A 56,597-nucleotide genomic window follows, 5' to 3' on the forward strand; every position below is an offset into this window, starting at 1 on the left:
GCGGCGAGATCTCGGAGGGCGCCTCCACGCTCACCCAGCAGTACGTGAAGAACGTCTTCGTGGATAGAGGGTGACCTCCACGACCAGCGGGCGTCAGAGGCTGCCTGAGGCCCCGTCGGGCCGGCGGGGCCTCAGGCGCTGCTGACGGCCTGCTGGCCGGCCTGGTGCGGGAGCTGGCAGCCGGTCGGCTCGTACTGCAGCAGCAGCATCGCCGCATCGTCCCCCAGCTTGTGGCCGACGTGCCGCACCACGTCCTCGTGCAGGCGGCGGAGCACCTCCACCGGGCCGCCCACCGCGAGCCCCGGCAGCCGCTCGCCGAGCGGGTAGAAGGCGCCCCGGTCGTCGCGGGCCTCGATCACGCCGTCGGTGTACAGCAGCACGCGGTCCCCCGGCCGCAGGGCCAGCCGCTGGACCGGCGGGTGGACGTCCGCCGGGTCGAGCACGCCGAGCGGCGGCACCGGCTCGGCCGGCTCCTGCAGTTCGAGCTCCCCGCCGGCCCGCAGCAGCATCGGCCCGGGGTGGCCGCAGTTGACGATCTCCGCGGTGCCGTCCGGGCAGACCCCGATCAGCACCAGCGTGACGAACTCCTCCTCCACGCCGGGGTGGTCGTTCTCGTGCAGCGCGCGGTCCAGGCTGTCGGCCAGCCAGCCGGCCACCCGCGGCAGCGAGGGCTCCTGGTGGGCCGCCTCGCGGAAGGCGCCGAGCACGGCGGCGGCCGTCTCCACCGCGTTCAGCCCCTTGCCGCGGACGTCGCCGACCACGGCCCGGACGCCGTGCCGGGTGTTGACCACCTCGTACAGGTCACCGCCGATCGAGGCGTGCGCCGCGGCGGCCGCGTAGTGCACCGCGGCCCGGACGCTGCCGACCCGGTCCGGCACCGAGCGCAGCAGCACCCGGCGGGCGATCTCGGCCACCAGCTGCGCCTCGGCCAGGGCCCGCTCCTGGCGCAGCCGCAGCGTGGCGCTGACCCAGCCGATGCCGGCCACCAGCGCGATCGCCAGCACCGTCGCGGTGTGCACGGACTCGCCGAGCACCCGGTTGTAGGCGGCCATCAGGAAGGCCACCAGTTCGGCCACCGCGCCGATGAACAGCGGGTACCAGGTGCGGCGGCTGACCACGGCGGCCAGCGCGGGGACGGCCGTGAGGGCCGGCTCCACGGTGACCCGGCTGTTGCTGAACCAGTCCAGCGAGGCCACCAGCAGCATGCCGACCAGCGGCAGCGCGTGCGAGAGCCTCGGCCAGGTGCCGGTCGGGGTACCGGGCAGCGCCCCGGGGGCCGGCCCGGCGATCCGTTCTCTGATCCATCCGGTCGCGCTCAACGTCGGTCTCCAGCGAAGGTGGCCGGTGCCGGGGGACACCTGCAGTGATGACGGAAAGTCAGGGACTGCGTCCCTGCGGTTGGGCCCGGATACGGAGGTGACCGGTTACCGACCCCACAATAGGCGCGAAACGTGCACACCGCACAGGTTTCGCATGATCCCGTGACGACTTGGATGCTCTGAGTGACTCATTCTTCACTATTCCCGATCAGAAGCCGGGTCAACTCTTTTCGGTCGGGAAGTCCTGACGGTCTTTCCACCCGGCCGCTGCGGACGTACAGGAAGGAAGCCATGACCTGGTCCACCGGAACGCCCGCCTGTTCCGCCCAGGCCACCCGGTAGATGGCCAGTTGGAGCGGGTCGGCGATCTCCTCCCGGTGGGTCTTCCAGTCCACGACCTCGTAGCGTGACGAGCCCGGTGACGCTGAGCCACCGTCACTCTCCCGGTAGACCGCATCGATCCGGCCGCGCACCACCCGCCCCGCGAGCATCAGTTGGAAGGGCGCCTCGACCCGCAGCGGCCGCCGCGCGGCGTACGGGCTGCGCAGGAAGGCCTCCTTGAGCCGCTCCAGGTCGCGCTCGTCCTCGATGCCGTCCTCGTCCGCCCCGGGCAGCGCGAACGGCTCGATCAGCATCAGCGGCTCGATCCGGGACTGCACCCAGGCGTGGAAGCGGGTGCCGCGGCGGGCGGCCGGCTGCGGCGGGCGCGGCATCGGCCGGGCCAGCTCCCGGGCGAAGCCGTCCGGGTCCGCCGCCAGCCGCATCAGCTGGGAGGCGGACAGCGAACCCGGCAGCGGCACCTCCCGCACGGTGCGCCGGGACTTCTCCAACTCGCCGAGCAGGGAGCCGAGGTCACGGTCCCAGGAGGCCACCGTGCGCCGGCTCTCCGGGGTGAGCTCCAGCGGCTCGGGGCCGGGCCGCCCGGCCAGCCGGGCCTGCACCACCCCGGCGACCCGGCGGCGGGCCGCCTGCGCGTCCCGGTCCAGCGGGAGCGGCCACGGCGTCTCCACCGAGACGGTGAGCACCGGGTTCTCCGCCTGGGGCAGCGGCTCCTCGGCCCACCGCTCGATCTCGCCGCGGCCGGGCAGCTCGCAGAACTCCCGCAGCTGCCGCAGGAAGTCGGACGGGCCGCGGCGGCGCTTCTGGCTCGGCCCCCACCAGTGGCCGCTCGCCAGCAGCAGCGAGCGCGGCCGGGTGAAGGCCACGTAGCCGAGCCGCAGCTCCTCGGTGGCGGAGTGCGCGGCCATCTCCTTCTTGAACAGGCCCATGCCCTTGGCGGTCCACTGCGGATCGGCGGGCAGGGTCGCCGCGTCCCCGCGCAGGGCGTGCGGCAGCACCTTCTTGGTGCTGGTCCAGCGCTCGCGGCCCTTGTTGCTCGGGAAGGCGTCCTTCACCAGGCCGGGGACGGCGACCACGTCCCACTCCAGGCCCTTGGACTTGTGCGCGGTGAGCACCTTCACGGTGTCCTCGCCGCCGGGCAGGCTGTTGTCCAGCCCGCGCTCGTACTCCTGGGCGGCCCGCAGGAAGGCCAGGAAGGCGGACAGGCCCGGGTCGCCGTCCAGATCGGCGAAGCCGGCCGCGACGTCCAGGAAGCTGTGCAGCGTCTCGCGCCGGCGGGCGGCCAGCGCCAGCGGGGAGGCGGACAGCTCCACCTCCAGGCCGGTGGCGGCCAGCACCCGGTGCAGCACGTCCATCAGCGGCTCGGCCAGCGAACGGCGCAGCTCCCGCAGCTCCCGGGCGAGCCGGGCGAAGCGGACCTTGGCATCCGGGGAGAACGGCAGCTCGTCCGGCGGCTGGGGCTCCAGGAAGGTCTCCAGCGCGTCCGCGAGCGAGACCACCTCGGTCGGGTCGGTCTCGGCGACCGCGGCCGCCAGCGGGTCGGCGCCGGGCAGCCGCTCGGTGCGGACCAGCTCGGCGGCCCGGCGGCCGAGCAGGGCCAGGTCACGCGGACCGATCCGCCAGCGCGGGCCGATCAGCAGCCGCACCAGCGCGGCATTGGCCGTCGGGTCCTGGAGGACCTCGCAGACCGCCACCAGGTCGGCCACCTCGGGCAGTTGGAGCAGCCCGCCCAGACCCACCACCTCGACCGGCACCTCCCGGGCCACCAGCGCCGCGTGGATGTCCGGGAAGGCCGCGCCGCCCCGGCAGAGCACCGCGATCCGGCCGGGTGCGGTGCCGGTGCGGACCAGGTGCGCGATCGAGTCGGCCAGCCAGCCGACCTCCTCGGCATGGGTGGGCAGCAGGGCGCAGCGCACGAAGCCGTCCTGCTCGACGCCGGGAGCCGGGCGCAGCGCCTCCACGCCCTCGTGCATCTCCCGCAGCGGGGCGGCGAGCCGGTTGGCGAAGTCCAGCAGCCGGCCGCCGCTGCGGCGGTTCTCGCTGAGCGCGTACCGGGCGGCGCGGGTGCCGTCGCGGCGCGGGAAGTGCACCGGGAAGTCGTCCAGGTTGGCGACCGAGGCGCCCCGCCAGCCGTAGATGGCCTGGCACGGGTCGCCGACCGCGGTGACCGGGTGGCCGGCGCCGGTGCCCCCGCCGAACAGCCCGGCCAGCATCAGCCGCTGGGCGACCGAGGTGTCCTGGTACTCGTCCAGCAGCACCACCCGGAACTGCTCGCGCAGCAGCCGGCCCACCTCGGGGCGCTGCTGGGCGAGCCGGGCGCCGGCGGCTATCTGGTCGCCGAAGTCCATCAGGCCGGCCGCCTGCTTGCGCCGCCGGTAGTCCTCGACCAGCTGCAGCAGCTCCTGCCGGGCCCGGGCCGCGGCGGGCACGGCCCGCAGGTCGTCGTTGGTCAGCTTCACCGTGGCGAGGGTGTCCAGCAGCTCCTGGTCGTAGCCGCGCAGCGCCGCCGGCTCGACCAGGTGCTCGGCCAGCTCGCCGTCGAGCGCGATCAGCTCGGCGACCAGGGTGGAGAAGGTGCCGGTCAGGCCGGGGAAGGGGCCGCGGGCCGAGCGGAGCACCTTGGCGGCCAGCTGGAAGCGGGTGGCGTCGGCGAGCAGCCGGACGTCCGGCTCTATGCCCAGGCGCAGGCCGTGCTCCTTCAGCAGCCGGCCGGCGAAGGCGTGGTAGGTGGAGATCTCCGGCTCGCCGAGCACGTCCTCGTCCGGCTCCAGCACCTGGGCCCGCACCAGGGCCTTGCGCACCCGCTCGGCCAGCTCGCCGGCCGCCTTGTTGGTGAAGGTGAGACCGAGCACCTGCTCCGGCCGGACCGCCCCCGAGCCGACCAGCCAGACCACCCGGGCGGCCATCACGGTGGTCTTGCCGGAGCCGGCGCCGGCCACGATCACGGCAGGCTCCAGCGGGGCGCCGATGGCCAGCATCTGCTCCCGGTTGAAGGGGACGCCGAGCAGCTCCTTCAGCTGGTCGGGGTGGGTGAGCACGGCTTGCACGCCGACAACGCTAACCGGAACCGACGACAGTGCGGGTCACTCGACCAGCTGGCGGCCGTCCCGCTGGGCGGAGCAGCTGGCGCGGAAGGAGCACCGGGCGCAGTTCTCCCCGGCGGTCGGCACGAAGCGCTCGGCCAGCACCCGGCCGGCCGCGTCGGCCAGCAGGTTCTCGATCCACGGCTCGCCCTCCGGCGGGCCCTGGTGCTGGACCTTGGGCCCCTCGGCCTCCTTCCTGGCGGGCTCGCGCAGGTGCACCAGCTCGGCCCCGCCGACGTCCGCGCCCTCGGCGAAGCCGGGCAGCGCGTCGAGCGCTCCGTTGCGGGCGGCCAGCTGGTAGACCGCCAGCTGCTTGTGCTCGGGCAGCGACTTGTCGGTGGGGATCCGCTTGCCGGTCTTGAAGTCGACCACGTACGCCCGGCCGACCGCGTCCTGCTCGACCCGGTCCATCGAGCCGCGGATGCGCACCGCGACGCCGCCCACCGTCAGGGTCAGGTCGAAGTCGTGCTCGGTGGCGACGGTGGTGCGGTCGCGCTCCAGCACGTGCCAGTGCAGGAAGCGCTCCAGCGCCGAACGGGCCTCGGTCTTCTCCTGCTGCGACTTCCAGGGGGCGTCGAAGGCCAGCGCGTCCCAGACCGTGTCCAGCCGCTCCATCAACACCGCGAGGTCGGCCGGGGTGCGCCCGGAGCCGACCTCGTCGGCCAGCGCGTGCACCACGTTGCCGAAGCCCTGCGCGGCGGTGGTGGTGGTCGCCGCCTTCACGTCCTTGTCCAGGAACCACTGCAGGGCGCAGCTCTCCAGCTGCTCCAGCCCGCTGCCGGAGAGCCGGACCGGCACGCCCGGCTCGCGCAGCGGCTCCGGGGCGGCGCTCTGGTCGACCAGCCCCCACCAGCGGTCCGGGTGCGCGGCGGGCACCAGCGGCACGCCGTCCTCGTCGGTGGCGCCCGCGAGCAGGGCGAGCCGCTCGGCGGCGGCCTGCCGCAGGGCCGCCGGCGCCGCGGCGTCCACCGTCACCGAGCGCAGCTCGGCCACCAGGGCGGCCACCGACAGCGGCCGGCGCGGGCGGCTGGTCACGTCCTCGACGGTGACCTGCGGGGTACGGCGCAGCACCCGGCCGGTCCTCGGGTCGATCTCCTCGCGGTACAGCTCGCGCAGGAAGCGGGAGGGCTCGTCGCCGTCCTCGGCCTGGGCCTTCACGGCGGTGACGATCAGGCGTTCCTTGGCGCGGGTGGCGGCGACGTAGAACAGCCGCCGCTCCTCGCCGAGCAGCGCCGCCGGGGAGAGCGGCTCGGCGAGGCCGTCCCGGCCGATCCGGTCCGCCTCCAGCAGCGAGCCTCGGCGCCGCAGGTCGGGCCACAGGCCCTCCTGGACGCCGGCCACCACGACCAGCCGCCACTCCAGGCCCTTGGAGCGGTGCGCGGTCATCAGCCGGACCGCGTCCGGGCGCACCGCCCGCACCGTCAGGGTGTCGGCGGCGATGTCCTGGGCCTCCAGCTCGGCCAGCAGCTCCGCCGCGCCGCGGTGCCCGGCGACCTGTTCCTCGGCCCGGGCGGCGGTCTCGAACAGGGCGCAGAGCGCGTCCAGGTCGCGGTCCGCGTTGCGCCCGCCCGCGCCGCCGCGCAGCGCGGCCCGCTCCAGCCGCTCGCGCCAGCGGCGGCTGCCGTCCCACAGCTCCCAGAGCGCCTCCTCGGCGCTGCCGCCGCCGGCCAGCAGCTCGCGGACCTTGCGCAGCAGCGTGCCGAGCTCGCGGGCCCGGCGGGCGTACAGCGGCTCCATCGCGATCAGCCGCTCGGGCTCGGCCAGCGCCTCGCGGATCAGCTCCTCGGCGGGGCGTGGCGCCCTCGGCACCGGCCCCCGGGCGCCCTCCTGCCGCTGGGCGGGGAGCAGCGGGCTCGACGGGTCGCCCCGGACCTCCGGCCCTGGCTCCCGCCCCTCGGGCTCGAGGTCGGGCTCGAACTCGGGCTCCCACTCCCACTCGGGCTCGGGCTCGGCCAGGTCCCAGGCACCGTCCCCGTCCTGCTGCGGGTCGCGCTCCGCCGCCCGGGCGGCCGCGCGCAGCGCGAGGCGCTCCTCCTCGCGCAGGGCCCGGCCGAGCCGGCGCAGGTCGGAGCCGTCCAGGCCGCCGAGCGGCCCGGTGAGCAGGGTGTGCGCGACCTCCGCGGTCAGCGCCCCGATGGGTTCGGCGCACACCCGCAGCGCCTGCAGCAGCGGGGTGACGGCCGGCTCCTCGCGCAGCGGCAGGTCGTCGCCGTCGATCTCCAGCGGCACCCCGGCCGAGGTCAGCGCCCGCCGCACGCCCGGGATCGAGCGGGCACCGGCGCGCACCAGCACCGCCATCTCGCCCCAGGGCACCCCGTCCTCCAGGTGCGCGCGGCGCAGCAGATCGGCGATCGAGTCCAGCTCGGCGCCGGGCGTCGGGTAGCTGTACACCTCGACCCGGCCGCCCTCCCTGGCGGGCAGCAGCGCCCGGTGCTGGGCGAGCTTGTCGGCCGGCAGCCGTCCCATCGGCATCCGCCGGGCCAGCTCCCGGGAGGCGGCCAGCAGCACCGCCCCCGAGCGCCGGGACACCCGCAGCACCTTGACCTCGGCCGGGGCGCCGCCGGTCTGCCGGAAGGTCTGCGGGAAGTCGAGGATGCCGTTGATGTCGGCGCCGCGGAAGGCGTAGATGGACTGGTCCGGGTCGCCGACCGCGACCAGGTCCCGGCCGTCGCCGGCCAGCTGCCGCAGCAGCCGCACCTGGGAGGGGTCGGTGTCCTGGTACTCGTCGACGAAGACCACCTCGTACCGCTCGCGCAGCCCGGCGCCCACCTCGGGGCGCTCCGCGAGCAGCACCGCCCGGTGCACCAGCTCGGCGTAGTCGAGCACCCCGCGCAGGTCCAGGACGTCCAGGTAGTCGGCCAGGAAGTGGGCGGCGGCGGCCCAGTCGGGGCGCTGCACGCCGTCCGCGAAGCGGGCCAGCTCCGCCTCGCCGAGGCCCAGCTCGCGGCTGCGGGCGAGCACCGCGCGGACCTCGTCGGCGAACCCGCGGGTGGTCAGGCAGGCTCGCAGGTCCAGCGGCCAGCCGATCCGCCCGACGCCCAGCCGGGCGTCCTCGGCGTCACCCGCCAGCAGCTCGCGGACCATCACGTCCTGCTCGGGGCCGGAGAGCAGGCGCAGCGGCTCGGCGTACTCCTCGGGGCTCTGGTGGGCGCGCAGCAGGGCGTAGCAGAACGAGTGGAAGGTGGTGGCCTGCGGGGCGAGGCCGCCCGCGACCCGGGCGGTCATCCGGTCGCGCAGCTCCATCGCCGCCTTGCGGCTGAAGGTGAGCACCAGGATCCGCTCGGGGTCGGTGCCGGCGGCGATCCGCCGGGCGACCGCCTCCACCAGCGTGGTGGTCTTGCCGGTGCCGGGGCCGGCGAGCACCAGCAGCGGGCCCGAGGCGTGCTCGACCACCGCCTGCTGATACTGGTCCAGCGCAGGCGGGGCGGGCTGCGCGAGCGGGCTGCGCACCAGGCGGAAAGGGGAGGTCAATGCGGTCCAGAAGGGTTGTGCCAAGGTCGTGCTTCGGTCTGCTGCACTGCGGTCCCGGGGCGGACCGCAGACAACGAGCCTACGATCCTGCCCCGTCATCCCCGTCCGCGCACCCGGTTCCCCGGGATCGGGGGCGCACCCACGAGCCCGCGCTACCGGCCGTCCCAGCGGGCCTGCCGGAGGTCCACCCGGGGCTCGCCGGCGACGGTGCGCAGCGCGGTGCCCTCCGCCCGGTACTCGGGCAGCGCCCGGTGCTCGTGGCCCGGCAGCGGCCGGCCGTCGGCGCGGACCACCCGCCACCACGGCACCGCCCCGCCGTACAGCGCCATCACCCGGCCGACCTGGCGCGGCCCGCCCTGCCCGAGGTACTCGGCGACGTCCCCGTACGTCATCACCCGGCCCGGCGGGATCCGCTCGGTCAGGTCGAGGACGAGCTCGGCGTACGGCGGCAGGCCGCCCTCGCCGGCCCGATCCGGCGGCTCGGTGGGTTCGCTCATCTGCCGCATTCTTCCGCATCCGGTCGATTTCGGGGCCCCGCGCGGATGATCCGCCGCGCCCGATGCGCCCCCTGTCCAGCACCGGACGCCCGGGCATGGCAGCATCTTCGAGGCAACGCGTGGTGATACAAGGACAAGACCAGATGACCGGGACGGCAGACGTGAACGTGGACAAGGGCTCGGACGAGTCCGCCACCGACAATGCTGCGGGACCGGAGCACAGCGAACCCGAGGCGGTGTCGCTGCACAAGACGCCGCCGCAGAGCGGGCCCGCGGGGCCGGAGCAGCAGGCCCCGCCGACGCCGCCGGAGCACTCCGGGGAGCACCGGCTGGCGGTCGACGAACCGCTGTTGCCGCCCCGCGCGCACCGCCCGTCCGACCTGCTCCGGTTCGTCGCCGGGCTGCTCGGCATCATCGCCGTCTTCGTGCTGGCGCAGATCGCGGTCTCGACCACCACCGGCATCGAGAACGACATCGCCAAGAGCGCCCACAAGGTCCCGAACCTGCTGAGCACGATCGCCGCCCTGGTCTCCAGCGTGGCCGTGCTCGCCGTCCCGCTGGCCTTCGCGGTGGAGCGGCTGATCAAGCGCGACGGCCTGCGGGTCGCCGACGGCGTGCTGGCCTCGGTGCTCGCCTACGGGGTCTCGCTGGGCGTCGACTGGTGGGTCGCGGCGGGCGCCCCCGACACCGTCCGGGACGCCCTCACCCAGTTGCAGAGCGCCTCCGGCGACAAGCTGACCGACCCGGTGCACGGCTATCTGGCCCCGGTGATCGCGTACATGACCGCCGTCGGCATGTCCAGCCGTCCACGCTGGCGGGTGGCGCTGTGGATAGTCGTCATCCTGAGCGGGACCACCGAGCTGATCAGCGGCTACACCACCCCGCTCTCGCTGCTGCTGACCGTGCTGATCGGCTGGTCGGTGGCGTACGGCACGCTGTACGCGATCGGCTCCCCGAACATCCGGCCCACCGGCAAGACCCTGATGATCGGCCTGCGCAAGGTCGGCTTCAGCCCCTCCGCCGCGCACCGGGCCCCGGACGCCCCCGGCGACACCCGCCGCTACCTGGTCACCCAGCAGGACGGCCCGCTGCTCGACGTCCACATCATCGACCGCGAGCAGCAGGCCTCCGGCTTCTTCTACCGGGCCTGGCGCCGGCTGCGGCTGCGCTCGGTGGCCGTCCGGCGCAGCCCGCAGTCGCTGCGCCAGGCACTGGAGCAGGAGGCGCTGATCGCGTACGCGGCCGCCGCCTCCGGGGCGCGCGCCCCGCAGCTGGTCGCCACCTCGGAGCTCGGCCCGGACGCCGCCATCCTGGTCTACCAGAACGTCTCCGGGCGGACCTTGGACGAGCTGACCGAGGAGGAGATCACCGACGATGTGATGGCCTCGCTCTGGGAGTCGGTCGGGGCCCTGCACGAGCGGCGGATCGCGCACCGGCGGCTGACCGGCGAGTCGCTGCTGGTGATGGACGAGACCACCGGCTGCCTGGTCAACCTGTCCGGCGGCGACATCGCGGCGGGCGACCTGACGCTGCGGATCGACGTCGCCCAGCTGCTCACCACCTTCGCGCTGCGGATCGGCCCGGAGCGGGCGGTGGCGGTGGCCAACGAGGTGCTCGGGCCGGAGCGGGTGGCCGCCGCGCTGCCGCTGCTCCAGCCGGTCGGGCTGAGCCGGTCGACCCGGATCGACCTGCAGCGGATGACCAAGGAGCGCAAGGCCGCCGCGCAGGCGCTGGCGCTGGAGCAGGTCGCCGCGGGCGAGCGGACCCAGGAGCAGGCCGAGGAGGACATCGCGGTGGCCGGCGAGGACCTGCTCAGCCGGATCCGCGGCCAGATCCTGCAGATCGCGCCCGAGGCGCCGATGGCCCCCGCCAAGCTGGAGCGGCTGAAGCCCAAGACGCTGATCATGGTGATCGCGCTGACCTTCGCCGCCTACCTGGCGCTCACCACCATCCAGCCGGGCCAGCTGAAGCTGTCCCAGATGAACTGGGCCTGGGCCTCGGTCGCCCTGCTCGCCTCGGCGGCCAGCTACGTCGCGGCGGCGATGAGCCTGACCGGCTTCGTGCCCGAGCGGCTGCCGTTCAAGCGGACCGTGGCGGCCCAGCTGGCCGGCTCCTTCGTCAAGCTGGTGGCGCCCGCCGCGATCGGCGGCATCGCGCTCAACACCCGCTACCTGCAGAAGTCCGGGATCCGCCCGGGCCAGGCGGTGGCCAGCGTCGGCGCCTCCCAGCTGGCCGGCCTGGCCGGCCACCTGATGCTGCTGTTCGGCTTCGGCCTGATCACCGGCACCCAGACCAACGGGGACCTCGGCGCCTCCCGGGCGGTGATCATCGGGGTGCTGACGGCCGCCGTGCTGGCCCTGGTGGTGGCCGCCGTGGCCCCGCTGCGGCGCTTTGTGGTGACCAGGGTGCGCTCGCTGTTCTTCGGCGTGGTGCCCCGGATGCTGGACCTGATGCAGACCCCCCGCAAGCTGGTCAGCGGCTTCGGCGGCATCCTGCTGCTGACCCTCAGCTTCACCTCCTGCCTGTACGCCTCGGTGCAGGCCTTCGGCGGGTCGATGACCTTCTCGGCCGTGGCGGTGGTCTTCCTGACCGCCAACGCGGCCGGCTCGGCGATCCCCACCCCGGGCGGCATCGGCCCGGTCGAGATCGCCCTGATCGGTGCCCTGACCGTCGGCAACGTGCCGGCCTCGGCGGCCACCCCGGCCGTCTTCCTGTACCGGCTGCTCACCTTCTGGCTGCCGGTGCTGCCGGGCTGGATCTCCTACAACGTCCTGCAGCGCAAGGGCGCGCTCTAGCCGGGAACACAGCGAGGGCCGCCGCCTCCTGCGCGGAGACGGCGGCCCTCGGTGGACACGCTCGGTGACGCCCTCGGTGTGCGGCGGCGGCCTAGTAGACCGGCTTGTGCGGCTCGATCTGGTTGACCCAGCCGATCACGCCGCCGCCCAGGTGCACGGCGTCGGCGAAGCCCGCCGACTTGAGCACGGCGAGCACCTCGGCCGAGCGCACGCCCGTCTTGCAGTGCAGCACGATCTTCTTGTCCTGCGGCATCTTCTCCAGCGCGGTGCCCATCAGGAACTCGTTCTTCGGGATCAGCGTGGCGCCCGGGATCGAGACGATCTCGTACTCGTTCGGCTCGCGGACGTCGATCAGGAAGATGTCCTCATCCTCGTCCAGCCACGCCTTGAGCTGCTTGGAGGTGATGGTCGCGCCCTGGGCGGCGGCCTGGGCCTCCTCCGACACGACGCCGCAGAAGGCCTCGTAGTCGATCAGCTCGGTGACGGTCGGGTGGTCGCTGCAGAGCGCGCAGTTCGGGTCCTTGCGGACCTTGACCTGGCGGTAGTTCATCTCCAGCGCGTCGTAGATCATCAGACGGCCGACCAGCGGCTCGCCCACCCCGGCCAGCAGCTTGATCGCCTCGGTGACCTGGATCGAGCCGATCGACGCGCAGAGCACGCCGAGCACGCCGCCCTCGGCGCAGGACGGGACCATGCCCGGCGGCGGGGCCTCCGGGTAGAGGCAGCGGTAGCAGGGGCCGTGCTCGGCCCAGAACACGCTGGCCTGGCCGTCGAAGCGGTAGATCGAGCCCCACACGTAGGGCTTGCCGAGCAGCACCGCGGCGTCGTTCACCAGGTACCGGGTGGCGAAGTTGTCCGTGCCGTCCACGATCAGGTCGTAGCCGGCGAAGATCTCCATCACGTTGGAGTTGTCCAGGCGGTCCTCGTGCAGGATCACCTCGACGTAGGGGTTGATCTCCTTGACCGAGTCCCGGGCGGACTCGGCCTTGGAGCGCCCGATGTCGGACTGGCCGTGGATGATCTGGCGCTGCAGGTTGGACTCGTCGACCGTGTCGAACTCCACGATGCCGAGCGTCCCGACACCGGCCGCGGCCAGGTACATCAGGGCGGGCGACCCGAGGCCGCCGGCGCCGACGCACAGCACCTTGGCGTTCTTCAGCCGCTTCTGCCCGTCCATGCCCACGTCGGGGATGATCAGGTGGCGCGAGTACCTGCGGACCTCGTCGACGGTGAGCTCGGCGGCCGGCTCGACCAGGGGTGGCAGCGACACGGAAACTCCGATGGTCGTCAGTTCGGTATTGCCTACGCCAACAGTGTCACGTGCCCTCGGTATTCCGAGACAGCACGTCCGATGGGCGAGACACCTCCCGCCGGATCGTGGGACCGCCGCCGACCACCCCGACCGGGCCCAACGGGCTTGCCGCAGCGGCCGGTCGGCCGCTCAGACCCGGCAGGCCGTCTCCAGCCAGATGTCGCCGAGCGACTCCTCCAGCGGCACGTGCGTCCGCCAGCCGAGACGGTCCCGCGCGGTCCGGACGTCGGCCTGCCGCCAGGGCACCGGCTCGGTCACCGGACGCGCCTCGGCCGGCCGGTACAGGCCGTCCCCGAGGCCCGGCCCGGCCTGGGCGGGCAGCAGCACCTGCCGGCTGTCCTCCGCCACCGACCCCTCGAAGCCCGAGGCCCGGACCAGCAGGTGGGCCGCCTCCCGGGCCCGGACGGCGTGCCCGCTGCCGATGTTGATCACACCGGTGGCGGCCGAGACCGCCGCCGCCTGGATCGCCCGGGCCACGTCCCGGACGTCCACGAAGTCCCGGTACCCGGACAGGTCCGGCATCCGGACCTGGAGCTCGTCCTGCTCCAGCGCCCGCCGCAGCCCCTCGGCCAGCCGGCCGAACAGCGAAGCGGACGGCGAGCCCGGACCGACCACGTCGAAGATCCGCAGCACCAGCGCGTCCAGCCCGGAGGCCAGCACCAGCTCGGTGCCGGCCAGCTTGGAGACCCCGTACGGGCCGACCGGCCGGGGCTCGGTGCTCTCCGGGATCGGGCCGCCGGCCTGCACCGGCCCGTACTCGGCCGCCGAGCCGATGTGCACCAGCCGGGCCGGCTCCCGGCTGCGCCGGATCGCCTCGCAGACCGTGGCCACCGCCAGCGTGTTGGCCTGGATCAGCAGCCGCGAGGTGCCGTAGGTCGCCCCCGCGCAGTTCACCACCACCTGGGGGGCCACCGCGTCCAGGAACCGGGCCAGCGCGCCCGGGCTGCCCGCCGTCAGGTCGAACCGGATGTCGGCGGAGTCCCGGCGGCCGAGCACGGTCACCTGCATGCCCGGGTCGGCCAGCAGTCGCTCGGCGACGCGGCGGCCGATAAAGCCGTCCGCGCCCAACAGCAGCACCCTCATCGGGGGTGTCCTTCCATGAAGCCCTGGGCCGCGGTGGCCCGGGGCGGTTTCTCTCGGTTGACAGGTCGTACGGCCCGGCCGGCCCCTCAGCCGGGCGGGACCGGTCGGTAGGAACCGGGGCGGCCGAACGCCGCCCAGGCGTACGGGAGCAGCAGCAGCGCGACCGCGCCGCAGGCCACCAGCCGGGCCGCCGCCGCGCCCTGGGCCGTCGGGAGGAGGCCGGTGAGCACCAGCTCGGCCAGCCCCGCGACCGGCAGGGCCGCGCCGGCCAGGGCCGGGTGCTCGCACCGCAGCAGCGCCGTGACCAGCACCAGCAGCAGCGCGGCCGCGGCCTGGGCGGCCCACTGGGCGGCGCCGGCCCGGTGCGCGGCGCCGTGCAGCAGGCCGGTGGCGGGGCCGGGCCGCGGTGCCAGCGCGGTGGCGGCCGCCAGCGCGGCGAAGGTCAGCACCGCGAGCACGGCCAGGTGCAGCAGGGCGGCGACCGGGAGCACCGGCCGCATCCGGGCCCGGAACTCCGCCATCGTGCGGGCCGAGCCGAGGTGGCCCTGCCCCGTCCGGCGCAGCCAGTCGGCCGACCAGGCCGCCGGGCCCAGGCCCAGCACCGCGACGGCGGCCAGCAGGCCGTCCGTGCCGCCCGCGTCGGTGGCGACCGGGGCGATAGCCGGGGCCAGCAGCAGGGCGAGCCCCAGCCCGTAGCCGCACCGCACCGCCGGGCCCCCGACCGGGGCGGCCCGGGCCAGCGGGACGGCGGCGAGCAGCAGCAGCCCGAGGGCGGCCGGCCACCCGAGCCCGCGCAGCGCCGACCCGGCCAGCAGCAGCAGTGCGGCGGGCAGGCCGTGCCGGACGGCGGCCCGCGCGGCCCGGCCCCAGCTGCGGGACCAGGGAGCGGGCCGCTCGGCCGGGCCCGGCTCCGGCGGGCGGCGGGGCACCCGGGCGTAGAGCTCCTCGGCCAGCCCGAAGACGTCCGCGTGGCGGTAGTGGCCGGCCGTACCGGCGCCGATGCCGGCGTCCTCCAGGGCGGCGGCGATCTCCAGCGCGTCCACGGCCTGCTCGCACAGCGCGCGGTGCCGGCCGATCAGCTCGCGCACCGGATCGGCCGGCGGGCCCTCGGCCGGCCCGGCGGCGGGTGGTCGGTCGGTGCTGCCGAGCCGGGGCCCCGGCCGGGGCATCAGACCGCCTCGGCCAGCGCGCCGGGCGCCGCCGCGTCCGTGGCCGGTCGGGCCCGGTCGGCACCGGGTGCGGCCTCGGGCGGCTCGGCCTCGGCAGCCACCCCGGCCACCCAGTATTCGGCGGGCCGGGCGAACGGCTGGAGCCGCTCGCCGGCTCCGGCCGGAAAGGCCGGCCAGCGCGAGACCAGCTCCAGGTAGATGTCCCGGAAGGCGGTGACCACCGGCTCCACCGCGAACCGTTCCTGCGCGCGCAGGCGGCCGGCCAGGCCGAGTCTGGCCCGGCGCTCCTCGTCGCCCAGCAGGGCCAGGCAGGCGCCGGCCAGCGCCAGCGGACTGCGCGGCGGCACCAGCAGCCCGGTCGGCCCGACCACCTCGCGGGCCACCCCGACATCGGTGGCGACCACGGCCCGGCCGCTGAGCATCGCGTCGGCCAGCAGGCGCGGGCTGCGCTGGGCGAGCGCCGAGAAGACCACCACCCGGCCCTGCGGCCAGGCCTCGGCCGGCGCCGCGGGCCGCCCCTCGAAGGCCACCGCGGCGGCGATGCCGAGCCGCTCGGCGATGGCCTCGCAGTGCCGGCGGTACCCGGGCACGCCCTCCTCGCCGTACATCCGCAGCAGCGCGCCGGGCAGCTCGGCCCGGACCTTGGCGAAGGCGTGCAGCATCAGCTCTGGGTCCCGGCCGGGCTCCAGCGCGCCGGCCCAGACCAGGGTGGGCGCCTGCGGCTCGGGCCCGGCGGCCTCCCGGGCGACCGCGGGGGTGCCCTCGTGCACCACCCTGATCCGCGCCGGGTCGGCGCCGCAGCGCTGCTGCCACTGCTGGTCGTAGGAGCTGCCCGGGGTGAGCACGGCGGCCTGCCGGTAGGTCTCCTCGGTGAGCAGCCGGAAGAAGGTCAGCAGCAGCGCCCGGACCGGCCAGCGGTACGGCGCGGTGCGGTAGCTGCGGTACTGCTCGCGCAGGTGCAGCCCGTGCTCGGTGACCACGAACGGGATGCCGTGCAGCTGCTTGGCCACCAGCGCGGGCAGCGCGGCCGGGCCGCCGCCGACCACGTGGCACAGGTCGGCGGCGCCCAGCCCGCCGGGCCCGGTGCCGTACCAGCCGGCCGAGAGCGGGCGCAGGCACTGCTCCAGCAGGTCGGCCGCGACCAGGACGTCCCGCACCAGCGGCTGGCCGGCTGCGGTGTCCGCCCCGGGCGAGCGCCAGGCCTGCTCCAGCACCCGCTGGGCGGCCCCGGAGGCGAGGAAGGCGGGCAGCGCGCCGTCCGCCCTGGCCAGCTCGGCCAGCCGGTGGAGACCTGGCCCGAAGGAGGCCCGCTCGCCCGGCAGCACCAGGGCTCGCACCAGTTGCTCGTACGCCTTGCGGTACAGCCTGCGGCGGTGCGCCGAGGGCGCCCGGCCGGCCGGCCGGCGGCCCCACATCGGCAGCTCGTGCACCGCCGACAGCCCGCGCACCGGCGGCTCGCCCGGGTCGGGCGCGGCGGGCTCCTCGGGCCGGGCGCCGCGGGCCAGCAGGTAGAGCCGGAACTCGTGCTCGACCAGCCCGTCGGCCAATCGGCCGCACCAGCTGTCACCACGCTTCGCGTTCGAATAGGTGCTCTCGGTGAGCAGAGCGATGCGCACGACGCCTCCAGAGCAGAGCGTTCGACCTGGGTTCAACGACTACGACACAGGGAGCCTGATCAACCAGCGACACCAATGCTCAGAAAGGAAACGGCCCCGGGCGGCGCCGCGACCACTCCCCGTGGCCCCGGCACCCGGCTCCGCTGTTCAGCGCCCTCGGACTCCGACGGCCGCTGCTCCCCCACACCTGTTCGGTCTGACACCACGAAGGTAGAACGCCCCGGCGCCATCACCTCGCTCACCTGCCTGGTAGCCACCTGAATGAGTGAACCAGCGTGACCGGGGGGCGCCTGTGGCGTTGCTCAGGCCTCGGCCAGCAGCTCCCGGACGGCCCGGGCCACCCGGTCCGGGTGCTCCATCATCGCCACGTGCCCGGAGTCGGGCAGCACCAGCAGCCGGGCGTCCGCGAACGCCTCGCAGGCCCGCCGGGCGGAGCGGTAGGACACCAGCTTGTCCTTCAGCCCGTACACCAGCAGCACCGGCACCCGCACCTGCGCGGCCTGCCGCCAGAGCGACTGCTCGCCGCGCTCGGTGTACGCCGAGACCACCCCGCGGGCCGAGCCGGCCAGCACCGGCAGCGCGTACGGCAGCGCCATCCGCCGCCGGTACTCCGCCACCGCCCTGGCCCGCTGCGCGGCCGGTATGGCCGACGGGTCCGCGTACACCAGCCGCAGCAGGCTGTCGGTGGCCGCCTCGACGCTGCGCCGGCGGTCCGGGGCGCGGCCGAGCAGGGCGGGCAGCCCGGGCACCGCCAGCAGGCCGGTCGGCCAGGCGCTGCGCTGCGGGGGCAGCTCGGGCAGGGCCGGCGAGATCAGGGTCAGGCTGCGCACCAGGTCGGGCCGCACCGCCGCGACCCGGACCGAGACGGCGCCGCCGAGCGAGTTGCCGAACAGGTGGACCGGCCCGCGGCCGGCCTGCTCCAGGTACCCGATCACCGCCCGGGCGTGCCCGGAGACCGAGAGGTTGCCGTCCTGCGGCGGCGCGGACCAGCCGAAGCCCGGCAGGTCCAGCGCCTCCCCCGCCACCTGGCCGGACAGCTCCGCCATCAGCGCGCTCCAGTTGTCGGCCGAGCCGCCGAGACCGTGCACGTAGAGCGCCGGCGGCAGACCGTCCCGGGCGCCGGCCGAAGGTCCGCGGACCGCCAGCTCGGCCCCGGGCACCCGTACGGTTCGGAACGATTCGGCCTCGGTCTCCAGCTGATCAGCGCTCATGGAGCACGATGGTAGTAAGCCGGTACCCGGCCCCACCGGCCGCCGGGCCGGATCTCACCCTGTGGACAGCGCAGATCCGGACCGTATTGTGGGCTCCCGACAAGGCCGTTTCTACGTTTTACTCGGCTCTGCCGGGAGCAGACCCGGTTACCGAAAAGTAGAATCAATGGCCCTGCCAGCCATGTCCGACCGTGAAGTGAGGAGCGCCGTGACGGCCATCCAGGAGGCGCAGGAGCGCCCGCGCGGTGCTCGCCTGCCGCGAAGCGCCCGCCGTGAACAACTGCTCGGCGCGGCCCAGGAGGTGTTCGTCGCCCAGGGCTACCACTCGGCCGCCATGGACGACATCGCCGACCGGGCCGGGGTCAGCAAGCCGGTGCTCTACCAGCACTTCCCGGGCAAGCTGGAGCTCTACCTCGCGCTCCTCGACAAGCACTGCGACGCCCTGGTCGACGCCACCCGCGAGGCGCTCGCCGCGACCACCGACAACAAGCAGCGGGTCGCCGCCACCATGGAGGCGTACTTCCACTACGTCTCCAGCGAGTCCGGCGCCTTCCGGCTGGTCTTCGAGTCCGACCTGACCAACGAGCCCGCCGTGCGCGAGCGGGTGGAGCGGGCCAGCGACCTGAGCGCCACCCTGGTCAGCAAGGTGATCGCCGAGGACACCGACCTGCCCGAGGCGGAGGCCAAGCTGCTGGCCGCCGGCGTCTGCGGCCTGGCCCAGATCACCGCCCGCTACTGGCTCTCGCAGGGCCAGGAGATCCCCCGGGACGAGGCCGTCCGGCTGGTCGCCAGCCTGTCCTGGCGCGGCCTCAAGGGCTTCCCGATGCACCCGCACGACCAGGACGGCGACCTGGACGGCGAGGAGCCGGCGGACAGCTGATCAGCGGAGCTTCGCCGCGCGGCCCGAGCCGTGCTCTAAGGTGAAGCCGTACGGCGCAAGGACCGCGGACACCTGTTCGAGGTGGTGCGCATGGCTGTTGCAACCCCGGAGGGATGGAAGCCGTGGAGGTCAAGATCGGCGTGCAGAACGCGCCCCGAGAGATCGTGCTCGAGAGCTCGCTGAGTGCTGACGAGGTCGCGAGCGCGGTCGCCAAGGCGCTGGAGGGCACCGAGAAGCTCCTCTCCCTCACCGATGAGCACGGCCGTCGCGTCCTCGTCCCGGCCGAGCGCCTGGCGTACGTGGAGATCGGCGAGCAGGCCGCGCGCAAGGTGGGCTTCGGCACTCTCTGAGGCGCCCGAGTCGAACGGCGGTGCCCGTCCCCCGGAGCAGGGGGACGGGCACCGCCGTTTCGGCGTCCCGGGCGTACCCCGGGTGCGCGGCGGGTAGGGCGACCTACGGCAACCATCGCGCGCCCCCGGGAGGCAGCCCGTGTACGTCGAGACGATCGCCTACGCCCTGATCGGCCTGACCGTCGGCTTCGGCGCCGTGGTGCTGCTGCCGGGCTGGTACCCGGCCGCCCGGGCCCTCACCGTCTCGACCGCGCTGGTGGCCGCCCTGCTGGGCGGGGTGATCTCCCGCTACGCCTTCGACGGGCGGCTGCCGGCCGCCGCCCTCGCCGTCTCCGCGGTCAGCGCGGTGCTGCTGGTCTCGGTGCCGGCCCGGCCGGACCGTGCGCCCCGGCGCGGCGGCAACCACCGCCGGCACCGGCCCGCCTGAGCGGCGGCCGGCTCAGGACGCGAGGCCCAGCGCCGCCATCCGACGGGTGTGCGCCTCGGTGATCCGGTTGAACATCTTGCCGACCTCGACCAGGTCGAAGCCCTGCACCTGGGCGCCGCCCACCAGCAGGTTGGACAGCGCGTCGCGCTCGGCGACCACCCGCTGCGCCTGGCTGAGCGCCTCACCCATCAGCCGGCGGCCCCAGAGCGCGAGCCGCCCGCCCACCCTGGGCTCGTCCTCGATCGCCTGTCGCACCCGGTCCACGGCGAAGGCCGCGTGCCCGGTCTCGGCCATCACCCGCAGCACCAGGTCCCGGGTGTCGTCGTCCAGCCGGACGGCCACCTCGCGGTAGAAGTCGGTCGCGATGGCGTCCCCGACGTACGCCTTGACCAGGCCCTCCAGCCAGTCCGAGGGCGCGGTCAGCCGGTGGAAGGCCTCCAGCGGCTCGACGAAGGGCGTCATCACCTCGGTCGGGTCCGCGCCGACCTCGGCGATCCGGTCGTGCAGCAGCTGGTAGTGCTGGAACTCGGCCGAGGCCATCCGGGCCAGCGCGGCCTTGTCGACCAGGCCGGGGGCGAACTTGGCGTCCTCCGCGAGCCGCTCGAACGCGCTCAGCTCGCCGTACGCGAGCGCGCCGAGCAGGTCGAGCACGGCCGCCCGGTAGCCCGGGTCCGCGGCGCAGCTCGCCCAGTCGCCGATCGAGCCGGCCCCGTCCGCGGCGGTCGAGTCGGTCGGGGTGCCCTCGCCAGATTCCTGAGTCTCCATGGCACGTCACCTTAGACCGCCTGGCCACCCGCCACCCGCTCCGGCCGCCCGGCCGGACCCCCCGCCCACCAGCCCGAGTAAGGCGCGTCACGTGTTCGAGTCGGCGCTGGACTGTATGGTGGTAGTGAGGCCTGGTGTACTCGCGCGGCCCGTCCCTGTGGACAGGCCGCGCAGACGTGCTCCGTACGGAGTCAGGCACTCACGTACGCGGATGCCCGGTCGGAGACCCGATCGGCTCCGACCATGGCCTGGACTTCGGGCCTTGGCACCGCATCAGTGGCCGAGCGAGGGCCGCCGCGGACCGCGCCACGGCGCAGGTCCCGCGCCGACCCCTCACGGGAATCCTCCCCCACGCCGCCGGACGACGCGCCCTTCACCGGGCCGCGCGGGTCAGCAGGCAGCAGGGACCGGCGCGGTGTGCGACCCACAGCTGTGAACCGTGGCCCTTCGACGGCCCGCCGCAGCGGTATGGCCGCCCGCCGCCCTCTCGCTCTCGGCCCCCCATATGGAAGAGGCAGCACCCTGTCCACCACCGCTGAACCCACCAAGACGACGTTCCGGGACCTGGGGATCCTCCCGGAGACCGCCGAGGCCCTCGAGGCCGTCGGCATCGTCCACCCCTTCCCCATCCAGGAGATGACCCTCCCGGTCGCGCTGACCGGGCACGACGTCATCGGCCAGGCCAAGACCGGCACCGGCAAGACCCTGGGCTTCGGCCTGCCGCTGATCGAGCGGGTCGTGGTCCGGGCCGACGTCGACGCCGGCCGCGCCACCGAGGAGCAGCTCTCCGAGAGCCCGCAGGCGCTGATCGTCGTCCCGACCCGCGAGCTGTGCACGCAGGTCACCAACGACCTCCAGACCGCGGGCAAGGTCCGCAACGTCCGGGTGCTCGCCATCTACGGCGGCCGGGCCTACGAGCCGCAGGTGGAGGCGCTCCGCAAGGGCGTCGACATCATCGTCGGCACCCCGGGCCGGCTGCTCGACCTGGCCGGCCAGCGCAAGCTGGACCTCTCGCAGGTCCGCGCGCTGGTGCTGGACGAGGCCGACGAGATGCTCGACCTGGGCTTCCTGCCGGACGTCGAGAAGATCATCACCATGCTGCCGGCCAAGCGGCAGACCCTGCTGTTCTCGGCCACCATGCCGGGCCAGGTGATCAGCCTCGCCCGCCGGTACATGAGCCAGCCGACCCACATCCGGGCGGCGGCGCCGGACGACACCGGCCACACCGTGGCCAACACCACCCAGCACATCTTCCGCGCGCACTCGCTCGACAAGGTCGAGATGGTCTCGCGGATCATGCAGGCCGAGGGCCGCGGGCTCGCGATGATCTTCTGCCGCACCAAGCGCACCGCGGCCGACGTCTCCGAGCAGCTGACCAAGCGCGGCTTCGCGGCCGGCGCCGTCCACGGCGACCTCGGCCAGGGCGCCCGCGAGCAGGCCCTGCGGGCCTTCCGCAGCGGCAAGGTCGACGTCCTGGTCTGCACCGACGTCGCGGCCCGCGGCATCGACGTCGAGGGCGTCACGCACGTCATCAACTACCAGTGCCCCGAGGACGAGAAGACCTACCTGCACCGGATCGGCCGCACCGGCCGGGCCGGCGCGTCCGGCACCGCCGTGACCCTGGTCGACTGGGACGACATCCCGCGCTGGCAGCTGATCAACAAGGCGCTGGACCTCAAGTTCCCGGAGCCGGAGGAGACCTACTCCACCTCGCCGCACCTGTACGAACTGCTGAAGATCGCCCCGGGCACCACCGGCGTGCTGCCGCGCTCGGAGCGCACCCGGGCCGGCCTGAACGCCGAGGAGGTCGAGGACCTCGGCGAGACCGGCGGCCGTGGCGCCCGTGGCGGCAGCGGCGCGGGCGGTCGCTCGCGCGGCGGCCGCAGCGGCGGCGCCCCCGTGGTGGCGGCCCCCGAGCCGGAGGCCGCCGAGCGTCCGGCCCGCAAGCAGCGCGAGCGTCGCCGCACCCGCGGCGCCGCCCGCGGCACCGAGCCGGTGGCGGCCACCGCCGGGACCGTCGCCGAGGCGGCCGTGCCGGCCGTCCAGGCCGCCCCGGCCCCGGCCTCTGCCCCGGCCGAGGAGGCCGGGCGCCGGACCAGGACCCGGACCCGCAAGGCCGCGGAGCCCAAGGCCGCCGCGGAGACCGTGACCGTGGTCGAGGCCGTCACGGCCACCGAGGTGGTCGAGGCTCCGGCCCCGCGCCGCACCCGGACCCGCAAGACCGCGGCCGCCGCGCCCGCGGAGGCCGTGGTGAGCATCCCCGCGCAGGAGGGGGAGCCCAGCGAGGCCGCCCCGCGCCGCCGGACCCGCGCCCGCAAGGTCGCGGAGCCGGTCGAGGCCACGCCGGAGGGCTGAGCCGCAGCCCCACGCAGGACCGCCCCGGGCGGGCCGGATCACCGATCCGGCCCGCCCGGCGGCGTTTCGCCACGACCCGGCGGCCGGTCGCGGCCCACCACCGCCGTAAGCTCGGAACCCCGCCCCGGTACCGGAGGAGCCCGCCCCGATGAGCACCCCGCCGTTCCTGACCCTGCCCGGCTGCGCCCGGGCCCTGCGGCTGTCGACCGAGCGCGGGGAGTTCGCCGCGCTGCTGGCCGAGCCGGCCGGCGCGGTCCGCGGCACGGCGCTGCTGGTGCCCGGCTTCACCGGCAGCAAGGAGGACTTCATCGCCCTCCTGGAACCGCTGGCGGCGGCCGGCTACCGGGTGGCGGCGGTGGACCAGCGCGGCCAGTACGAGACCGGCGGCCCGGCCGACCCCGCCGCGTACGCGGTGCCGGAGCTGGGCCGGGACGTCCGGGCACTGGCCGGGGCACTGGCCGGCGACGGCCCGCTGCACCTGCTGGGGCACTCCTTCGGCGGCCAGGTGGCCAGGGAGGCCGTGCTGGCGGCCGAGGGGCCGCTGCCGTGGGCCTCGCTGACCCTGCTGGCGACCGGGCCCGGCGCGATCGACCCGGCCGAGGCCGCCCGGACCAAGCTGCTGATCGACGCGCTGGCCACCATGGAGCTGGAGCCGATCTGGCAGGTGATGCAGCAGATGGAGAAGCCCCCGGCCGAGCCGCTGCCGGCGGAGATCGCCGACTTCCTGCACCGCCGCTGGCTGGCCAACGTGCCGCAGGCGCTGTCCGCGATGGGCGGCCACCTGGTGTCCGCACCGGACCGGGTGGGCGAGCTGGCCGAGGTCCCGCTGCCCAAGCTGGTGCTGTCCGGTGTCCGCGACTACGCCTGGCCGGTCGAGGAGCAGGCGCGGATGGCGGAGCGCCTCGGCGCCCGGCGGGTGGTCGTCGAGGACGCCGGGCACTCCCCCAACGCCGAGCAGCCGGCCGCCACGGCCGCCGCCCTGGCGGCGTTCTGGGGCTGAGCCGGCCCCGCGCCCGCGCCCTCCGGCTCTCCCCGCCCCACCCTCCCGTCACCGCACTCCCGCGCCCTCCCGTGACCGGGCCCGCTGCCGGGTCCGCGACCGGGCCCGTCAGCGGATCCGGCACCGGTCCGGCTCCCCCGGTTCACCGGGGCGGCACAAGTCACGCGACAAAAGTCGTTAGCTCGGGTAATATTTGATTCTGTCCGGGAATCAGTACGCCCGCCCACCCCTGTCGACCGGCCCTGCCCGGGGCCGATCCGCGCCGCCTCGACGATCTCGACCGCCAGGTCACCCGAAACCAGGACTTTACGGACAGGCAATCGACCGGAAGCACCGGCCGGGCACCGTAGTCACCGAGGCCGTGGCGCCGCATCCGGCGCGCCGAGCAGCATCGCCGGAGCACCACCGGCGCAGCGCGACCGCCGACGGGGGAGCGATGCGGGCACCTGCAGCACCGACCGGACAACCGCCCGTACCAGGGCCGAGCCAGCCTCGGCCGACGACGCCCCGGATCCCGGGGCCAGGAAGGGAGAGGCCCATGCGCTTCGAGATCCTCCGCCTGGACGACGCCCAGGGCGCCGCCACCGACCGCCTGATCGCCGACGCCGAGACCGTCCGCGAGTACCTGAAGGCCGCCGAGCTGACCGGTGAGCGCCTCTACATCCGTCCGTGCAAGGCGATCTGAGCGGAGCCGGACCGGCCGACGCCGCGTCCGACCCTCCGATACCCGACTGACGCCCCGCCCTCCACACCGTGGACGGCGGGGCGTCGGCGCTTCCGGGCCAGGCCCCCCACCAGCCCGGTGTTTGGCACCCCACCTCCCGGGACATGCCCTACCGAGGCCGCACCCGCCGTCGGCCGCACCCGGCCGGCCGGCGCGACGCACCACGTACGGGTGACCGTCCTTGACGCGGCGGACCGGAGGGAGGACCGTTGTCGGCTATGAGGGGCGAGCCAAGCTGCCCGAGGTGCGCCGGTCGGGTCCGCGCCCCAGGCCTCTTCTCCGACACCTGGCAGTGTGACCAGCACGGCGCCGTCTACCCGATGCAGCCGGTGCTTCCCCCCAGCGTGGAGGCCCTGAGCGTGGCCGTGGCCCGCTCCCAGGTGCCGGTCTGGCTGCCCTGGCCGCTGCCGGTCGGCTGGCTGTTCACCGGCATCTCGCACGCGGGGGACGACCTCTCCGGCGCCCGGGCCACCGCGGTGGCCTGCTCGGGTCCGGCGCCGCTGGGCGGTTTCGGCGAGCTGATGCTGGTCGCCGAGGAGCTCGGCGTCGGCCTCGGCGCCCGGTACGCGGGGCTGCCCGGCCCCGACCCGGGCGATTCGGTCTCGCTCTACAAGCCCGCCGACGCCAAGCTGATGGCGGCCGGCCGGCCCACCCCGATGTTCCACGTGCCGGAGGCACCGCCGGATCGCGCGGTGTACGTCGGCGAGGCCCGCGGCCTATGGCTCTGGGCGATCGCCTGGCCCGAGCAGTCCGCCCTGCTGATGCACGACGAGCTGGTCATCACCGACCTCCGGGACGCGGGCGCCGAGCTCGGCCTGCTGCCCTGCGGAGCCCTCTCACCGCGCCTGCTGGGCTGACTATCCTGGGGCCACCCGACCCACAGGAGCCCCGCCCGTGCGCATCGACCTGCACGCCCACAGCAACGCCTCCGACGGCACCGACAGCCCGGCCGAGCTGGTCGCGGCGGCCGTCGCCGCCGGGCTGGACGTGGTCGCGCTGACCGACCACGACACCGTGGCCGGTCACGCCGAGGCCGCCGAGGCGCTCACCGGCACCAGGCTGACCCTGGTGCCGGGGGCGGAGCTGTCCTGCCACACCGACGGGGTCAGCCTGCACCTGCTGGCCTACCTCTTCGACCCCGCGGAGCCGGCCTTCGCCGCCGAGCGGGAGCTGGTGCGCAACGACCGGTTCCGGCGCGGCCGGGCGATCGTCGAGCGCTGCCGCGAGCTGGGCGCGCCGATCAGCTGGGAGCAGGTGGAGCGGATCGCCGGGGCCGGCTCGGTGGGCCGCCCGCACATCGCCAGCGCGCTGGTCGAGGCGGGCGTGGTGGCGACCGTCTCGGACGCCTTCACCGCCGAGTGGCTGGCCAACGGCGGGCGGGCGGACGTCCGCAAGCACGAGACCGACCCGGTGACGGCCGTCCGGCTGGTCCGGGCCGCCGGCGGTGTGCCGGTGTTCGCCCACCCCGGCGCGGCCAAGCGCGGTGACACCGTCTCCGACCAGGTGATCGCCGACCTGGCGGCGGCCGGCCTGGCGGCGCTGGAGGTGGACCACACCGACCACGACGAGCCGACCCGGGCCCGGCTGCGCGGCCTGGCGGCCGAGCTCGGCCTGCTGACCACCGGGTCCAGCGACTACCACGGGCACCGCAAGACGGTCCGGCTGGGCGAGTACACCACGGACCCGGCGGTGTACGAGGCCCTGGTCGCCCAGGCCACCGGGGCCCGCCCGCTCACCGGCTGAGGCGCGGCGGGCCCCGCCGTCCGACTGCCGGGGCCCGCCGGCCAGCCACCGGCCAGCCACCGACCAGCCACCGGTCCCGCCGTCGACCCGTCAGGCGGCCGAATCCCGCCATCTCATGACAGACTCGGACAATCCTCCCCATGGTCCTCCGAGTCGAGAGCCGCGAGATGAGCGAGCAGCAGCAGGGCGGGGCCGAGCGGTGAGCCTCTTCGACACCACCGTCTTCGGGTCGCTCTTCGTCACCCTCTTCGTGATCATGGACCCGCCCGGGACCATCCCGATCTTCCTCGCGCTGACCTCCGGCCGGGCCGCCCGGGTGCAGCGCCGGATGGCCTGGCAGGCGGCGGCGGTGGCACTCGGCGTGATCACCTGCTTCGGCCTGTTCGGCCAGCAGATCCTGGACTACCTGCACGTCTCCATCCCGGCCCTGCAGGTCTCCGGCGGGATCCTGCTGCTGCTGATCGCCCTCGACCTGCTGACCGGCAAGATCGAGGAGCCGACCCAGACCAAGGACGTCAACGTCGCGCTGGTGCCGCTCGGCACCCCGCTGCTGGCCGGGCCGGGCGCGATCGTGGCGGTCATCCTGGCCGTGCAGAAGGCGGACGGCGGCGCCGAGTACGCGGCCGTCTGGACGGCGATCGTCGCCATGCACGTGGTGATGTGGCTGACCATGCGGTTCTCGCTGGTGATCATCCGGATCATCAAGGAGGGCGGAGTGGTGTTGATCACCCGGCTCTCCGGACTGCTGCTCTCGGCGATCGCCGTCCAGCTGGTGGCCAGCGGGGTGTTCGCCTTCATCAAGTCCTACAGCTGACCGGGCATCGGCCCCGCCTGCGGCTCCCGCTCAGTCCAGCGGCACCGCGCGCCGCTGCGGGTCGCGCAGGTCGCTGCCGTGCCGCAGCCAGCGCTCCTCCAGCGCCGCGGCGCCCTGCACCCGCTTGAAGGCGGCCTCGTTGGGGGTCATCGGCAGCAGCGGCAGGAAGCGGACCGGATCGGCCGGATCGGCCAGCTCCAGATCCGCCACCAGGCCGCCGGGCTCGGCCACCAGCACGGAGGTGAACGGCGCACCGGGCCAGAGCGGTGCGCCGAGGTCCAACGAGCCCCCGGGCGCCACCACCAGGCCCTCGACCTGTGGGGTGGCCGCGAAGGTGACCAGCGTGCGGAGCACCTCGTCACGCCCCCCACGAACGCTGAGCACCAACTCGGCCCGCGGCCCGCGGACCGGGTCGGCGACCGCCGCGGCCGGGTCCGCCATCGGCGCGGCCGACATGCCCAGCGTCGCGTACCGGACCAGTCCGTCCCGGTCGGGGCCGAACCGCAGCACCTCGATCCGGTCCGCCCCCAGGAAGGTGACCGAGGCCCGGCCAGCCGGTTCGCCGAAGGTGGTCAGCAGCCTGGCCTCGACGGCGGAGAGCACCGCCGCGCGGGAGAGGTCCGACGGTTCGTCAGGAGAGGAGAAATCACCGAACAGCGGGAAATCGTGCGACATGCACGCGACCTTAGCGCCCTGGCGCGCGGGCAGGTTCGGGCACACTCCAACACGGCCGCACCCATTGCTGTTAGTGTGAGGAGATGGCTACCCGGGTCTTCTGACGCCCGGAGCCGCGGCATGAAGGAGGTGGTTGCGGTGGATACCAGCCGACCATGCAGTACCGGCAGCTCTGCCCGACCTGCTCGCCTCCTCCGCCGCCAGCGCTGACCTCGCGGTAGGTAGGGCGGCGCACGCGCGGTCGGGAGAGCACCTTCCCCGGAGCCGAACCGTCCAAACTCCGCCGCTGGCAAGTTTCCTGGACACCTCGCAGCCTGCCCGCTGCTCCCGGCCCCGGCATCCATCGGTGTTCCCGCCGTCGCACCCGGCCCTCCCCAGCACCGCCGTGCGACGGCCCCTGCCCAAGGAGCCTGCTGCCATGTCGATGATCAACAGCCTGCGCGCCGCAGTCCGTCCGGGCCGCCGCCGGACGGACTCGTACGACCCGATGCACCCCGGCAACCCGATCTCGGCGGTCGTCGACTGCGCGGTCTACCAGCACGGGAAGCGGGCCGGCGAGGCCTGCAGCCCGCGCGAGGCGGCCCGGCTGGTCAAGCTGTTCCGGCAGGAGGACGAGGGCTCGTTCAGCTGGATCGGCCTGCACGAGCCCACCGAGGCCGAGTTCGAGGGCATCGCCCAGCGCTTCGGCCTGCACCCGCTGGCGGTCGAGGACGCGGTGCACGCGCACCAGCGGCCGAAGGTCGAGCGCTACGACAACGTGCTCTTCGCGGTGTTCAAGACCATCCGCTACGTCGACCACGACCAGCTGACCCCGACCAGCGAGGTGGTCGAGACCGGTGAGCTGATGGTCTTCGCCGGCCGGGACTTCGTGATCACCGTCCGGCACGGCGGGCACAGCTCGCTGCACGAGCTGCGGCACCGGCTGGAGGCCGACGCCGACGGCTCCGGGCTGCTCGCCAAGGGCCCGGCCGCGGTGCTGCACGCGATCGCCGACCAGGTGGTGGACAACTACCTGCTGGTCGCCGACCGGCTGCAGACCGACGTGGACGAGATCGAGTTCGACGTCTTCGCCAACAAGGGCGGGCGCGGCGCCGATGTCGGCCGGGTCTACCAACTCAAGCGCGAGGTACTGGAGTTCAAGCGGGCGGTGGCGCCGCTGCTGCGGCCGATGCAGCTGCTCTCCGACCCGCTGCAGCGGCTGGTCGACCCGGACATCCAGAAGTACTTCCGGGACGTCGCCGACCACCTGGCCCGGGTGACCGAGCAGGTGCACGGCTTCGACGAACTGCTCAACTCGCTGCTCCAGGCCAATCTGGCCCAGGTCTCGGTCGCGCAGAACGAGGACATGCGCAAGATCACCGCCTGGGCGGCGATCTTCGCGGTGCCCACCATGATCACTGGCATCTACGGCATGAACTTCGACTACATGCCGGAGCTGCACCACAAGTACGGCTATCCGCTGGTGCTCGGCAGCGTGCTGGTGATCTGCGTCGGGATGTACCGGGGCTTCCGCCGCAACGGCTGGCTGTAGGGCGCCGGCGATCGGCGGCCGGGCCGGCCGGCGGCGGCGCCCTCAGCGGCGGCCGCCGCGGGCGACCAGCACCAGGCCGACCAGGATCAGCGCGACCGCCGGGTACGCGGCCACCGGCGGCCACTGGCCCAGCCAGAAGGCGGCGATCAGTGCCGCCCCCGGGGTCTCCAGCAGGATCGCGGTCGAGGTGACCGAGGGGCCAAGGGTACGGACCACCCGGTTGCTCAGCGAGTGACCGAGCAGCTGGGCGGTGACCATCAGCAGGGCGATCTGCCACCAGACCCCGGCCGGCCAGCCGGACAGCGCGGTGCCCGCCAGCAGGCAGGTGCCGAGCAGGACGACGGCCGTGGTGGCGTAGCAGATCAGGGTGTAGGCGGTGGTGCTGACGGTGCGCCGGACCTCGGCGCCGAGCAGCATGTAGCCGGCCGCGGCGAGGCCCGCGCCGAGCGCCAGCGCGTCACCGAGCAGGGCGCGCGGGGAGAGCGACAGATCGACCCCGGTCAGCACCAGCACGCCCAGGAAGGCCACGCAGGTGCCGAGCCAGACCAGCCGGGGCGGGCGGTGGCCCAGCAGCCGCATCAGCAGGATGGTCCACAGCGGGGTGGTGGTCACCAGCGCGGTGGCCGAGGCCACCGAGGTCATCCGCAGGCTCGGCATCCAGAGTCCGAAGTGCAGCGCCAGCAGCGCACCGGCGGCCGTCGCCAGCAGCAGCGGCCGGCGGCCGATCCCCCGCAGCTCGGCCCGGTGGCGCAGCAGCGCGTACGGCCCGAGCACGCCGACCGACATGACGTTGCGCCAGAACGCGATGGCCAGGGCGGGGGCGGCGGTGGCGCTGATCAGCGGGGCCGAGAGCGAGATCCCCCCGACCGAGACGGCGAGCAGCACCAGGTCCAGGCGAGGCAGTGCGGGCGGCTGCCCGGCGGCGTCGGCGGCCCGGGCCGGGGCGGCTGCGGTGACCTCGTCGGTCGGGGCGGCAGGCACAGCTCTCCTCGGGAGGGGAGGGACGGAACCCGACAACGGTAAGGCCTCTCAGCACCCCATGGCACTGTCGTCCTGCCCGATGAGACGGGCGGCCAACGGCCAGGCCGTACGCTGTCCGCCATGGAGCCTTCGACGACCACGGCAGCTGACCTCCTCGACCGCGCTCTGCTGGAGGAGGCCGCGAAGAAGTCCGGCCTGCTCTGGGTCCGCGCCGAGGGGCAGCAGCAGGCGCGGGCCGTCTGGCACGCCTGGCACGACGGCGCCGTGGTGGTGGTCGGCGACGGGGCGGAGCAGCCGCTGCACGGTCTGGCCGCCGGGTCCACCGCCACCGTGACGGTGCGCAGCAAGGACAAGTGGGGCCGGCTCACCAGCTGGCCGGCCACCGTCGCCGAGCTGGCCCCGGGCAGCGAGGCCTGGCTGGGCGCGGTCGAGGAGCTCAAGGGCAAGCGGCTGAACGCCCCGGACACCGACACCATCGGCGAGCGCTGGGCCCGCGAGTGCCGGGTGCTGCGGCTGGCCCCGGCCGGCACGCTCACCGAGCAGCCCGGCGCGATGCCGGACGGCTCGCTGGTGGCCGAGCCGATGCCGACCCCGGCGACCACCCGGCTGCCGATCCCGGCGGGCCTGCCCAGGCTGCTGCTGAAGCGCCGCAAGCGCTGAGCGCGGGCGCCGGCCGGGGGCGGCGACGGGCCGTCACACCCCGCCGCAGGTCGGCGGGCTGCCCGGGGGCCGCGCGGGTAGCCTGGGGCCCGGCAGGCGGCCGCACCGGTGCGGCGGGGAGCAGCGCAGCGACAGAGATGAGGGTAGGAGCCGATGGCAGGGCCAGGCAGCCGGGTCTTCATCTCCCACCTCTCCGGCGTCGCCGTCTTCGACCCCAACGGCGACCAGGTCGGCCGGGTCCGCGACGTGGTGGTCTCGCTGCGGATCGGCGGGCGCCCGCCCCGGGTGCTCGGCCTGGTGGTCGAGGTGGTCGGCCGCCGCCGGATCTTCCTGCCGATGACCAGGGTGACCAGCCTGGAGTCCGGCCAGGTGCTCACCACCGGCGTGATCAACATGCGCCGGTTCGAGCAGCGCCCCTCCGAGACGCTGGTGCTGGCCGAGCTGCTGGACCGCACCGTCACCCGGGTCAAGAGCGCCGAGGAGGTCACCGTCCTGGACGTGGCCATGGTGCAGACCCGGGTCCGCGAGTGGGAGATCACCAAGGTCTTCGTGCAGGTCGGCAAGGTCGGGCGGCTGCGCAAGGGCAAGGGCGAGACGCTCACCCTGGACTGGTCCGCGGTCACCGGCTTCTCGCTCACCGAGGAGGGCCAGGGCGCCGCCAACCTGCTGGCCACCTTCGAGCAGCTGCGCCCGGCCGACCTGGCCAACGTGATGCACCACCTGTCCGCCAAGCGGCGGGCCGAGGTGGCCGCCGCCCTCGACGACGACCGGCTGGCCGACGTCCTGGAGGAGCTGCCCGAGGACGACCAGGTGGAGATCATCGGCAAGCTCAAGGACGAGCGGGCCGCCGACGTGCTGGAGGCGATGGACCCGGACGACGCCGCCGACCTGCTGTCCGACCTGCCGGAGGAGGCCGCCGAGCGGCTGCTGCGGCTGATGGAGCCGGAGGACGCCGCCTCGGTGCGCCGGCTGCTCTCGTACGAGGAGGACACGGCGGGCGGTCTGATGACCACCGAGCCGCTCGTGCTGGAGCCGGACGCGACCGTGGCGGAGGCGCTGGCCCGGGTCCGGATCTCCGACAACAAGCCGGCCCTGGCCGCCCAGGTGTACGTCTGCCGGCCGCCGACCGAGACCCCGACCGGCAAGTTCCTCGGCACCGTCCACTTCCAGCGGCTGCTGCGCGAGCCGCCGTACACCCTGGTCGGCTCGATCGTCGACGACGACCTCGACCCGCTGCCGGCCGGCACCCCACTGCCGCTGATCACCAGCTACCTGGCCGCGTACAACCTGGTGGCCGCCCCCGTGGTGGACGAGGCGGACCACCTGCTCGGCGCCGTGACGGTCGACGACGTGCTCGACCACCTGCTGCCGGACGACTGGCGCGAGGCGGCCCTGCACGGCGGCGACACCCACGAGCACGAGAGCGAGGCGGCCGGTGGACGCTGACCGGAAGCGGCGGGAGGAGAGCCCGCGCCAGCGGCTCCAGGGCGACCTGCGGCAGTTGCGCCAGCTGCGCGAGCTGCGGGTCCGCGAGGGCACCCGGATGCAGCGCACCGAGAGCTCCAGCGGCAGCGCCCGGATCCGGCTCGACCAGCCGCGGACCGCCCGGCCCGGCCTGATCAGCCTGCCTGCGTACGACCCGGAGGCGTTCGGCAAGCTGTCCGAACGGATCGCGCGCTTCCTCGGCACCGGGCGGTTCATCGTCTGGATGACGGTGGTGGTGCTGGTCTGGGTGGTCTGGAACACCCTGCTGCCGGACACCGTGCACTTCGACGACTACCCGTTCATCTTCCTGACCCTGGTGCTCTCGCTGCAGGCCTCCTACGCGGCCCCGCTGATCCTGCTGGCGCAGAACCGGCAGGACGACCGGGACCGGGTCAACATGGAGCAGGACCGGGCCCGCAGCGACCGCAACATCGCCGACACCGAGTACCTGACCCGCGAGGTCGCCGCCCTGCGGCACGGGCTCGGCGAGGTCGCGACCCGGGACTTCCTGCGGTCCGAACTGCAGGCGCTGCTCAAGGAGCTGGACGAGCGCCAGGGTGCCCCCGAGGTGCTGTGACCGGAGGCACGTTACCGAGGGGTCGGGCGCCTGGCCGGGCGCCGTACCATCAAGGCATGGCCAACGAGACAGAGGTTGCGGCCGGCGTGACGGAGGAGTCCGTACGCAAGGCCCTGGCGACGGTGCACGACCCGGAGATCAACCGTCCGATCACCGAGATCGGGATGGTGAAATCCGTCGAGATCGCCGACGGCGGCGCGGTGCGCGTCGCGGTGTACCTGACCGTCTCCGGCTGCCCGATGCGCGAGACCATCACCAACCGGGTCACCGAGGCCGTCGGCCGGGTGCCCGGGGTGAGCGGGGTCGAGGTCGAGCTGGACGTGATGAGCGACGAACAGCGCAAGGAGCTCTCCCAGCTGCTGCGCGGCGGCGCCCCGGAGCGCGAGATCGCCTTCGCCAAGCCGGGCACCCTGACCCGGGTGTACGCGGTCGCCTCCGGCAAGGGCGGGGTCGGCAAGTCCTCGGTGACGGTCAACCTGGCCGCCGCGATGGCCGCCGACGGCCTGAAGGTCGGTGTGGTCGACGCCGACATCTACGGCCACAGCGTGCCCCGGATGCTGGGCGTGGAGGGCCGTCCCACCCAGGTCCAGGACATGATCATGCCGCCGGCCGCGCACGGCGTGAAGGTCATCTCGATCGGCATGTTCACCCCGGGCAACGCCCCGGTGGTGTGGCGCGGCCCGATGCTGCACCGCGCGCTGCAGCAGTTCCTGGCCGACGTCTACTGGGGCGACCTGGACGTGCTGCTGCTCGACCTGCCGCCGGGCACCGGCGACATCGCGATCTCGGTCGCCCAGCTGGTCCCGAACGCCGAGATCCTGATCGTCACCACCCCGCAGATGGCCGCCGCCGAGGTGGCCGAGCGGGCCGGCACGATCGCCCTGCAGACCCACCAGAAGATCGTCGGCGTGATCGAGAACATGTCGGGCATGCCCTGTCCGCACTGCGACGAGCTGATCGACGTCTTCGGCACCGGTGGCGGCCAGACCGTGGCCGACGCGCTGACCCGCTCGGTCGGCGCCAGCGTCCCGGTGCTCGGCTCGATCCCGATCGACGTCCGGCTGCGCGAGGGCGGCGACGACGGCCGCCCGGTGGTGCTGGCCGCGCCCGACTCCCCCGCCGGCGCCGCCCTGCGCACCATCGCGGGCAAGCTCGGCGGCCGCCAGCGCGGCCTGTCGGGCCTGTCGCTCGGACTCACGCCCAGGAACAAGTTCTGACCGAGCGCTCCGCCGGCCTGCGGCCGAGGAGCACGGAGGCGGCCCCGGGGAGCGTTCCCCGGGGCCGCCTCCGTTAGGATCCCCCGGATCTTGATCGAACCGGAGGATGTCCATGAAGAGCGGTCTGCGGCTGGTGGGGCTGGTCGCCGCGGTGCGGATACAGGCGGCCCTGCTGCTCCCGGTGAGCGTGGTGAGCTGCGTGCCCGCGTTCGTGGGGCACGACCTCATCACCGCCTCGGGCTCGGGCCTGGTGCTCTTCGTGACGATGTTCTCGGCGCTGCTGCGCGGACGCAGGCCCTGGTACGAGGCACGGCTGGAGAAGCTGAGCCCGCCGTCGCCGAGCACCGAGGTGGTCGCCCGGGAGGACACCTTCGACCTGTTCTCGCGGAGCCTGACCGTCCCGCTGGTCCTGGTGCTGGTGATCGGGCTCGCGGTCGGCTACGGCACCGGGGTGCCGATCGGAGCGGCGATGGCGGGCATCGGCGTCGGCATGCTCCGGCAGGCGCGCTGGCTCGCGGCGCAGGAGCGCCTGCTGGGCGGTTGGCTCCTCTGCCCCTTCACCCCGCCCGGCTTCACCGCTTCCGACCCCGACGCGGCCGCCTACCGCGAGTCCCGCTTCTGGCTCGTCCGCGAGAGCGCGCGGGGCTGACCGCGGACGCCGGCGGCTCAGGCGGCCAGGCGCTCGATCCGGTGCCGGGGTGACTGCGGGACCTGCTCCGGAGTCGCCGTCCGCGCTGCGGGGCGGGCCGCCGGGCCGGTGGGTGCGAGCGGGGTGGGGCGGTCGGCCTGCGCCGGGGCGGCGGCCACGGGCGCGGCGGTGCGGCCGCGGGCCACGCAGAGCATCACGTACGAGGTGCGCACGGCGCCCAGGGCGAAGGCCGCCCCGAGCACGGTGCACAGGACCGACCCCGCGGCCGCGCGGTCCAGCGCGTACGCCGCGAACAGGGCGTAGGTCGCGAGGTTGACCGTGAGCAGGGGCCAGCCGGAGTCGGTCCTGGCCCGGTCCAGGCGTTGCCAGGTCGTGCGCGGGCCGCCCAGGGGGTACGGGCCGAATCGCTGCTTGAGCGTGGGTCGGGGAGATCGCTGCGCCATGGCACCCATCACACCGCCGGCGGGCCGGCCCGCGCAACGAACCGGCCGAGGGTTTGGCAGGTGTCGGCGCACGGGCCCGGCGGCGGCCCCTGACGGGGGCTCAGCGGCCGCGGTAGACCGAGAGGTCCGGCACCGCGCCGAACCCCACGCCGTACGCGCTGACGCCCCGCCCGAAGGCGCCGAGCAGGACGCCCGGGGCCTCGCCCGCCAGCACCCAGCCGTACTCGGACTCGCGGTAGCGGAAGGGCTGCGGCAGACCGTTCACCGGAAGGGTGAGCGAGGACCAGCCGGGGCCGTCCAGGTCGTCGGCCAAGTCCCAGGCGAGGTTGGACTGCTGGTCCAGCCAGTCCTGGCGCAGCGTCCGGTCGAGCTGGCCGGGCCAGGTCGCGGCGAGCAGCCCGGAGCCGGCCAGCCAGGCCGCGGAGGAGGCCGAGGTGGCCTCCAGCGTCCCGGTGTTGTCGGCGCTGCGGCGTCCGGGTCTGCGGGCGACCGTGACCACCACGGCGAACCGGCGGACGTCCCGGGCCTCCGGCTGCTTGGCCGGCTCGTCGCCGTGGCCCAGCGTGCCGTAGTCCGCGCCGGTGTCCTGCTGCCCGGCGCGGATCCCCGGGCCCGCGCCGACCTGGCCCAGCCAGCGCCGGCCGGTCCAGCCGTCGTCCAGCCCGTACCAGGGGAAGTCGGCCGCCAGGTAGGGCGCCATCGGGTCCACCGGGACAGCCGGTGCCTTCCTGCCCGTCACCGCTTGCTCCGGCCCGGGCGCACCGGGCGCCCCCGCCGGGGCCGTCCCCACCGTACGACTCGTCGCGTCCATCCGGCCGCCTCCTCCACACAGGTCTCCGTCCCGCGGCGCGCTCCGGATCGGCGCCCCCCGCGGCATTCAGCACAATAGCGGCGGACATGGCTGCGCCCCGCTCAGCCGGGCGGCCGGGCGGGGCGCGCAACGCCCTCGGTCAGGTGGCGTCGAGGTCGAACGGCGGCCGCTCGTCGGCGGCCAGCGGGGTGGCGGGGCTCTTGGTGAGGTTGGCGCCCTGGGACGCGGCGACCGGGGACGCGGCGGCGGTGGCCGCGGCGCCGGCGGGCTCGTCGTTCAGCACGGACTTGATGTCCAGGCCGTCCTTGAGCTCCTTGAAACCCAGCGGGTCCTCGCTGCTCCCGAGCAGCTGCTTGCGGACGAAGGTCTTCGGGTGCAGGTCCTGGAACTCGAAGTCCTTGAACTCCGGGCCGAGCTCGCTGCGGATGTCCTCCTTGGCGCTGTCCGCGAACGACCGGATCTTGCGCACGAACCCCATGGTGTCCTGGATCAGCTTCGGGAGCTTGTCCGGGCCGAAGATCACCACGGCCATCACGAGCAGGGTGATGACCTCCAGCGGGCCTATGTCAGTGAACACGTAAGCTCCCCAGCTCCTGATGGACGAACCCGATGAGCTCTGCGGACAACGGTCAGTACAGCGTAATGGCCACCGGCCGATCCGTGCCCCTTCGCCCGATGAAGCGGTGGTGAAGAGCAACCGCGCCGGGCCCGCCGTCGCCGGGCCGGATCAGCGCAGCAGCTGGTTCGGGTAGCCCACCGGGGTGGCGGCCGGCTGGGCGGGCCGCGGCTGGCCGGCGCCCGGGGAGGGGGAGACCGGCTGGTAGCGCATCGGGTAGTCCACCGGCAGCTCCGCGGTGACCGGCAGGACGGCGCCGGTGCCGGGGCTGCGGACCGGGGTGACGGTGGTGCTGTGCTGCTCGTCGCTCAGGCCGGCGCCCACGCCGCCGAGCGTGACGGCGGCCACCGAGAAGGCCCCGGCGGCGGCGAAGACCAGGCGGCGGCCGCGCGGGGCGGCGGCGCGCAGCAGCGGCAGCTCGGTGGCGGCGGCCAGCGGTCGCACCGAGGGCAGCAGGCCGCGGCGGCCGGTGCCGAAGGGCTGCGGGCCGGGCCGCTCGGCCCGGGGGTCGACACCCGGTATCGGCGCCTCGGCGCCGAGGGCGCCGCCGCCGAAGGAGGAGCCCGCGCCACGGCCGAAGGAGCCGCCGGTCAGCCGGCTGCCGCCGAGCGTGCCGGCCCCGGCCCCGGGGGTCGGCCCCGGCGCCGTCGCCCCGCCGCCCGGGCCCTCGCGGTGCTCGTCGTCCGGCAGGGCGGCGACCGCCATCAGCCGGGACATCAGCGTCGAGGACGGGGCAGGGGTGCCGGTGCGGGTCAGCAGGTGCTTGACCGCCCGGCCCTCGTCGGCCTCGGCCAGGCACTCCGGACAGGTCGCCAGGTGGGCCTGGACGCGCTCGCGGGAGTCGTGGCCGAGCTCGCCGTCGAGGTAGGCGGAGAGGCGGTCCCCCAGGTGGTGCTCGTCCGCCACGGGTTCGGGCGGGCGGACCGGGACGGGGCGCAGCCCGACCGCGGCCTCCTCGCCGCGTCGGCCCAGCTGGAGCCGGCCCGGCCCGCGCCGGGCGCGGCCGGCCTCGGCCGGACCGCCGCCGCTCACGAGCCCCCCCGGTCGCTCTCACCGGTCGGCGCGGCACCGACCGGCAGCGGCTCCTCGGAGCCGCCGCGACGGGCGCGACCGGGCACGGTGCCGGGAGCGCGGTGCTTGAGCGCGGCCCGCAGGTGCGAGCGGCCGCGGTGGATCCGGCTGCGCACCGTGCCGAGCTTCACGCCCAGGGTGGCGGCGATCTCCTCGTAGGACAGGCCCTCGATGTCGCAGAGCACGACGGCGGCCCGGAACTCCGGCGCGAGGGTGTCCAGCGCCAGCTGGACGTCGGCGTCGAAGTGGGTGTCGCTGAAGTGCTGGGCGGGGCTGGGCTCGCGGCTGGGCAGCCGCTCGGCGGCGTCGTCCCCGAGGGCGTCGAAGCGGATCCGCTGCCGTCGGCGGACCATGTCGAGGAAGAGATTGGTGGTGATCCGGTGCAGCCAGCCCTCGAAGGTGCCGGGGGTGTAGGTGGACAGCGAGCGGAAGACCCGGACGAAGACCTCCTGGGTGAGGTCCTCGGCATCGTGCTGGTTGCCCGTCAGCCGGTACGCCAGGCGGTAGACCCGGGCGCTGTGCGCCTCGACGATCTCCTCCCAGCTCGGCGGCGTCCAGCCCTGCGCGTCGGGCCCCTCTGCGAAGGTCGCGCGCGTGGCGGCGACCTCGGCCACCGGGTGGTCGGCTGCGGTCGACTTGTCCAGGGGGGATTGCACAGACTGGTTCATCACGGGCTTCGGCGTACGGGCCGACGTGGTGCCGCGGAAGTGCCGCCGCACAGGGACGTCGCCCTCGGCCACACCTCCTCGGTCGGCTCTTCTGCCCAGCAGGGCCACCACCATATCCACCTCACCCGTCGGATTCGGATAAGAGCGCTCGACTGCCCACCTGACCGGGCAGACTGTCTGCCCGAGTCGGGTTGGTGCGCACTCGGATCGCCCGCTCCCGTGATGGGACAACGGCCGGTCGCCGAACGCGGTTCCCGCCCGGCCAGTAGTGTGTGGCTGAAAATGTCGACATCAGGTCGGCATCCGCCGCTCGGGGAGAGGCAGCCATCACCGACTTCGGGCCCGCGCGCGCGGCCCTCGCGGACACCTACGTGGGCGAGGACGCGGTGCTGACCTACGCCCGGTCCCAGTCCGCGCGGACCGGCATCCGGGCGATCGGGCCGAGCGGCGGTGCGTGCCTGCGGCTGCTGGCCGCGGCGCTGGACGCCAAGGCGGTGGCGGAGATCGGCACCGGCACCGGGGTCTCCGGGGTCTACCTGCTGCGCGGCATGCGGCCGGACGGCGTGCTGACCACCGTCGACTCGGAGCCGGTGCGCCAGCAGTACGCCCGGGAGGCGTACCACGCGGCCGGCTTCGCGGCGAACAGGTCGCGGTTCATCCCCGGCCGGGCGCTGGAGGTGCTGCCCCGGCTCGCGGACGGCCAGTACGACCTGGTGTTCTGCGACGGCGACCCGGCCGAATCCCAGCAGTACCTTGCAGAATCGTTGCGGCTGCTCCGGCCCGGCGGGATGGTCTGCTTCGAAGGGGTGTTCCAGGAGGGCCGGCTGGCCGAGCCCGACCAGCACGACCCGCAGACGCACGCCGTCCGGGAGCTGGTCCGCGACGTCCGGGAGAGCGATCTGCTGCTGCCCGCCCTGATCCCGGTCAGCGACGGGCTGCTCTGCGCGGTCAAGCGCTGAGCCGTCGGGCGCGGCGCGCCCCGGTGCGCCGGGCCGGCAGGCGGGTCGGCCGGGCCGGCCGGGTCCGGGCATGCGAGGAGCCCGCGTCCGGCTCGGACGCGGGCCCCGCACACAGCTCCGGGAGACGAGGGCAGCTCCCGCTAGGTCAGTCGCAGACCTTCTTCAGCGCCTCGCCCAGCTCCTCGGCCTCCTGAGGGGTGAGTTCCACCACCAGGCGCCCACCGCCTTCCAGCGGAACGCGCATGATGATGCCTCGCCCCTCTTTGGTGACCTCGAGCGGGCCGTCGCCCGTCCGCGGCTTCATGGCCGCCATGCTCGTTCCCCTTCCTGCAACCGCGCAGCTTCGTACCGGAAGTCCGTCCACCGCCGGTATCGAACGCATTGATCGGAAGCCATTATCCCGCATGCGGCGCCCCGATGACCAACATCGCCCTCGCCAGCGGGCCCCGAAGGCCCTCCGAGGGGCCCCGCGGGCTCGTCCCGGGGCGCCCCGGGCGGTGTTCGACACGCTGCCGCGGGGTGCGATACCTCACACTCCCCAGCGCACCCCGGGCTCCGTCATGCTGGCCTGGATCCGTGCAAGGTCCGCCCCACGACTCCCGGGAGCCCTCAGCCCATGACCGACTCCGTGCTGTACGAACTCGACAACGGCCTGGCCGTCATCACCATCAACCGGCCGGAGGCGATGAACGCCCTGGACGTGCCGACCAAGGTCGCGCTGCGGGACACCGTGACGGCGGCCGGCCAGGACCCCGCCGTCCGGGCCGTGCTGCTCACCGGCGCCGGCGACCGGGCCTTCTGCGTCGGGCAGGACCTCAAGGAGCACCTGGGCCTGCTCAAGCGCGCCGAGGAGACCGGTGAGGCGCCGCTGAAGACCGTCGCGGAGCACTACAACCCGCTGGTGCGGGCGCTGGCGGGGATGCGCAAGCCCACCGTGGCGGCGGTCGGCGGGGTGGCGGCCGGGGCGGGCGCCTCGCTCGCCTTCGCCTGCGACTTCCGGATCGTCGCCGACACGGCCGGGTTCAACACCGCGTTCGCCGGCATCGCGCTGACCGCGGACTCCGGCGCCTCCTGGACCCTGCCCCGGCTGGTCGGCCACGCCCGGGCCACCGAGCTGCTGATGCTCCCGCGCACCGTCAAGGCGGACGAGGCACTCGGTCTCGGGCTCGCCACCAAGGTCGTACCGGCTGCGGAACTGGCCGCCAGCGCACGGGAGTTCGCGCAGCAGCTGGCCGAGGGGCCGACGGTGGCCTACGGCGCCGTCAAGGAGTCCCTGGCCTACGCCGCCGACCACAGCTTGAGCGAACTGCTCGACAAGGAGGACGAGTTGCAGACCAGGGCGGGCGACAGCGAGGATCACCGGATCGCGGTGCGGGCCTTCCTGGCCAAGGAGAAGCCGGTCTACCTGGGCCGGTGACGCCGGGTCGGCCCCGGCCGGCCCAGCCCCGCTCAGCCCTGGTCGCGGCCCTGGTGCGGCGGGCGACCGGTACGGACGTGGCAGTCGACCAGGTGGTCGTCGACCAGCCCGCAGGCCTGCATCAGCGCGTAGGCCGTGGTGGGACCGACGAAACGGAACCCGTTCTTCTTCAACTCCTTGGCCAGCGCCGTCGATTCGGGCGTCACGGCCGGCACCTCGGCAAGGATCCGGGGGGCCGGCCGGTCCGGGTCCGCCGCGAACTGCCAGACCAACTCGTCCAGCCCGCCGTCCAGTTCGCGGGCGGCCCGGGCATTGGCGATGGTCGCCTCGATCTTCGCGCGGTTGCGGATGATGCCCTCGTCCTGCAGCAGCCGCTCGGCGTCGGCCGGTCCGAAGTCGGCCACCTCGGCGATCCGGAAGCCCGCGAAGGCCGCCCGGAAGCCCTCCCGGCGGCGCAGGATGGTGATCCAGGACAGCCCGGACTGGAAGGCCTCCAGCGAGATCCGCTCGAACAGCGGGTCCTCGCCGTGCACCGGCCGGCCCCACTCGGTGTCGTGGTAGACCCGGTAGTCGTCGGCCGACTCGCCCCAGGGACAGCGCAGCAGCCCGTCCGCCCCGCGCACCGCGCCGCTCAACGCTCGCCCGGCCGGTCGACCGGCTGCTGACCCGGGGCCTCGGCGGTGCCCACCACCTTGGCGAAATCCTCCAGACCCGGCAGCGGCTCCGCGCCCGGCTCGCCCTGCGCACCGGCCTCGACGGCACCGCGGACCACCGCGGCCGCCTCCAGCTCGGCGATCCGCTCGTCCCGCTGCGCCAGCTCGGCGGCGAGCCGGTCGAGCACGTCGTCCACCTCGTCCATCCGGTAGCCGCGCAGGGCCATCGGCAGCCGCAGGCCGTCCACGTCGAACCGGCTCAGCGGCCGGTCCTGCGGGAACCTGACCGTCATCCGGTCGTGCTCCGCCTCCGGCAGCGTGCCGCCGCCGCCCAGCGCCACCAGCGCGGCGCCGCCGACCACCACGGCCATCGCCACCACGATCACCCAGAACACGAGCTGTCCTCCAGAGTTCCCGGTCGGCCCCGACAGAGGTGGGATCATGGACCCCGGTAGGCCGGGGCCCATCATTGCACCCGGAGAAGCTGTGGAGGAGACACCGGTGGCACTGCGCCTTGGGCCGCGAGAGTTCGGCGACGACGAACTGGTGATCATGGCCATCGTCAACCGGACCCCGGACTCCTTCTTCGACAAGGGGTCGACCTTCGCCGACGAGGCGGCCTTCGCCGCGGCCGACCGCGCGGTGGCGGACGGTGCGGCCATCCTCGACATCGGCGGGGTCAAGGCCGGCCCCGGCGAGGAGGTCACGGTCGAGGAGGAGCTGCGCCGCACCGTGCCGTTCGTGGCGCAGCTGCGCAAGCGCCACCCGGAGGCCGTGATCAGCGTGGACACCTGGCGGCACGAGGTCGGCGAAGCGGTCTGCGAGGTGGGCGCGGACCTGCTGAACGACGCCTGGGGCGGGGCCGATCCCAAGCTCGCCGAGGTCGCCGCCCGGTACGACGTGGGGCTGGTCTGCACCCATGCCGGCGGGGCCGAGCCGCGCACCCGGCCGCACCGCAAGGGCTACCCGGACGTGATGGCCGACATCCTGGAGGTCACCGTCGGGCTGGCCGAGCGGGCCGCCTCGCTCGGGGTCCGGCGGGACGCGCTGATCATCGACCCGGGGCACGACTTCGGCAAGAACACCCGGCACTCGCTGGAGGCCACCCGCCGGCTGCCGGAGATGACCGCGACCGGCTTCCCGGTGCTGGTCTCGCTCTCCAACAAGGACTTCGTCGGCGAGACCCTGGACCGCCCGGTCGACCAGCGGCTGCTCGGCACCCTGGCCACCACCGCGGTCTCCGCCTGGCTGGGTGCCCGGATCTACCGGGCGCACCAGGTGGCGGAGACCCGGCAGGTGCTCGACATGGTGGCCTCGATCCGCGGCACCCGGCCCCCGGCGGTCGCCCGGCGCGGACTCGCCTAGGCGGCCGGGGCCCCGGGCTCAAGGGCCGGGGGCCGCGCGCCACGGGGCCGGGGTCGCGGGCTCAGCGCCCGGCCCCGTGCGGTCGCGGGCTCAGGCCTCGGCGCCGTTCGGCCGCCGGCTCGCTTCGAGGATCTTGAGCACCTCGTCGATCTCGTCGGTGACGTGGAACAGCTCCAGGTCACCCGCCGACGCCTTGCCCTGGGCGACCAGGGTGTCGCGCAGCCAGTCGACCAGCCCGCCCCAGTAGGCGGTGCCGAAGAGGATCACCGGGAACCGGGTGACCTTCTTGGTCTGGACGAGGGTCAGCGCCTCGAACAGCTCGTCCAGCGTGCCCAGCCCGCCCGGCAGCACCACGAAGCCCTGCGAGTACTTCACGAACATCGTCTTGCGGACGAAGAAGTACCGGAAGTTCAGCCCGAGGTCGACGAACTCGTTCAGCCCCTGCTCGAACGGCAGCTCGATGCCCAGCCCCACGCTCAGCCCGCCGGCGTCCGAGGCGCCGCGGTTGGCCGCCTCCATGGCGCCCGGCCCGCCACCGGTGATCACCGCGTAGCCGGCCTCGGACAGCGCCCGGCCGATCGCCACCCCGGCCGCGTACTCGGGCGAGTCGACCGGGGTCCGGGCCGAGCCGAAGACGCTGATCGCGGCCGGGAGTTCGGCGAGCGCGCCGAAGCCCTCGACGAACTCGGAGGTGATCCGCCAGACCCGCCACGGGTCGGTGTGCAGCCAGTCGGTCGGGCCGGTGGTGTCCAGCAGCCGCTGGTCCGTGGTGCTGGTGCCGACCTGGTCGCGGCGCAGCAGCACCGGACCCTTCTGCTTCTCCGGCCAGGGCGTCTTGCGCTCGGGCGCGCCGAAATCCTCCGGTCCGGGCCCGTCGTTCCTGTCATCTCCTGTGGCTGTCATGACGAAACCCTACGCCCGTGATGACGTCTTTTCGGGAAACGCCGAAGGGCCTGCGGTGAAACCGCCGACCCCACGCGGGCGGCCCGTGCGGCTCAGCCCAGCCAGCCCCGCAGCCGCTGCTCGACCTCGGCGATCGCGGCCAGCGAGCAGTGCTCGTCGCGCTTGTGCGCGAGGTTCGGATCGCCGGGGCCGTAGTTGACCGCCGGGACGCCGAGGGCGGTGAACCGGGCCACGTCCGTCCAGCCGAACTTGGCCCGGGCCCGGCCGCCGACCGCGGCCAGGAAGTCCTGGGCGGCGGGCCGGCCGAGGCCGGGCAGCGCGCCGGGCGCGGAGTCGGTCACGGTGACCTGGTAGCCCTCGAACACCTCACGGACGTGGGCCTGCGCCTCCTCCTGCGAACGGTCCGGCGCGTAGCGGAAGTTGACGGTCACCACGCACTCGTCGGGGATCACGTTGCCGGCCACCCCGCCGTCGATCCGCACCGCGTTCAGCCCCTCGCGGTACTCCAGGCCGTCGATCTCCACCGTGCGCGCCCGGTAGCGGTCGAGCCGGGTGAGCACCTCGGCGGCGTGGTGGATGGCGTTGTCGCCGAGCCAGCTGCGGGCCGAGTGCGCCCGGGTGCCGGTGAGCGTGACCTGCACCCGCAGGGTGCCCTGGCAGCCGCCCTCGACCACGGCGCCGCTGGGCTCCAGCAGGACCGCGAAGTCGGCCTTCAGCCAGTCCGGGCGGTGCGTGGCGAGGTGGCCCAGGCCGTTGCGGGAGGCCTCGATCTCCTCGCAGTCGTAGAAGACGTAGGTGAGGTCGCGGTTGGGCTCGGGCAGCGTGGCGGCCAGCCGCAGCTGCACGGCGACGCCGGACTTCATGTCGGAGGTGCCGCAGCCGTGGAGCAGGTCGCCGTCCACGTACGAGGGCAGGTTGTCGGCGATCGGCACGGTGTCCAGATGGCCGGCCAGCAGCACCCGCTCGGCGCGGCCGAGCATGGTGCGGGCGACCACGTTGTTGCCGTACCGGTCCACGGTGAGGTGCGGGTAGGCGCGCAGCGCGGCCTCCACCGCGTCGGCGAGCGGCTGCTCGTCGCCGCTGACGGACGGGAAGTCGACCAGCTGCGCGGTCAGGGCGCCGCCGTCGAGGGTCAGGTCGAGGCGCGGGTTCGGGCTGCTCATGGTCGCCCAGCCTATCGGTGGACGCCCGCCCGGCGGCCGCCCGGACGGCCACCGGGACGGTCGGTGCGCAGGTCGGCGGGGTCGGCCGGCAACCGGAGCGGGGCGCCCGGGCGTCCGACTGGGTACGGTGTGCGGGCGGTGTGATCGGACGAGAGGAGCTGACGTGTCCGAGGAGACGAGCGGCGGACCGGGCGGCTCCGGGGCGACCGGGCGGCGGGGCCGGCCGCTGCGGCGGCTGGCGACCGGGTTCGTGGCCCTGCTGGTGGTGGCCGGGCTGGTGCTGTACCTCAACCGGGACAAGATCGTCGCGCCGCCCGAGGGCTGCACGATCGACACCGCGGCCGGCTCGGGCACGCTGGACCTGACCCAGGCCGCCAACGCCGCGACGATCGCCGCGGTGGCGCTCTCCCGCGGGCTGCCGGAGCGGGCGGTGACCATCGCGCTGGCCACCGCGATGCAGGAGTCCAAGATCCACAACCTGGACGGCGGTGACCGCGACTCGGTCGGGCTGTTCCAGCAGCGCCCGTCCCAGGGCTGGGGCACCGCGGCGCAGATCAAGGACCCGGTGTACGCCACCAACAAGTTCCTGGACAGCCTGGTCAAGGTGCCCGGCTACGCCCGGCTGCCGCTCACCGACGCGGCCCAGCAGGTGCAGAAGAGCGGGTTCCCGCAGGCGTACGCCAAGCACGAGACCAACGCGACGCTGGTCGCCGCCGCGCTGACCGGCCGTGAGCCGGCCGCGCTGACCTGCGTGGTGCACGAGCTGTCCGCCCCCGCGCCGGCCGTGACGACCGCGGCGTCCACCGCGGCCACGGCCCCGCCGGCCACCGCGCCGGCGGCCGCCTCCCCCGCCGCCGGGCAGCAGCCCGTCGGGCTGACCGAGCGGGTGCGCCGCGAGTTCGGCCGGGCGGTGGCCGTGGCGCCCGCCCCGAAGGCCGGCAAGGACCCGCGCGAGATGCTCGCGCTCACCCCGCAGCCGACCGCCACCGCCGACTCCGGGCCGAACGCGACCCGGCAGGCCGGCTGGGCCGTCGCCCAGTGGGCGGTGGCGCAGGCCCAGGACCTCGGGATCGGCAGCGTGCTCTTCGACGGCAAGGTCTGGCGGGTGGACCGGCCGAAGGACGGCTGGAAGGCCCAGCCCGAAGGCTCGGGCACCGACCAGGTGCTGGTCGGCCTCGGCACGCCCGCCAAGAAGTAGCCGGGCCGGCCGGCCGGATTGACGGACTGGTGAGCGGGTTACCGCCCAACGGGTGATTCGCGTCAATGCGGGGTTACCCCCACAGGCGCCGGAGGCCTGCCGGGCACCGGTCCGCGCGCGGCCTTGCGCGGACCTGCCACGCCAAGGGAAGTGACGATTCTTCGACGGCGCTCGACCGGGGCGATATGTCCGGAATGCCAGAAAGAGGATCGTCCGATCTTTAGCAACCCTTTACCTTGACGGCCCGAAACCTTCTCGCTCCTCTAGCGGTAATCACGTCGTCCGCCCGACAGACACCCGTCGCCACCGACATCCGTCGCCGGGGGCCGCGCCGGGCATCCTCACCTCTTAGGAGCACCATGTCTCACCCCCTCAAGCGCCGGATCGCCCAGGCCGCGCTGCTCGTCGCAGCAGCCGGTGCGGCGCCCATGGCAGTCGCCGGGAGCGCGTCCGCCGCCGACCTGGTGCCGCAGACGGACCTGGGGGCCGGCCTGACGTCCACGCTCGACAACGCGCCCAGCTCGTCCTCGACGGTGCAGGACACGGCCCACGAGTTCGGCCAGGTCGCCGGTGCGACCGGTGCGCAGACCGTCGCGACCGGTGTCCCGCTGGCCGCCGACGCGGCCGGCAAGACCGTGGCGCACGCCCTGCCGGACACCAACGAGGCGCTCGGCAAGGTGACCTCCCCGGCCGCCAAGACCGCCGCCACGGCCGGCACGGTCTCCAAGCTGGCCGCCGTGGCCGGCCCCGCCCTGGTCGACCGGGTCGGCCCGGCGCTGACCGACAAGGTCGCGCCCGCCGTCACCGACAAGGTGGTCCCGGCCACCACCCGCAGCGCCTCCGCCGCCGGCTCCCCGCTCGGCGCGGCCACCGGGCTGCTGCCCACCAACGGCCTGCCCACCAGCGGCCTGCCCGGCACCGACGCGCTCACCGGCCTGACCCACGCCGTCCCCGGCGCCGACGGCCTGACCTCGCTGGCCCACCCGGCCGCCGAGAACCGGCTGGGCGGCGTCCCCGGTCTCGGCAGCTCCCCGCTGGACGGCCTGACCGGCGGGCTCGGCCCGATCGGCGGCCTGCTCGGCGGGATCGGCGGCGGCGGCCTGGGCGGCTGACGCGGCCGCCCCTCGGGTACCGCGAAGGGGCGGGCGCACGGTGTGCGCCCGCCCCTTCGGCATGCCGTCCTCAGGCGGTCAGCCGCTCCACCGCCGCCGCCACCCGCTCGTCGGTGGCGGTGAACGCCACCCGGACGAACCGGTCGCCGGCCGGGCCGTAGAAGTCACCGGGCGCCACCAGGATGCCCAGCCCGGCCAGCTCGGCCACGCTCTCCCAGCACGGCCGGTCCTGGGTCGCCCAGAGGTACAGGCTCGCCTCGGAGTGCTCGATCCGGAAGCCGTACGCCTCCAGCGCCGCCCGCAGCGCCGAGCGCCGGGCGGCGTACCGCTCGCGCTGCTCGGCCACGTGCGCGTCGTCGGCCAGCGCCGCGACGGTCGCCGCCTGCACCGGGGCCGGCACGATCATCCCGCCGTGCTTGCGGATCTCCAGCAGCTCGCGGACCACCACCGGGTCGCCCGCCACGAAGGAGGCCCGGTAGCCCGCCAGGTTGGACCGCTTGGAGAGCGAGTGGACCACCAGCAGACCCTCGTGGTCGTCGCCGCACACCTCGGGGTGCAGCACCGACACCGGGTCGGCCTCCCAGCCGAGCTCCAGGTAGCACTCGTCGCTGACCAGCAGCACCCGGTGCTCGCGCGCCCACCGCACCGCGCGGCGCAGCTCGGCGGCGGGCAGCACCCGGCCGGTCGGGTTGGACGGCGAGTTCAGCCAGAGCAGCCGGACCCGGGAGCCGTCCAGCTCGTCCACGGAGTCGTACGCGACCGGCTCCGCCCCGCACAGCCGGGCGCCCACCTCGTAGGTCGGGTAGGCCAGCCGCGGGTACGCCACCTGGTCGCCCGGGCCGAGCCCGAGCTGGCCGGGCAGCCAGGCCACCAGCTCCTTGGAGCCGATGGTCGGCAGGACGGCCTGCGGGCCGATCCGCGCGCCGAGCCGGCGGCCCAGCCAGCCGGCGATCGCCTCGCGCAGCTCCAGCGGGCCCCAGACGGTCGGGTAGCCGGGGCTGTCCGTGGCGGCGGCCAGCGCCTTCTGGATCAGCTCCGGCACCGGGTCGACCGGCGTGCCCACGGAGAAGTCGCACAGTCCGCCCGGATGGGCCAGTGCGGTGTGCTTGTACGGCTCCAGCTTGTCCCAGGGGAAGACCGGCAGGAGGTCGGAGACGCGGCGCGCCGCCCCCGGGTGGCCCGGGAGCGGCGCGCGCTTGCTGTTCTCGATGCTCACAGCTGTGCTGCCACCGATCAGTGCTCGGCGTTCTGCGGCGGCAGAGCGGCGATGAACGGGTGGTCGGAGTCGATCACACCGAGCTTCGAGGCACCACCGGGCGAGCCGAGGTCGTCGAAGAACTCGACGTTCGCCTTGTAGTAGTCCTTCCACTCCTCCGGAGTGTCGTCCTCGTAGAAGATCGCCTCGACCGGGCAGACCGGCTCGCACGCACCACAGTCGACACACTCATCCGGGTGGATGTAAAGAGAGCGCTGGCCCTCGTAGATGCAGTCAACCGGGCACTCTTCGATGCACGCCTTGTCCTTGACGTCGACACAAGGCTGCGCGATGACGTAGGTCACGCTGTCGTTCCTCCTCGGAAGGGCTGCCGCCCTACTGTTTACTCGGTCGCGCGGGTGAGCGCGGCGTCGTCGATGCCCGCCCCTAGTATCGCGGGTCTAGGACCACAAATGCACAGGAGGTGCCCTTGATGACAGGTGGGATCCCGGCCACGGGCCGTCCGGAGGTCCGGATAGACCGTTCTGACGTGGGGCGACGGGTGTCCGTCCGCCGCCTGTCGGAGGTCGTGGACGGCCGCCCGGTGTTCCGCGATGCGATCGGGGTGCTCCAGTCCTGGAACGATCATGGCCTGACCGTGGTTCCGCGCTCCGGGGAGTCGGTCACCTTCCCGGAGGACCTGCTGGTGGCCGGCAAGGCGGTGCCGCTCTTCCCGGCCCGCCGGGCGCCGCTGCCGGAGGTCTCGCCCACCGAGCTGCAGCGGATCGCGGCGGCCGGCTGGCCCGCGGTCGAGCAGCAGCCGCTCGGCGGCTGGACGCTGCGCGCCTCGGCCGGCTTCACCCGCCGGGCCAACTCCGTGCAGGCCCTCGGCGACCCCGGGATGCCGCTGCCGGCCGCCCTGGACGCGGTCCGGGCCTGGTACGCGGCCCGCGGGCTGCCCGGGTACGTCGAGGTGGTCACCCCCGGCTCGCCGGCCGGGCTGGCGGCCGAACTGGAGCGGGACGGCGCCGCGCTGGCCCCCACCCAGGTCCGGCTCGCGCCGCTGGCCGCGCTCGCCGCGCTGGCCCGGGAGCCGCAGGCCGTCCGGCTGTCCCGGACGGCCGATGCCGGCTGGCTGTCGCTCTACCGCCGGGTGACCGGCGACGCCGAGGTCGAGCGGGCCGCGCGGCAGGTGCTGCACGGCGGGCCGTCGGTGTGGTTCGCCGCCGTGCCAGGCGCCGTGCCCGGCGCACCGCCGCTGGCGATCGGGCGCCTGACCGTGCACGGCGCCTGGGCCTGCTTCGGCGCCGTCGAGGTCGCGCCGGCCGCCCGCCGCCGCGGCCTGGCCACCACCGTGATGGCCGTGCTGGCCGCCCGCGCCGCCGAGGAGGGCGCCCGCGGCGGTTTCCTGCAGGTCGAGGCCGAGAACGACGCCGCACTGGCGCTCTACGACCGACTGGGCTTCACGACCAGTCACACTTACCACTACGCCCGTCTCTCCCAGCGGTAGCCCGAGGCCCCCGCCGCACCACCCCGACCCGCACCAGCCCGCACCAGCCCGCACCGCCCCGACCCGCACCACCCCGAGCCGCGCCGGGGGACCCACCCCGCCCACCCCGCCCATCCCGTACCGACGAAGGCTGCTGTGACCGAGCAGAGCAGATCCCGCTTCCGCACCGCGGCCAGGGCCGAGCACCCCGACCCGGTGCTGCTCTGCCTGCTGGCCGCCGCCGAGCACACCCTGGGCGAGCTCGGCCGCCCGGAGGGCACGGAGGAACCGCCGACCCTGGACGCCCTGCTGTCGGCCTGCCACGCGGCCCTGGACCGGCACGCCGCCGCGATCCGGCACGCCGTCCTGGAGCGCGGGCCCAACGGGCCGGAGGAGACGGCCGCGCTGCTGGCCGCGGTGCTGGGCGGCCGCGAGCGCTTCCACGGCCGGCAGGCGGACTACCGGCGGCTGGAGTCCTCGCTGCTGCCGGACGTGCTGCGGCGCCGGCGCGGGCTGCCGATCACCCTCTCGCTGGTGTGGAGCGAGGTCGCCGCCCGGGCCGGGCTGACCGTGCACGGCATCGCGCTGCCCGGGCACTTCATCGTCGCGGTCGGCGCCCCGGAGGGCGGCAACGACTTCGTACTGGCCGACCCGTACCACGGCGGACGGCTGCTCGACCTGGCGGACGCGGCCAAGCTGGTGCACGCCGCCGGACAGCGGTTCAGCACCGAACTGCTCACGCCGGCCCAGCCGTTGGACATCGTGCTGCGGGTACTGGGCAACATCCGCAGCTGGGCGGCGGACCGGCCGGAGCAGGCCCGCACCCAGCTCTGGGCCACCGAGCTCGCCCTGCTGCTCCCCCGGCACCCGGCCCAGCTCCGCCTGGAGCGGGCCGAACTCCTGGTCCGCACCGGCGACTTCCTGGCCGGCGCGGCCGAGATGGACTCCTACGCCGAGATCCTGGACGCCTTCGACCCGGAGGCCGCGACCCGGGTCCGGCACGAGGCCAAGGCGGCCCGCCACCGGCTCAACTGACCGGCCGTCAGGACCGGTCGGTCAGAGCCAGCCCTTCTCCCGGGCGACCCGGACCGCCTCCGCGCGGTTGCGCGCGGCGGTCTTCTGGATCGCCATCGACAGGTAGTTGCGCACGGTGCCCTCGGACAGGTGCAGCCGCCTGGCGATGTCCGCGTTGACCGAGCCGTCGGCGGCCGCCGCCAGCACGTCCCGCTCCCGCCCGGTCAGCGGATTGGCGCCCTCGGCCAGCGCCGCCGCGGCCAGCGTCGGGTCGATCACCCGCTCCCCGCGCAGCACCCGGCGGATCGCCTCGGCCAGCTCGGCGGCCGGCGCGTCCTTCACCAGGAAGGCGTCCGCGCCCGCCTCCATGGCCCGGCGCAGGTAGCCCGGCCGGCCGAAGGTGGTGGCGATCACCACCTTGGTCCGCGGACGCTGCCGGCGCAGCTCGGCGGCCGCCTCGATCCCCGTCATCCCGGGCATCTCGATGTCCAGCACGGCCACGTCGACCTCGTGCGCGACGGCGGCCGCCACCACCTCGTCGCCGCGCGCGACCTGCGCGACCACGTCGATGTCCCCTTCGAGCCCGAGCAGCGCGGCGAGCGCCTCCCGGACCATCCCCTGATCTTCCGCCAGCAGAACTCTGATCACTTCGGCAGACTATCGGCCGCGCCCACCGGCACGGTCCGCAGCGGCACCAACGCCCGCAGCCGGAAGCCCTTGCCGCGCGGCCCGGCCCCGCTCTCCAGCCGGCCGCCGACCAGTTGCAGCCGCTCGCTCAGACCGCAGAGCCCGTTGCCCGGCGAGGACTTGCCCGGCCCGCGCCCGTCGTCGGCGATCTCCAGCACGGCGTAGCGCTCGCCCTCGCCCTCCCAGACCTCGTCCAGGGTGACGGTGCAGACGGTCGCCCCGGCGCCGTGCCGGACGATGTTGGTGACGGCCTCGCGCAGCGCCCAGGCCAGCGCGCCGGCCTCCTCCGCGCCGAGGGCCAGGTGACCGTCGGCGACCGTGGGGCTCGCCTCGACGGCGATCTGGGCGGTCGACAACGCCGTCCGGGCGGCGGCCAGTTCGACCGCCAGGGTGGGGCGCCGGAAACCGCTGACGGCCTCCCGGACGTCGATCAGCGACTGCCGGGCCACCTTCTCGATGTCGGCGACCTGCGCCCGTGCCTCGGGCTGCTTGTCCTGGTCGAGGAAGCGGCCCGCCAGCTCGCTCTTGATGGTGATCAGCGACAGCGAGTGCCCGAGCAGGTCGTGCAGGTCGCGGGCGAGGCGCAGCCGCTCCTCCGAGGCCGCCAGGTGCGCCACCGTGGCCCGGGCCTCGCGCAGCTCCCGCATGGTGGAGATGAGCCGCTGCAGGCCGGTCATCGCGAGACCGCTCAGGAAGCACGGCAGCAGGATCGCGACCAGGGTGTCGCTCTCGGCCCGCACCAGCAGGGCGATCACCAGCGTGAGCAGGGTCACCGCGACCACGCCGCGCACCCCGAGGGCGCTCGGCAGCACCGTGGCCACGCAGACCGAGGCGTAGGTGAACAGCGTCAGCCACGCCTCGCCCAGGGTGAAGGAGGTGACGATCGCGATCGCCAGCATCCCGGCGACCACCACGTACTGCCCGTACCAACCGCCGGGCCTGGTCGAGCGGATCACCACCAGCGCGAGGTAGGAGCCGACGAAGACCGCCAGCGCCAGCGAGCCGGCCACCACGGCCGCGGTGCCGTGCCGGCCGCCGGTCAGGTCTTTCACCGGGTAGATCAGGTAGACCATCCACAGCGTCATCCAGCTGAGCTTGACCAGCAGCTGCCGCCGGTTCTCCACCGGCTGCCCGGGCGCGATCGCGAACGTGCCGGAGCCCCGGCCCCGCGCCGAGGGGTCGGCGGAGGGCAGGGGCTCGGAGGGCTTCGACATGGTGGCCATCATGCCGCCTTGCCGTCCTTGCGGTACAGGTAGGCCGCGGCGGCGACGAACACGGCCAGGAACCCGGCCAGACCGGCCACCGCGACGGTGTCCAGCCCGTGCCCGGGCCGGGTGAAGGAGGCCAGCTGGTTGTACAGGTACACCGGGTTGAAGCGGGCGAAGCTCTTCAGCGAGTCGGAGACCGGGAACCAGGTGCCGCCGAACAGCGCCATCAGCATGTAGACGATCATCACGATCGGCTGCACCGCGTCCGGCTCGGCCGCGTAGCCGAGCGCGACACCCAGCGCGGCGAAGACGAAGCTGCCGAGCCACAGCGCCAGGGCCAGCCCCAGCCACTGCCCGGCGGGCAGCCGGACGCCCTCGATCGCGCCGATCGCGAAGACCACCCCGATCGCCGGGAGCGTGGTCACGGCGCAAGCCGCGATCTTGCCCACGGTGTAGGCCCGGCCGGGCAGCGCGGTCAGCCGCAGCTGGCGCACCCAGCCGCTCTTGCGCTCCAGCGAGATCTTCTGCGCGGAGCCGGTGAGCACCGCGCCGACCGCACCGAAGGTGGCCATCGAGACCATGAAGTAGGACTTGGCGGGGATCCCGCCGGCCACCTCGCCGCCGCTGTAGGCGTTGATGAAGAAGACGTACAGCAGCGCCGGGTAGAGCAGCGTGAACATCAGGTACCGCTTGTTGCGCAGGGTGCGCATGATCTCCAGCTGGATCAGGGTGGTCATCGCGTGCTCTCCTCGAGGGCGTCGTCCTGGGCGTCCTTCTCACCCGTGATGGTCAGGAAGGCCTGCTCCAGGCCCAGGCTGGTGACCTCCAGCCCGCGGGGGTACAGGCCGGCCCGGTAGAGCCCGGCCACACCCGCGTCCGCGTCGGTGGAGCGGATCCGCACCGTCCGCACGCCGCCCGGCTGGCCGGTGACGTCCAGCCCCACGGTGCCCGGCAGCGCCCGCAGCACCGCCTCCTCGAACGCGCCGTCCTCGGGGTGCAGTTCGAAGCCGATCCGGCGCGCGCCGGCCTTCGCCTTGATCTCGGCCGAGGTGCCGTCCGCGATCAGCCGGCCCCGGTGCAGCACCAGCACCCGGTCGGCGATCGAGTCCGCCTCCTCCAGGTAGTGGGTGGCGAACAGCACCGTGCGGCCCTCGGCGGCCTGCGCCCGCATCGAGGCCCAGAAGGCCTGCCGGACGGAGACGTCCATGCCGGTGGTCGGCTCGTCCAGCACGATCAGGTCGTTGGCGCCGGCGATCGCCAGCGCGAACCTGACCCGCTGCTCCTGGCCGCCGGAGAGCTTGTCGACCCTGCGCTCGGCCAGCTCCGTGATGCCCGCGTCGCTCAGCACCCGGTCCACCCGGTGGCCGCGCGGGTGCACGGCGCAGGCGAACGTCACCAGCTCGCGGACCTTGACGTCGGCCATCAGCCCGCCGCTCTGCAGCATCGCGCCGACCCGGCCGGCCGCCACGGCCGCCCGGGGGCTGCCGCCGAACAGCGAGACGCTGCCCCGGTCGGGGTCGCGCAGGCCGAGCAGCAGGTCCAGGCTGCTGGACTTGCCGGCGCCGTTCGGCCCGAGCAGCGCCACCGTCTCCCCCGGCCGCAGCACCAGGTCGAGGCCGTTCACCGCCCGGACCCGGCCGTAGCTCTTGCTCACGTCCCGGAAGGCGGCGACCTCGCCCCCGGGTGTCCGTGCCACCGTGCTCATCCGTCCCGGTCCTCTCCGACTCGGCCGCTGGTCGGCCTGACTCCTCAAGACTCCTCGGAACGCGGATCCGCGGTCAGTGTGCGCCGTCGTGTCCTCGGCATGACGGATGTCATGGGTACGGCCGGGACCCGCGGGCGGGTCCCGGCCGTCGAGGAGCGGCTGCTCAGCGGGCGAGCGACTGCTTCAGGAAGTCCACCTGGAGCAGCAGCAGGTTCTCCGCGACCTGCTCCTGCGGCGTCATGTGGGTGACGCCGGAGAGCGGCAGCACGGTGTGCTGGCGCCCGGCCGCCAGCAGGGCGGAGGACAGCCGCAGGGTGTGCGCGGCGACCACGTTGTCGTCGGCCAGCCCGTGCACGATCATCAGCGGCCGCTCCAGCTTCGGCGCGTCCTCGATCAGCGAGTTGGCCCGGTACACCTGCGGCCGCTCGGCCGGGTGGCCCAGGTAACGCTCGGTGTAGTGGGTGTCGTACAGCTGCCAGTCGGTCACGGGCGCACCGGAGACCGCCGCGTGGAACACGTCCGGGCGGCGCAGCACGGCGAGCGCCGCCAGGTAGCCGCCGTAGGACCAGCCCCGGATCGCCACCCGGTCGAGGTCCAGCGGGAACTCCTCGGCCAGCGCCCGCAGCGCCTCCACCTGGTCGTCCAGGGTGACCTCGGCCAGGTCGAAGGCGATCGCCTTCTCCCAGGCCGGGCTGCGCCCGGGGGTGCCGCGCCCGTCCGCGACGACCACCGCGAAGCCCTGGTCGGCGAACCACTGCGAGGTCAGGTGCGGGTTGTGCGCCTGGACCACCCGCTGGCCGTGCGGCCCGCCGTACGGGTCCATCAGCACCGGCAGCCGCCCGTCCCGCTTGGCCTCGTACCCGGTGGGCAGCAGGACCGCGGCCGGGATCCGGCGCGCGCCGGCGAAGCGGAACACCGGGCGGGCGGTGAGCAGCGGCGTCTCGGCGTACGAGGCGATGGTGGCCAGCTCCTGGTCGCCGCGCAGCACCCGGACGGCCGCGCCGGGGCGCTCGGCCGAGCTGGTGGCGAGCACCGTGACGCCGCCGCCGTGCACGGCCGAGGCGGCTCCGTCGCCGTTCGGCGCGAACGGCCGGACACCGCCTCGGTCGGCCCGGAACAGGCCCTGCCAGCCGGGCGGCAGCTCCTGGTCGGTGGCGCCCGCGCCGGCGCTGAACAGCACGGCCTCGTCGGTGATCCCGAAGACCGAGCGCAGGTGCAGGCCGGAGTCGGTGACGGTCCGGTCGCCGACCACCAGGGCGCGCACCCCGCCGTCGTCGGCGATCCGGACCAGCCGGCCGTCCGGGGTCCAGGCCGGGACGCCGGGGAAGAGGTCGAGCCAGACCTCGTCCTGCTCGGCCAGCAGCAGCTCGGTGGCGCCGGTGGCCGGGTCGACGGTCCGGATCTGCTGGCTGCGCTGGTCACGGGCCTGCACCAGGAGCAGCGGCGGCCCGCCGGCCGACCAGTGCACCCGGGCCAGGTACGGGAAGGCCTCGCGGTCCCAGCGGACCTCGGTGCGCCCGCCGTCCAGGTCGATCAGCCACAGGCCGACCTCGGCGTTGGGGGTGCCGGCCGCCGGGTAGGCGACCTCGGTGGGCACGGTGGCCGGGTTGGCCGGGTCGGCGATCCACCAGCGCTGCACGGGCGCGTCGTCGGCCCGCGCGGCGAGCAGCCGGTCGCTGTCGGGGGACCACCAGTGGCCGCGGTCGCGGTCCATCTCCTCCTGGGCGATGAACTCGGCCTGGCCCCAGGTCACGCCCGCCCGCTCCGGGGTGGCCAGCGCCCGGTCGTCGGCGCCGTCGGTGCGGGTGATCCGCAGCTCGCCGGTGGTGGTGGCGTAGGCCACGTACGCGCCGTCGGGTGAGGGCCGCGGGTCGAGCAGCGACCCGGCCGCCGGGAGCTCGCGGGCCCTGCCGGCGGTGAGGTCGGCGGCGAACAGCCGGCCGGAGAGGGCGAAGGCGGCGAGCTCGGCGGCGCCGTCCAGCGCGTACCCGACGATGCCGGCCGAGCCCTCGCGGCTGCGTTCGCGGCGGGCCTTCTCGGCCGGCGAGAGGTGCTCCTCGCCGCCCCCGAGCAGGGCGGCCGGGTCGGCGGCGACCTGCTCCCGGCCGGTGGCGGTGTCCACCGTCCAGAGCAGGTTGGCCCGGCCGGTGCCGGGGCCGGACCGGAGGAAGACGACCCGGGAGCCGTCGGGT

Annotated in this window: 52 protein-coding genes (1 of these 52 running past the window's edge); 23 read left to right on the forward strand and 29 right to left on the reverse strand. The window is 74.6% G+C overall.

The genetic code is table 11. The features are described from left to right. Window positions 1-131 precede the first annotated feature (131 nt). From AB0K43_RS25830 to AB0K43_RS25845, 4 genes are all read right to left on the reverse strand, one after another. Window positions 132-1,319 (reverse strand): PP2C family protein-serine/threonine phosphatase, encoded by a 1,188-nt coding sequence (locus tag AB0K43_RS25830; protein WP_363643724.1) that lies wholly within the window; start codon window positions 1,317-1,319, stop codon window positions 132-134. 188 nt (window positions 1,320-1,507) lie between these two features. After that, window positions 1,508-4,705 carry an ATP-dependent DNA helicase gene (locus tag AB0K43_RS25835; protein WP_363643726.1) on the reverse strand — a complete coding sequence of 1,066 codons (3,198 nt, stop codon included), beginning with the start codon at window positions 4,703-4,705 and terminating at the stop codon, window positions 1,508-1,510. 36 nt (window positions 4,706-4,741) lie between these two features. Next, the gene (locus tag AB0K43_RS25840; RefSeq protein WP_363643728.1) at window positions 4,742-8,212 is read right to left on the reverse strand and encodes an ATP-dependent DNA helicase; all 3,471 of its coding nucleotides are present in this window, start codon (window positions 8,210-8,212) and stop codon (window positions 4,742-4,744) included. A 152-nt stretch (window positions 8,213-8,364) separates the two neighbouring features. Continuing rightward, window positions 8,365-8,709: an MGMT family protein gene (locus AB0K43_RS25845; RefSeq protein WP_363643730.1), complete on the reverse strand. Its 345-nt coding sequence runs from the start codon at window positions 8,707-8,709 to the stop codon at window positions 8,365-8,367. A gap of 143 nt (window positions 8,710-8,852) precedes the next feature. Between AB0K43_RS25845 and AB0K43_RS25850 the strand changes: the two genes are divergently transcribed. Further along, window positions 8,853-11,504 carry a lysylphosphatidylglycerol synthase transmembrane domain-containing protein gene (locus AB0K43_RS25850; protein WP_363643732.1) on the forward strand — a complete coding sequence of 884 codons (2,652 nt, stop codon included), beginning with the start codon at window positions 8,853-8,855 and terminating at the stop codon, window positions 11,502-11,504. A 91-nt stretch (window positions 11,505-11,595) separates the two neighbouring features. Here the strand turns inward: AB0K43_RS25850 and moeZ are convergent, their stop codons facing one another. From moeZ to AB0K43_RS25875, 5 genes are all read right to left on the reverse strand, one after another. After that, a complete protein-coding gene (moeZ, locus tag AB0K43_RS25855; RefSeq protein WP_363643734.1) occupies window positions 11,596-12,774 on the reverse strand; it encodes an adenylyltransferase/sulfurtransferase MoeZ in 1,179 nt (392 codons plus the stop codon). A 171-nt stretch (window positions 12,775-12,945) separates the two neighbouring features. Beyond that, window positions 12,946-13,899, reverse strand: a complete 954-nt coding sequence (locus tag AB0K43_RS25860) for an NAD(P)-dependent oxidoreductase (RefSeq protein ID WP_363643736.1) — start codon at window positions 13,897-13,899, stop codon at window positions 12,946-12,948. 86 nt (window positions 13,900-13,985) lie between these two features. Next, complete coding sequence (locus AB0K43_RS25865; protein WP_363643738.1) at window positions 13,986-15,068, reverse strand: hypothetical protein; 1,083 nt, start codon at window positions 15,066-15,068, stop codon at window positions 13,986-13,988. Then, window positions 15,068-16,684 (reverse strand): DUF3492 domain-containing protein, encoded by a 1,617-nt coding sequence (locus AB0K43_RS25870; protein ID WP_363643740.1) that lies wholly within the window; start codon window positions 16,682-16,684, stop codon window positions 15,068-15,070. Before AB0K43_RS25870 ends, AB0K43_RS25865 begins: the two co-directional genes overlap by 1 nt. Window positions 16,685-16,986: 302 nt before the next feature. After that, the gene (locus AB0K43_RS25875) at window positions 16,987-17,895 is read right to left on the reverse strand and encodes an alpha/beta fold hydrolase (RefSeq protein ID WP_363643742.1); all 909 of its coding nucleotides are present in this window, start codon (window positions 17,893-17,895) and stop codon (window positions 16,987-16,989) included. A 208-nt stretch (window positions 17,896-18,103) separates the two neighbouring features. Here AB0K43_RS25875 and AB0K43_RS25880 point away from each other — a divergent pair, with 208 nt between their 5' ends. The 3 genes from AB0K43_RS25880 to AB0K43_RS25890 all read left to right on the forward strand — a co-directional run bounded on the left by AB0K43_RS25880 (window position 18,104) and on the right by AB0K43_RS25890 (window position 19,552). Next, a complete protein-coding gene (locus tag AB0K43_RS25880) occupies window positions 18,104-18,775 on the forward strand; it encodes a TetR/AcrR family transcriptional regulator (RefSeq protein WP_363643744.1) in 672 nt (223 codons plus the stop codon). Between the two features lie 122 nt (window positions 18,776-18,897). Beyond that, window positions 18,898-19,125 carry a DUF3107 domain-containing protein gene (locus tag AB0K43_RS25885; RefSeq protein WP_363643746.1) on the forward strand — a complete coding sequence of 76 codons (228 nt, stop codon included), beginning with the start codon at window positions 18,898-18,900 and terminating at the stop codon, window positions 19,123-19,125. Between the two features lie 139 nt (window positions 19,126-19,264). Continuing rightward, a complete protein-coding gene (locus tag AB0K43_RS25890; protein WP_363643748.1) occupies window positions 19,265-19,552 on the forward strand; it encodes a hypothetical protein in 288 nt (95 codons plus the stop codon). A gap of 12 nt (window positions 19,553-19,564) precedes the next feature. On the opposite strand, the gene AB0K43_RS25895 is transcribed toward AB0K43_RS25890, so the two are convergent. After that, window positions 19,565-20,317 carry a ferritin-like fold-containing protein gene (locus AB0K43_RS25895; RefSeq protein ID WP_363643750.1) on the reverse strand — a complete coding sequence of 251 codons (753 nt, stop codon included), beginning with the start codon at window positions 20,315-20,317 and terminating at the stop codon, window positions 19,565-19,567. A gap of 468 nt (window positions 20,318-20,785) precedes the next feature. Here AB0K43_RS25895 and AB0K43_RS25900 point away from each other — a divergent pair, with 468 nt between their 5' ends. The 6 genes from AB0K43_RS25900 (at window position 20,786) to AB0K43_RS25925 (ending at window position 26,953) form a co-directional block, all read left to right on the forward strand. Then, entirely contained in the window at window positions 20,786-22,672 is a 1,887-nt protein-coding gene (locus AB0K43_RS25900) for a DEAD/DEAH box helicase (RefSeq protein WP_363643817.1), read from the forward strand. Window positions 22,673-22,820: 148 nt separating this feature from the next. Beyond that, on the forward strand, window positions 22,821-23,672 hold the full coding sequence (locus tag AB0K43_RS25905; RefSeq protein ID WP_363643752.1) for an alpha/beta fold hydrolase: 852 nt from the start codon (window positions 22,821-22,823) through the stop codon (window positions 23,670-23,672). 538 nt (window positions 23,673-24,210) lie between these two features. After that, window positions 24,211-24,357, forward strand: coding sequence for a hypothetical protein (locus AB0K43_RS25910; RefSeq protein WP_363643754.1), 147 nt, complete (start codon window positions 24,211-24,213; stop codon window positions 24,355-24,357). Window positions 24,358-24,614: 257 nt separating this feature from the next. After that, window positions 24,615-25,253: a DUF6758 family protein gene (locus tag AB0K43_RS25915; protein WP_363643756.1), complete on the forward strand. Its 639-nt coding sequence runs from the start codon at window positions 24,615-24,617 to the stop codon at window positions 25,251-25,253. Window positions 25,254-25,290: 37 nt separating this feature from the next. Further along, on the forward strand, window positions 25,291-26,139 hold the full coding sequence (locus tag AB0K43_RS25920) for a PHP domain-containing protein (protein ID WP_363643758.1): 849 nt from the start codon (window positions 25,291-25,293) through the stop codon (window positions 26,137-26,139). Window positions 26,140-26,338: 199 nt separating this feature from the next. Then, window positions 26,339-26,953, forward strand: a complete 615-nt coding sequence (locus AB0K43_RS25925) for a MarC family protein (protein WP_363643760.1) — start codon at window positions 26,339-26,341, stop codon at window positions 26,951-26,953. A 30-nt stretch (window positions 26,954-26,983) separates the two neighbouring features. Here the strand turns inward: AB0K43_RS25925 and AB0K43_RS25930 are convergent, their stop codons facing one another. Then, on the reverse strand, window positions 26,984-27,628 hold the full coding sequence (locus tag AB0K43_RS25930) for a suppressor of fused domain protein (protein ID WP_363643762.1): 645 nt from the start codon (window positions 27,626-27,628) through the stop codon (window positions 26,984-26,986). 418 nt (window positions 27,629-28,046) lie between these two features. Between AB0K43_RS25930 and corA the strand changes: the two genes are divergently transcribed. Continuing rightward, window positions 28,047-29,159, forward strand: coding sequence for a magnesium/cobalt transporter CorA (gene corA / locus AB0K43_RS25935; protein ID WP_363643764.1), 1,113 nt, complete (start codon window positions 28,047-28,049; stop codon window positions 29,157-29,159). A gap of 42 nt (window positions 29,160-29,201) precedes the next feature. On the opposite strand, the gene AB0K43_RS25940 is transcribed toward corA, so the two are convergent. Then, window positions 29,202-30,062: a DMT family transporter gene (locus AB0K43_RS25940; protein ID WP_363643820.1), complete on the reverse strand. Its 861-nt coding sequence runs from the start codon at window positions 30,060-30,062 to the stop codon at window positions 29,202-29,204. Between the two features lie 198 nt (window positions 30,063-30,260). Between AB0K43_RS25940 and AB0K43_RS25945 the strand changes: the two genes are divergently transcribed. From AB0K43_RS25945 to AB0K43_RS25965, 5 genes are all read left to right on the forward strand, one after another. Continuing rightward, window positions 30,261-30,800 (forward strand): hypothetical protein, encoded by a 540-nt coding sequence (locus AB0K43_RS25945; RefSeq protein ID WP_363643766.1) that lies wholly within the window; start codon window positions 30,261-30,263, stop codon window positions 30,798-30,800. 153 nt (window positions 30,801-30,953) lie between these two features. Next, window positions 30,954-32,246 carry a CBS domain-containing protein gene (locus AB0K43_RS25950; RefSeq protein ID WP_363643768.1) on the forward strand — a complete coding sequence of 431 codons (1,293 nt, stop codon included), beginning with the start codon at window positions 30,954-30,956 and terminating at the stop codon, window positions 32,244-32,246. Window positions 32,247-32,343: 97 nt separating this feature from the next. Beyond that, window positions 32,344-32,862 carry a DUF1003 domain-containing protein gene (locus tag AB0K43_RS25955; RefSeq protein ID WP_363643822.1) on the forward strand — a complete coding sequence of 173 codons (519 nt, stop codon included), beginning with the start codon at window positions 32,344-32,346 and terminating at the stop codon, window positions 32,860-32,862. A gap of 56 nt (window positions 32,863-32,918) precedes the next feature. Further along, a complete protein-coding gene (locus AB0K43_RS25960; RefSeq protein ID WP_363643770.1) occupies window positions 32,919-34,079 on the forward strand; it encodes an Mrp/NBP35 family ATP-binding protein in 1,161 nt (386 codons plus the stop codon). A gap of 112 nt (window positions 34,080-34,191) precedes the next feature. Then, window positions 34,192-34,728, forward strand: coding sequence for a hypothetical protein (locus AB0K43_RS25965; protein ID WP_363643772.1), 537 nt, complete (start codon window positions 34,192-34,194; stop codon window positions 34,726-34,728). Between the two features lie 17 nt (window positions 34,729-34,745). Here AB0K43_RS25965 and AB0K43_RS25970 read toward each other — a convergent pair whose 3' ends face one another. The 5 genes from AB0K43_RS25970 to sigE form a co-directional block, all read right to left on the reverse strand. Next, complete coding sequence (locus tag AB0K43_RS25970) at window positions 34,746-35,171, reverse strand: hypothetical protein (protein ID WP_363643774.1); 426 nt, start codon at window positions 35,169-35,171, stop codon at window positions 34,746-34,748. A 100-nt stretch (window positions 35,172-35,271) separates the two neighbouring features. Beyond that, window positions 35,272-35,982 carry a hypothetical protein gene (locus tag AB0K43_RS25975; RefSeq protein WP_363643776.1) on the reverse strand — a complete coding sequence of 237 codons (711 nt, stop codon included), beginning with the start codon at window positions 35,980-35,982 and terminating at the stop codon, window positions 35,272-35,274. Between the two features lie 139 nt (window positions 35,983-36,121). Then, window positions 36,122-36,559, reverse strand: coding sequence for a sec-independent translocase (locus tag AB0K43_RS25980; protein WP_363643778.1), 438 nt, complete (start codon window positions 36,557-36,559; stop codon window positions 36,122-36,124). Between the two features lie 150 nt (window positions 36,560-36,709). Then, a complete protein-coding gene (locus AB0K43_RS25985; RefSeq protein ID WP_363643780.1) occupies window positions 36,710-37,630 on the reverse strand; it encodes a zf-HC2 domain-containing protein in 921 nt (306 codons plus the stop codon). Continuing rightward, entirely contained in the window at window positions 37,627-38,451 is an 825-nt protein-coding gene (gene sigE / locus AB0K43_RS25990; protein ID WP_363643782.1) for an RNA polymerase sigma factor SigE, read from the reverse strand. Before sigE ends, AB0K43_RS25985 begins: the two co-directional genes overlap by 4 nt. A 212-nt stretch (window positions 38,452-38,663) precedes the next feature. On the opposite strand from sigE, the gene AB0K43_RS25995 reads away from it, so the two are divergent. After that, window positions 38,664-39,296, forward strand: coding sequence for a class I SAM-dependent methyltransferase (locus AB0K43_RS25995; protein ID WP_363643824.1), 633 nt, complete (start codon window positions 38,664-38,666; stop codon window positions 39,294-39,296). Window positions 39,297-39,441: 145 nt separating this feature from the next. On the opposite strand, the gene AB0K43_RS26000 is transcribed toward AB0K43_RS25995, so the two are convergent. After that, complete coding sequence (locus AB0K43_RS26000; RefSeq protein ID WP_350637835.1) at window positions 39,442-39,609, reverse strand: DUF3117 domain-containing protein; 168 nt, start codon at window positions 39,607-39,609, stop codon at window positions 39,442-39,444. Between the two features lie 303 nt (window positions 39,610-39,912). Here AB0K43_RS26000 and AB0K43_RS26005 point away from each other — a divergent pair, with 303 nt between their 5' ends. Then, complete coding sequence (locus AB0K43_RS26005; protein WP_363643785.1) at window positions 39,913-40,713, forward strand: enoyl-CoA hydratase-related protein; 801 nt, start codon at window positions 39,913-39,915, stop codon at window positions 40,711-40,713. A gap of 32 nt (window positions 40,714-40,745) precedes the next feature. Here AB0K43_RS26005 and AB0K43_RS26010 read toward each other — a convergent pair whose 3' ends face one another. Together AB0K43_RS26010 and AB0K43_RS26015 are read right to left on the reverse strand one after the other, a co-directional pair. Then, window positions 40,746-41,348 carry a DNA-3-methyladenine glycosylase I gene (locus AB0K43_RS26010; RefSeq protein WP_363643787.1) on the reverse strand — a complete coding sequence of 201 codons (603 nt, stop codon included), beginning with the start codon at window positions 41,346-41,348 and terminating at the stop codon, window positions 40,746-40,748. After that, window positions 41,345-41,761 carry a DivIVA domain-containing protein gene (locus AB0K43_RS26015; protein ID WP_363643789.1) on the reverse strand — a complete coding sequence of 139 codons (417 nt, stop codon included), beginning with the start codon at window positions 41,759-41,761 and terminating at the stop codon, window positions 41,345-41,347. Before AB0K43_RS26015 ends, AB0K43_RS26010 begins: the two co-directional genes overlap by 4 nt. A gap of 157 nt (window positions 41,762-41,918) precedes the next feature. On the opposite strand from AB0K43_RS26015, the gene folP reads away from it, so the two are divergent. Then, complete coding sequence (gene folP, locus AB0K43_RS26020) at window positions 41,919-42,731, forward strand: dihydropteroate synthase (RefSeq protein WP_363643826.1); 813 nt, start codon at window positions 41,919-41,921, stop codon at window positions 42,729-42,731. Window positions 42,732-42,821: 90 nt separating this feature from the next. Here the strand turns inward: folP and AB0K43_RS26025 are convergent, their stop codons facing one another. Then, on the reverse strand, window positions 42,822-43,634 hold the full coding sequence (locus AB0K43_RS26025) for a TIGR00730 family Rossman fold protein (RefSeq protein WP_363643791.1): 813 nt from the start codon (window positions 43,632-43,634) through the stop codon (window positions 42,822-42,824). A gap of 92 nt (window positions 43,635-43,726) precedes the next feature. Beyond that, the gene (gene dapE, locus AB0K43_RS26030; RefSeq protein WP_363643793.1) at window positions 43,727-44,797 is read right to left on the reverse strand and encodes a succinyl-diaminopimelate desuccinylase; all 1,071 of its coding nucleotides are present in this window, start codon (window positions 44,795-44,797) and stop codon (window positions 43,727-43,729) included. A 163-nt stretch (window positions 44,798-44,960) separates the two neighbouring features. On the opposite strand from dapE, the gene AB0K43_RS26035 reads away from it, so the two are divergent. Both AB0K43_RS26035 and AB0K43_RS26040 read left to right on the forward strand, forming a co-directional pair. Beyond that, window positions 44,961-45,995, forward strand: a complete 1,035-nt coding sequence (locus AB0K43_RS26035) for a hypothetical protein (RefSeq protein WP_363643795.1) — start codon at window positions 44,961-44,963, stop codon at window positions 45,993-45,995. A 359-nt stretch (window positions 45,996-46,354) separates the two neighbouring features. Beyond that, the gene (locus tag AB0K43_RS26040; protein ID WP_363643797.1) at window positions 46,355-47,107 is read left to right on the forward strand and encodes a hypothetical protein; all 753 of its coding nucleotides are present in this window, start codon (window positions 46,355-46,357) and stop codon (window positions 47,105-47,107) included. Between the two features lie 70 nt (window positions 47,108-47,177). Here AB0K43_RS26040 and dapC read toward each other — a convergent pair whose 3' ends face one another. After that, entirely contained in the window at window positions 47,178-48,323 is a 1,146-nt protein-coding gene (gene dapC / locus AB0K43_RS26045) for a succinyldiaminopimelate transaminase (protein ID WP_363643798.1), read from the reverse strand. A 17-nt stretch (window positions 48,324-48,340) separates the two neighbouring features. Then, entirely contained in the window at window positions 48,341-48,667 is a 327-nt protein-coding gene (fdxA, locus tag AB0K43_RS26050; protein WP_350637826.1) for a ferredoxin, read from the reverse strand. 197 nt (window positions 48,668-48,864) lie between these two features. Here fdxA and AB0K43_RS26055 point away from each other — a divergent pair, with 197 nt between their 5' ends. Together AB0K43_RS26055 and AB0K43_RS26060 are read left to right on the forward strand one after the other, a co-directional pair. Beyond that, window positions 48,865-49,812 (forward strand): GNAT family N-acetyltransferase, encoded by a 948-nt coding sequence (locus tag AB0K43_RS26055; protein ID WP_363643800.1) that lies wholly within the window; start codon window positions 48,865-48,867, stop codon window positions 49,810-49,812. Between the two features lie 135 nt (window positions 49,813-49,947). After that, window positions 49,948-50,826, forward strand: a complete 879-nt coding sequence (locus AB0K43_RS26060) for a transglutaminase-like domain-containing protein (protein WP_363643802.1) — start codon at window positions 49,948-49,950, stop codon at window positions 50,824-50,826. A gap of 21 nt (window positions 50,827-50,847) precedes the next feature. Here AB0K43_RS26060 and AB0K43_RS26065 read toward each other — a convergent pair whose 3' ends face one another. The 5 genes from AB0K43_RS26065 to AB0K43_RS26085 form a co-directional block, all read right to left on the reverse strand. Then, window positions 50,848-51,420, reverse strand: a complete 573-nt coding sequence (locus AB0K43_RS26065) for a response regulator transcription factor (protein ID WP_363643828.1) — start codon at window positions 51,418-51,420, stop codon at window positions 50,848-50,850. 29 nt (window positions 51,421-51,449) lie between these two features. Beyond that, the gene (locus tag AB0K43_RS26070) at window positions 51,450-52,706 is read right to left on the reverse strand and encodes a sensor histidine kinase (protein ID WP_363643804.1); all 1,257 of its coding nucleotides are present in this window, start codon (window positions 52,704-52,706) and stop codon (window positions 51,450-51,452) included. An 8-nt stretch (window positions 52,707-52,714) separates the two neighbouring features. Continuing rightward, the gene (locus tag AB0K43_RS26075) at window positions 52,715-53,437 is read right to left on the reverse strand and encodes an ABC transporter permease (protein WP_363643806.1); all 723 of its coding nucleotides are present in this window, start codon (window positions 53,435-53,437) and stop codon (window positions 52,715-52,717) included. Then, window positions 53,434-54,405 (reverse strand): ABC transporter ATP-binding protein, encoded by a 972-nt coding sequence (locus tag AB0K43_RS26080; protein ID WP_363643808.1) that lies wholly within the window; start codon window positions 54,403-54,405, stop codon window positions 53,434-53,436. Before AB0K43_RS26080 ends, AB0K43_RS26075 begins: the two co-directional genes overlap by 4 nt. A gap of 163 nt (window positions 54,406-54,568) precedes the next feature. Next, window positions 54,569-56,597, reverse strand: partial view of an alpha/beta fold hydrolase gene (locus AB0K43_RS26085; RefSeq protein ID WP_363643810.1) — the 3' portion only. Its footprint extends 92 nt past the window's final position; 2,029 of the gene's 2,121 nt are visible here — the last part of the coding sequence; the start codon falls outside the window, past its right edge; its stop codon occupies window positions 54,569-54,571.

It is taken from the genome of Kitasatospora sp. NPDC049258 (assembly GCF_040678895.1).
Classification (GTDB): Bacteria; Actinomycetota; Actinomycetes; order Streptomycetales; family Streptomycetaceae; genus Kitasatospora.

Coding starts and splice junctions, on each gene's coding strand:
- AB0K43_RS26005 (WP_363643785.1), top strand. CDS start 39,913: ATGACCGACTCCGTGCTGTACGAACTCGACAACGGCCTGGCCGTCATC.
- AB0K43_RS26065 (WP_363643828.1), bottom strand. CDS start 51,420: ATGGTCCGGGAGGCGCTCGCCGCGCTGCTCGGGCTCGAAGGGGACATC.
- AB0K43_RS25970 (WP_363643774.1), bottom strand. CDS start 35,171: ATGGCGCAGCGATCTCCCCGACCCACGCTCAAGCAGCGATTCGGCCCG.
- AB0K43_RS26070 (WP_363643804.1), bottom strand. CDS start 52,706: ATGTCGAAGCCCTCCGAGCCCCTGCCCTCCGCCGACCCCTCGGCGCGG.
- folP (WP_363643826.1), top strand. CDS start 41,919: ATGGCCATCGTCAACCGGACCCCGGACTCCTTCTTCGACAAGGGGTCG.
- AB0K43_RS26025 (WP_363643791.1), bottom strand. CDS start 43,634: ATGACAGCCACAGGAGATGACAGGAACGACGGGCCCGGACCGGAGGAT.
- AB0K43_RS25900 (WP_363643817.1), top strand. CDS start 20,786: ATGGCCGCCCGCCGCCCTCTCGCTCTCGGCCCCCCATATGGAAGAGGC.
- AB0K43_RS25930 (WP_363643762.1), bottom strand. CDS start 27,628: ATGTCGCACGATTTCCCGCTGTTCGGTGATTTCTCCTCTCCTGACGAA.
- AB0K43_RS26000 (WP_350637835.1), bottom strand. CDS start 39,609: ATGGCGGCCATGAAGCCGCGGACGGGCGACGGCCCGCTCGAGGTCACC.
- AB0K43_RS25865 (WP_363643738.1), bottom strand. CDS start 15,068: ATGCCCCGGCCGGGGCCCCGGCTCGGCAGCACCGACCGACCACCCGCC.
- AB0K43_RS25950 (WP_363643768.1), top strand. CDS start 30,954: ATGGCAGGGCCAGGCAGCCGGGTCTTCATCTCCCACCTCTCCGGCGTC.
- AB0K43_RS25945 (WP_363643766.1), top strand. CDS start 30,261: ATGGAGCCTTCGACGACCACGGCAGCTGACCTCCTCGACCGCGCTCTG.
- dapE (WP_363643793.1), bottom strand. CDS start 44,797: ATGAGCAGCCCGAACCCGCGCCTCGACCTGACCCTCGACGGCGGCGCC.
- AB0K43_RS26040 (WP_363643797.1), top strand. CDS start 46,355: ATGTCTCACCCCCTCAAGCGCCGGATCGCCCAGGCCGCGCTGCTCGTC.
- AB0K43_RS25975 (WP_363643776.1), bottom strand. CDS start 35,982: ATGGACGCGACGAGTCGTACGGTGGGGACGGCCCCGGCGGGGGCGCCC.
- AB0K43_RS25910 (WP_363643754.1), top strand. CDS start 24,211: ATGCGCTTCGAGATCCTCCGCCTGGACGACGCCCAGGGCGCCGCCACC.
- AB0K43_RS25845 (WP_363643730.1), bottom strand. CDS start 8,709: ATGAGCGAACCCACCGAGCCGCCGGATCGGGCCGGCGAGGGCGGCCTG.
- corA (WP_363643764.1), top strand. CDS start 28,047: ATGTCGATGATCAACAGCCTGCGCGCCGCAGTCCGTCCGGGCCGCCGC.
- AB0K43_RS26080 (WP_363643808.1), bottom strand. CDS start 54,405: ATGAGCACGGTGGCACGGACACCCGGGGGCGAGGTCGCCGCCTTCCGG.
- AB0K43_RS25860 (WP_363643736.1), bottom strand. CDS start 13,899: ATGAGGGTGCTGCTGTTGGGCGCGGACGGCTTTATCGGCCGCCGCGTC.
- AB0K43_RS25960 (WP_363643770.1), top strand. CDS start 32,919: ATGGCCAACGAGACAGAGGTTGCGGCCGGCGTGACGGAGGAGTCCGTA.
- AB0K43_RS25915 (WP_363643756.1), top strand. CDS start 24,615: ATGAGGGGCGAGCCAAGCTGCCCGAGGTGCGCCGGTCGGGTCCGCGCC.
- AB0K43_RS25895 (WP_363643750.1), bottom strand. CDS start 20,317: ATGGAGACTCAGGAATCTGGCGAGGGCACCCCGACCGACTCGACCGCC.
- AB0K43_RS25850 (WP_363643732.1), top strand. CDS start 8,853: ATGACCGGGACGGCAGACGTGAACGTGGACAAGGGCTCGGACGAGTCC.
- AB0K43_RS25875 (WP_363643742.1), bottom strand. CDS start 17,895: ATGAGCGCTGATCAGCTGGAGACCGAGGCCGAATCGTTCCGAACCGTA.
- AB0K43_RS26075 (WP_363643806.1), bottom strand. CDS start 53,437: ATGACCACCCTGATCCAGCTGGAGATCATGCGCACCCTGCGCAACAAG.
- AB0K43_RS25955 (WP_363643822.1), top strand. CDS start 32,344: ATGCAGCGCACCGAGAGCTCCAGCGGCAGCGCCCGGATCCGGCTCGAC.
- AB0K43_RS25965 (WP_363643772.1), top strand. CDS start 34,192: ATGAAGAGCGGTCTGCGGCTGGTGGGGCTGGTCGCCGCGGTGCGGATA.
- sigE (WP_363643782.1), bottom strand. CDS start 38,451: ATGGTGGTGGCCCTGCTGGGCAGAAGAGCCGACCGAGGAGGTGTGGCC.
- AB0K43_RS25905 (WP_363643752.1), top strand. CDS start 22,821: ATGAGCACCCCGCCGTTCCTGACCCTGCCCGGCTGCGCCCGGGCCCTG.